This window comes from Pseudomonas sp. DNDY-54 (assembly GCF_019880365.1).
Taxonomy (GTDB): Bacteria; Pseudomonadota; Gammaproteobacteria; order Pseudomonadales; family Pseudomonadaceae; genus Stutzerimonas; species Stutzerimonas stutzeri_P.
Genome location: NZ_CP082271.1, coordinates 2,221,369 through 2,278,641 on the forward strand (window position 1 = coordinate 2,221,369; position 57,273 = coordinate 2,278,641).

At 60.0% G+C, this 57,273-nt stretch carries 52 protein-coding genes and 3 tRNA genes (1 of these 55 only partly in view); 21 read left to right on the forward strand and 34 right to left on the reverse strand.

The window, feature by feature from the left end; all coding sequences use genetic code 11:
• Positions 1 to 64: 64 nt before the first annotated feature.
• From gudD to kdgD, 3 genes are all read right to left on the reverse strand, one after another.
• Positions 65 to 1,408 carry a glucarate dehydratase gene (gene gudD / locus K4O48_RS10310; protein ID WP_222908145.1) on the reverse strand — a complete coding sequence of 448 codons (1,344 nt, stop codon included), beginning with the start codon at positions 1,406 to 1,408 and terminating at the stop codon, positions 65 to 67.
• A 111-nt stretch (positions 1,409 to 1,519) separates the two neighbouring features.
• Positions 1,520 to 2,962, reverse strand: a complete 1,443-nt coding sequence (locus K4O48_RS10315; RefSeq protein ID WP_222908146.1) for an aldehyde dehydrogenase family protein — start codon at positions 2,960 to 2,962, stop codon at positions 1,520 to 1,522.
• A gap of 96 nt (positions 2,963 to 3,058) precedes the next feature.
• Positions 3,059 to 3,970 (reverse strand): 5-dehydro-4-deoxyglucarate dehydratase, encoded by a 912-nt coding sequence (gene kdgD / locus K4O48_RS10320; RefSeq protein WP_222908147.1) that lies wholly within the window; start codon positions 3,968 to 3,970, stop codon positions 3,059 to 3,061.
• Between the two features lie 627 nt (positions 3,971 to 4,597).
• On the opposite strand from kdgD, the gene K4O48_RS10325 reads away from it, so the two are divergent.
• The 7 genes from K4O48_RS10325 (at position 4,598) to K4O48_RS10355 (ending at position 12,262) form a co-directional block, all read left to right on the forward strand.
• Complete coding sequence (locus K4O48_RS10325) at positions 4,598 to 5,989, forward strand: enolase C-terminal domain-like protein (RefSeq protein ID WP_222908148.1); 1,392 nt, start codon at positions 4,598 to 4,600, stop codon at positions 5,987 to 5,989.
• Between the two features lie 508 nt (positions 5,990 to 6,497).
• Positions 6,498 to 7,319, forward strand: coding sequence for an NAD-dependent epimerase/dehydratase family protein (locus K4O48_RS10330; RefSeq protein ID WP_222908149.1), 822 nt, complete (start codon positions 6,498 to 6,500; stop codon positions 7,317 to 7,319).
• Positions 7,320 to 7,359: 40 nt separating this feature from the next.
• On the forward strand, positions 7,360 to 8,259 hold the full coding sequence (locus K4O48_RS10335; RefSeq protein WP_222908150.1) for an SMP-30/gluconolactonase/LRE family protein: 900 nt from the start codon (positions 7,360 to 7,362) through the stop codon (positions 8,257 to 8,259).
• Positions 8,260 to 8,345: 86 nt separating this feature from the next.
• Positions 8,346 to 9,320, forward strand: coding sequence for a TRAP transporter substrate-binding protein (locus K4O48_RS10340; protein ID WP_222908151.1), 975 nt, complete (start codon positions 8,346 to 8,348; stop codon positions 9,318 to 9,320).
• 63 nt (positions 9,321 to 9,383) lie between these two features.
• Entirely contained in the window at positions 9,384 to 9,911 is a 528-nt protein-coding gene (locus K4O48_RS10345; RefSeq protein ID WP_222908152.1) for a TRAP transporter small permease, read from the forward strand.
• Positions 9,912 to 11,192, forward strand: a complete 1,281-nt coding sequence (locus K4O48_RS10350) for a TRAP transporter large permease (RefSeq protein ID WP_222908153.1) — start codon at positions 9,912 to 9,914, stop codon at positions 11,190 to 11,192.
• A 101-nt stretch (positions 11,193 to 11,293) separates the two neighbouring features.
• Positions 11,294 to 12,262, forward strand: a complete 969-nt coding sequence (locus K4O48_RS10355; protein WP_222908154.1) for an EamA family transporter — start codon at positions 11,294 to 11,296, stop codon at positions 12,260 to 12,262.
• 173 nt (positions 12,263 to 12,435) lie between these two features.
• On the opposite strand, the gene K4O48_RS10360 is transcribed toward K4O48_RS10355, so the two are convergent.
• On the reverse strand, positions 12,436 to 13,188 hold the full coding sequence (locus K4O48_RS10360; RefSeq protein ID WP_222908155.1) for a FadR/GntR family transcriptional regulator: 753 nt from the start codon (positions 13,186 to 13,188) through the stop codon (positions 12,436 to 12,438).
• Positions 13,189 to 13,359: 171 nt separating this feature from the next.
• Between K4O48_RS10360 and K4O48_RS10365 the strand changes: the two genes are divergently transcribed.
• Positions 13,360 to 13,599, forward strand: coding sequence for a hypothetical protein (locus K4O48_RS10365; protein ID WP_222908156.1), 240 nt, complete (start codon positions 13,360 to 13,362; stop codon positions 13,597 to 13,599).
• 28 nt (positions 13,600 to 13,627) lie between these two features.
• On the opposite strand, the gene K4O48_RS10370 is transcribed toward K4O48_RS10365, so the two are convergent.
• Entirely contained in the window at positions 13,628 to 13,888 is a 261-nt protein-coding gene (locus K4O48_RS10370; protein WP_222908157.1) for a hypothetical protein, read from the reverse strand.
• Positions 13,889 to 14,112: 224 nt separating this feature from the next.
• A complete protein-coding gene (locus K4O48_RS10375; protein ID WP_260523606.1) occupies positions 14,113 to 14,394 on the reverse strand; it encodes a hypothetical protein in 282 nt (93 codons plus the stop codon).
• Between the two features lie 210 nt (positions 14,395 to 14,604).
• Between K4O48_RS10375 and K4O48_RS10380 the strand changes: the two genes are divergently transcribed.
• A tRNA-Leu gene (locus tag K4O48_RS10380) sits at positions 14,605 to 14,691 on the forward strand.
• A 182-nt stretch (positions 14,692 to 14,873) separates the two neighbouring features.
• Here K4O48_RS10380 and K4O48_RS10385 read toward each other — a convergent pair.
• The 3 genes from K4O48_RS10385 to K4O48_RS10395 are packed head-to-tail and all read right to left on the reverse strand — an operon-like array spanning position 14,874 to position 18,403.
• Entirely contained in the window at positions 14,874 to 16,112 is a 1,239-nt protein-coding gene (locus K4O48_RS10385; protein ID WP_222908158.1) for a nucleoside permease, read from the reverse strand.
• 43 nt (positions 16,113 to 16,155) lie between these two features.
• On the reverse strand, positions 16,156 to 17,202 hold the full coding sequence (locus K4O48_RS10390; RefSeq protein WP_222912063.1) for a sugar phosphate isomerase/epimerase family protein: 1,047 nt from the start codon (positions 17,200 to 17,202) through the stop codon (positions 16,156 to 16,158).
• A gap of 34 nt (positions 17,203 to 17,236) precedes the next feature.
• A complete protein-coding gene (locus tag K4O48_RS10395) occupies positions 17,237 to 18,403 on the reverse strand; it encodes a Gfo/Idh/MocA family protein (RefSeq protein WP_222908159.1) in 1,167 nt (388 codons plus the stop codon).
• Between the two features lie 216 nt (positions 18,404 to 18,619).
• On the opposite strand from K4O48_RS10395, the gene K4O48_RS10400 reads away from it, so the two are divergent.
• Positions 18,620 to 19,624, forward strand: a complete 1,005-nt coding sequence (locus tag K4O48_RS10400) for a LacI family DNA-binding transcriptional regulator (protein ID WP_222908160.1) — start codon at positions 18,620 to 18,622, stop codon at positions 19,622 to 19,624.
• Between the two features lie 46 nt (positions 19,625 to 19,670).
• Here the strand turns inward: K4O48_RS10400 and K4O48_RS10405 are convergent, their stop codons facing one another.
• From K4O48_RS10405 to uvrY, 6 genes are all read right to left on the reverse strand, one after another.
• Positions 19,671 to 19,865 carry a PLD nuclease N-terminal domain-containing protein gene (locus K4O48_RS10405; protein WP_222908161.1) on the reverse strand — a complete coding sequence of 65 codons (195 nt, stop codon included), beginning with the start codon at positions 19,863 to 19,865 and terminating at the stop codon, positions 19,671 to 19,673.
• A 168-nt stretch (positions 19,866 to 20,033) separates the two neighbouring features.
• A tRNA-Cys gene (locus tag K4O48_RS10410) sits at positions 20,034 to 20,107 on the reverse strand.
• Positions 20,108 to 20,150: 43 nt separating this feature from the next.
• Positions 20,151 to 20,226, reverse strand: a tRNA-Gly gene (locus tag K4O48_RS10415).
• A gap of 69 nt (positions 20,227 to 20,295) precedes the next feature.
• Positions 20,296 to 20,853, reverse strand: a complete 558-nt coding sequence (gene pgsA / locus K4O48_RS10420; RefSeq protein ID WP_222908162.1) for a CDP-diacylglycerol--glycerol-3-phosphate 3-phosphatidyltransferase — start codon at positions 20,851 to 20,853, stop codon at positions 20,296 to 20,298.
• 34 nt (positions 20,854 to 20,887) lie between these two features.
• Positions 20,888 to 22,708, reverse strand: a complete 1,821-nt coding sequence (gene uvrC / locus K4O48_RS10425) for an excinuclease ABC subunit UvrC (RefSeq protein WP_409518897.1) — start codon at positions 22,706 to 22,708, stop codon at positions 20,888 to 20,890.
• Entirely contained in the window at positions 22,708 to 23,352 is a 645-nt protein-coding gene (gene uvrY, locus K4O48_RS10430) for a UvrY/SirA/GacA family response regulator transcription factor (protein ID WP_222908163.1), read from the reverse strand. Before uvrY ends, uvrC begins: the two co-directional genes overlap by 1 nt.
• Before the next feature lie 358 nt (positions 23,353 to 23,710).
• On the opposite strand from uvrY, the gene K4O48_RS10435 reads away from it, so the two are divergent.
• Positions 23,711 to 24,298 (forward strand): hypothetical protein, encoded by a 588-nt coding sequence (locus tag K4O48_RS10435; protein WP_260523608.1) that lies wholly within the window; start codon positions 23,711 to 23,713, stop codon positions 24,296 to 24,298.
• A gap of 7 nt (positions 24,299 to 24,305) precedes the next feature.
• Here K4O48_RS10435 and arsB read toward each other — a convergent pair whose 3' ends face one another.
• The gene (gene arsB / locus K4O48_RS10440; RefSeq protein ID WP_222908165.1) at positions 24,306 to 25,385 is read right to left on the reverse strand and encodes an ACR3 family arsenite efflux transporter; all 1,080 of its coding nucleotides are present in this window, start codon (positions 25,383 to 25,385) and stop codon (positions 24,306 to 24,308) included.
• A gap of 188 nt (positions 25,386 to 25,573) precedes the next feature.
• On the opposite strand from arsB, the gene K4O48_RS10445 reads away from it, so the two are divergent.
• From K4O48_RS10445 to arsJ, 5 genes are read left to right on the forward strand one after another with little or no spacing between them, the layout of a single operon-like run.
• Positions 25,574 to 25,930, forward strand: coding sequence for a metalloregulator ArsR/SmtB family transcription factor (locus K4O48_RS10445; RefSeq protein ID WP_222908166.1), 357 nt, complete (start codon positions 25,574 to 25,576; stop codon positions 25,928 to 25,930).
• Between the two features lie 17 nt (positions 25,931 to 25,947).
• Complete coding sequence (gene arsH / locus K4O48_RS10450) at positions 25,948 to 26,679, forward strand: arsenical resistance protein ArsH (protein WP_222908167.1); 732 nt, start codon at positions 25,948 to 25,950, stop codon at positions 26,677 to 26,679.
• Positions 26,680 to 26,734: 55 nt separating this feature from the next.
• Positions 26,735 to 27,061, forward strand: coding sequence for a YnfA family protein (locus K4O48_RS10455; RefSeq protein ID WP_222908168.1), 327 nt, complete (start codon positions 26,735 to 26,737; stop codon positions 27,059 to 27,061).
• Between the two features lie 24 nt (positions 27,062 to 27,085).
• Positions 27,086 to 28,093: an ArsJ-associated glyceraldehyde-3-phosphate dehydrogenase gene (locus tag K4O48_RS10460; protein WP_222908169.1), complete on the forward strand. Its 1,008-nt coding sequence runs from the start codon at positions 27,086 to 27,088 to the stop codon at positions 28,091 to 28,093.
• Between the two features lie 38 nt (positions 28,094 to 28,131).
• Complete coding sequence (arsJ, locus tag K4O48_RS10465) at positions 28,132 to 29,364, forward strand: organoarsenical effux MFS transporter ArsJ (protein WP_222908170.1); 1,233 nt, start codon at positions 28,132 to 28,134, stop codon at positions 29,362 to 29,364.
• 14 nt (positions 29,365 to 29,378) lie between these two features.
• On the opposite strand, the gene K4O48_RS10470 is transcribed toward arsJ, so the two are convergent.
• The 12 genes from K4O48_RS10470 to K4O48_RS10525 all read right to left on the reverse strand — a co-directional run bounded on the left by K4O48_RS10470 (position 29,379) and on the right by K4O48_RS10525 (position 42,847).
• Positions 29,379 to 29,717, reverse strand: coding sequence for a copper-binding protein (locus K4O48_RS10470; protein ID WP_222908171.1), 339 nt, complete (start codon positions 29,715 to 29,717; stop codon positions 29,379 to 29,381).
• On the reverse strand, positions 29,714 to 32,869 hold the full coding sequence (locus K4O48_RS10475; RefSeq protein WP_222908172.1) for an efflux RND transporter permease subunit: 3,156 nt from the start codon (positions 32,867 to 32,869) through the stop codon (positions 29,714 to 29,716). Before K4O48_RS10475 ends, K4O48_RS10470 begins: the two co-directional genes overlap by 4 nt.
• Positions 32,866 to 34,359 carry an efflux RND transporter periplasmic adaptor subunit gene (locus K4O48_RS10480; protein WP_222908173.1) on the reverse strand — a complete coding sequence of 498 codons (1,494 nt, stop codon included), beginning with the start codon at positions 34,357 to 34,359 and terminating at the stop codon, positions 32,866 to 32,868. Before K4O48_RS10480 ends, K4O48_RS10475 begins: the two co-directional genes overlap by 4 nt.
• Positions 34,356 to 35,606: a TolC family protein gene (locus K4O48_RS10485; RefSeq protein WP_222908174.1), complete on the reverse strand. Its 1,251-nt coding sequence runs from the start codon at positions 35,604 to 35,606 to the stop codon at positions 34,356 to 34,358. The genes K4O48_RS10480 and K4O48_RS10485 overlap by 4 nt, the downstream gene beginning before the upstream one ends.
• A 92-nt stretch (positions 35,607 to 35,698) precedes the next feature.
• Entirely contained in the window at positions 35,699 to 36,067 is a 369-nt protein-coding gene (locus K4O48_RS10490; RefSeq protein ID WP_222908175.1) for a hypothetical protein, read from the reverse strand.
• Positions 36,068 to 36,218: 151 nt separating this feature from the next.
• Entirely contained in the window at positions 36,219 to 38,126 is a 1,908-nt protein-coding gene (locus K4O48_RS10495) for an alpha/beta hydrolase family protein (RefSeq protein WP_222908176.1), read from the reverse strand.
• 41 nt (positions 38,127 to 38,167) lie between these two features.
• Positions 38,168 to 39,322, reverse strand: a complete 1,155-nt coding sequence (gene pqqE / locus K4O48_RS10500; protein WP_222908177.1) for a pyrroloquinoline quinone biosynthesis protein PqqE — start codon at positions 39,320 to 39,322, stop codon at positions 38,168 to 38,170.
• Entirely contained in the window at positions 39,294 to 39,572 is a 279-nt protein-coding gene (gene pqqD / locus K4O48_RS10505; protein WP_222908178.1) for a pyrroloquinoline quinone biosynthesis peptide chaperone PqqD, read from the reverse strand. Before pqqD ends, pqqE begins: the two co-directional genes overlap by 29 nt.
• Before the next feature lie 116 nt (positions 39,573 to 39,688).
• Positions 39,689 to 40,441, reverse strand: coding sequence for a pyrroloquinoline-quinone synthase PqqC (gene pqqC, locus K4O48_RS10510; RefSeq protein WP_222908179.1), 753 nt, complete (start codon positions 40,439 to 40,441; stop codon positions 39,689 to 39,691).
• 81 nt (positions 40,442 to 40,522) lie between these two features.
• Positions 40,523 to 41,434, reverse strand: coding sequence for a pyrroloquinoline quinone biosynthesis protein PqqB (gene pqqB / locus K4O48_RS10515; RefSeq protein WP_222908180.1), 912 nt, complete (start codon positions 41,432 to 41,434; stop codon positions 40,523 to 40,525).
• Between the two features lie 48 nt (positions 41,435 to 41,482).
• A complete protein-coding gene (gene pqqA, locus K4O48_RS10520) occupies positions 41,483 to 41,554 on the reverse strand; it encodes a pyrroloquinoline quinone precursor peptide PqqA (RefSeq protein ID WP_003253598.1) in 72 nt (23 codons plus the stop codon).
• Positions 41,555 to 41,725: 171 nt separating this feature from the next.
• Complete coding sequence (locus K4O48_RS10525) at positions 41,726 to 42,847, reverse strand: tRNA-dihydrouridine synthase (protein ID WP_222908181.1); 1,122 nt, start codon at positions 42,845 to 42,847, stop codon at positions 41,726 to 41,728.
• A 471-nt stretch (positions 42,848 to 43,318) separates the two neighbouring features.
• On the opposite strand from K4O48_RS10525, the gene K4O48_RS10530 reads away from it, so the two are divergent.
• Positions 43,319 to 44,518 carry an MFS transporter gene (locus tag K4O48_RS10530; protein WP_222908182.1) on the forward strand — a complete coding sequence of 400 codons (1,200 nt, stop codon included), beginning with the start codon at positions 43,319 to 43,321 and terminating at the stop codon, positions 44,516 to 44,518.
• 85 nt (positions 44,519 to 44,603) lie between these two features.
• On the opposite strand, the gene K4O48_RS10535 is transcribed toward K4O48_RS10530, so the two are convergent.
• On the reverse strand, positions 44,604 to 45,953 hold the full coding sequence (locus K4O48_RS10535) for a polysaccharide lyase family 1 protein (RefSeq protein ID WP_222908183.1): 1,350 nt from the start codon (positions 45,951 to 45,953) through the stop codon (positions 44,604 to 44,606).
• Between the two features lie 278 nt (positions 45,954 to 46,231).
• Here K4O48_RS10535 and K4O48_RS10540 point away from each other — a divergent pair, with 278 nt between their 5' ends.
• Both K4O48_RS10540 and K4O48_RS10545 read left to right on the forward strand, forming a co-directional pair.
• On the forward strand, positions 46,232 to 46,894 hold the full coding sequence (locus tag K4O48_RS10540; RefSeq protein ID WP_222908184.1) for a 3'-5' exonuclease: 663 nt from the start codon (positions 46,232 to 46,234) through the stop codon (positions 46,892 to 46,894).
• A gap of 92 nt (positions 46,895 to 46,986) precedes the next feature.
• On the forward strand, positions 46,987 to 47,526 hold the full coding sequence (locus K4O48_RS10545; RefSeq protein WP_222908185.1) for a DUF421 domain-containing protein: 540 nt from the start codon (positions 46,987 to 46,989) through the stop codon (positions 47,524 to 47,526).
• An 83-nt stretch (positions 47,527 to 47,609) separates the two neighbouring features.
• Here the strand turns inward: K4O48_RS10545 and K4O48_RS10550 are convergent, their stop codons facing one another.
• The 3 genes from K4O48_RS10550 to K4O48_RS10560 form a co-directional block, all read right to left on the reverse strand.
• Positions 47,610 to 48,344, reverse strand: a complete 735-nt coding sequence (locus tag K4O48_RS10550; protein ID WP_260523609.1) for a potassium channel family protein — start codon at positions 48,342 to 48,344, stop codon at positions 47,610 to 47,612.
• Between the two features lie 386 nt (positions 48,345 to 48,730).
• Complete coding sequence (pqqF, locus tag K4O48_RS10555; RefSeq protein ID WP_260523610.1) at positions 48,731 to 51,307, reverse strand: pyrroloquinoline quinone biosynthesis protein PqqF; 2,577 nt, start codon at positions 51,305 to 51,307, stop codon at positions 48,731 to 48,733.
• A gap of 77 nt (positions 51,308 to 51,384) precedes the next feature.
• The gene (locus K4O48_RS10560) at positions 51,385 to 52,329 is read right to left on the reverse strand and encodes a MerR family transcriptional regulator (protein ID WP_222908187.1); all 945 of its coding nucleotides are present in this window, start codon (positions 52,327 to 52,329) and stop codon (positions 51,385 to 51,387) included.
• A 236-nt stretch (positions 52,330 to 52,565) separates the two neighbouring features.
• Here K4O48_RS10560 and K4O48_RS10565 point away from each other — a divergent pair, with 236 nt between their 5' ends.
• Both K4O48_RS10565 and K4O48_RS10570 read left to right on the forward strand, forming a co-directional pair.
• Complete coding sequence (locus tag K4O48_RS10565) at positions 52,566 to 53,012, forward strand: PAS domain-containing protein (protein ID WP_222908188.1); 447 nt, start codon at positions 52,566 to 52,568, stop codon at positions 53,010 to 53,012.
• 211 nt (positions 53,013 to 53,223) lie between these two features.
• Positions 53,224 to 55,860 carry an EAL domain-containing protein gene (locus K4O48_RS10570; protein ID WP_222908189.1) on the forward strand — a complete coding sequence of 879 codons (2,637 nt, stop codon included), beginning with the start codon at positions 53,224 to 53,226 and terminating at the stop codon, positions 55,858 to 55,860.
• Between the two features lie 45 nt (positions 55,861 to 55,905).
• Here the strand turns inward: K4O48_RS10570 and hemH are convergent, their stop codons facing one another.
• Together hemH and K4O48_RS10580 are read right to left on the reverse strand one after the other, a co-directional pair.
• Positions 55,906 to 56,931 carry a ferrochelatase gene (gene hemH / locus K4O48_RS10575; RefSeq protein WP_222908190.1) on the reverse strand — a complete coding sequence of 342 codons (1,026 nt, stop codon included), beginning with the start codon at positions 56,929 to 56,931 and terminating at the stop codon, positions 55,906 to 55,908.
• A 72-nt stretch (positions 56,932 to 57,003) separates the two neighbouring features.
• Positions 57,004 to 57,273, reverse strand: the 3' portion of a protein-coding gene (locus K4O48_RS10580) for a TIGR01777 family oxidoreductase (RefSeq protein ID WP_222908191.1). It continues 630 nt past the right edge of the window; the window shows 270 of its 900 coding nt (coding positions 631-900); its start codon lies beyond the right edge, outside the window; it ends in the stop codon at positions 57,004 to 57,006.

Sequence of the window (57,273 nt, forward strand, 5' to 3'; positions counted from 1 at the left end):
CAAATCGCTCCCTATCAGCCACCCTGGCGGGCTGAAGCCCACCCTACGACTGTGTCCAGACAAATCAGCGCACCATGCACGGCCGCTTATTGTTGAAGGCCCATTCCGGAATCAGATACTGCATGGCAATGGCATCGTCGCGAGCGCCCAGCCCTTTGGCCAGGTACAGCTCATGGGCCTTTTGCAGCGCATCTTCATCCAGCTCCACACCCAGCCCGGCCTTGGCCGGAACGGCGACCTTTCCGCCCACGATCTGTAGCGGCTCACGGGTCAGGTATTGACCGTCTTGCCAAATCCAGTGGGTGTCGATCGCCGTGATCTTGCCCGGCGCGGCGGCGGCCACATGGGTGAACATTGCCAGCGAGATGTCGAAATGGTTGTTCGAATGCGAGCCCCACGTTAGGCCCCAGTCCTGACACATTTGCGCGACGCGCACCGAACCGCTCATGGTCCAGAAATGCGGATCTGCCAGCGGAATGTCTACCGATTGCAGCTGAATGGTGTGGCCCATTTGCCGCCAGTCGGTCGCGATCATGTTGGTGGCGGTCGGCAGCCCCGTGGCGCGGCGGAACTCGGCCATCACTTCGCGACCGGAGTAACCGTTTTCGGCTCCACATGGGTCTTCGGCGTAAGCGAGCACGCCGTGCAGGTCCCTGCACAGGTCAATGGCTTCGGCCAGCGACCAGGCCCCGTTGGGGTCGAGTGTGATTCGAGCGTCAGGGAACCGCTCGGCCAGCGCACGAATGGCTTTGACCTCTTCGCTTCCCGGCAGCACGCCGCCCTTGAGCTTGAAATCCTTGAAGCCATAGCGTTCATAGGCTGCTTCGGCTTGGCGAACCACGGTTTCCGGCGTGAGCGCTTCTTCGTTGCGCACGCGGTACCAGGCGTCACTGGCGTTGGTTTCATCGCGGTAGCCGAGGTCAGTCTTGTTGCGATCGGCGATGTAGAACAGGTAACCGAGCATCTCGACTTCATCGCGCTGCTGACCATCGCCCAATAGCGCGGCGACCGGCACGCCCAGATGTTGGCCGAGCAGATCAAGCAGGGCGGATTCCAGTGCCGTAATGGCGTGAATGGCGATGCGCAGATCGAAGGTCTGCAGCCCACGACCACCCACGTCACGGTCAGCGAACGCCTTGCGCGCCTGATTCAACAGGCCGTTGAAGTTGCCGACCGATTGCCCGACCAGCATGCCACGAGCGTCTTCCAGGGTCTGGCGGATCGCCTCGCCACCGGGGACTTCGCCGATACCCGTGTTGCCAGCGCTGTCCTTGAGAATGAGGATGTTGCGGGTGAAGTACGGACCATGAGCACCGCTGAGGTTGAGCAGCATGCTGTCCTGTCCGGCAACTGGCACTACCTGAAGTTCGGTAACGACCGGGGCGCCTTGATGCACGGGGTTGTTCATACGCATCTCACTATTGTTGTTATGGTCAAACGTTGCTGGAAAACGTCTTTCACTGCTCAGCGGTGCGATCCGACGGGGTTAACCGGATCGCACCCCCGAGCACATCGGCTATCAGCCGATGTAGGTGGTTTTCACCGTGGTGTAGAACTCCTGGGCGTAGCGACCTTGTTCACGCGGGCCGTAGGACGAGCCTTTGCGGCCACCGAACGGCACGTGGTAGTCCACACCGGCAGTCGGCAGGTTGACCATCACCATTCCTGCCTGGGAATGGCGCTTGAAGTGGTTGGCGTACTTCAGCGAGGTGGTGCAGATACCCGCGGACAGACCGAACTCCGTGTCGTTGGCCATCGCCAGCGCTTCATCGTAGTCCTTGACCTTCACCACGTTGGCCACCGGCCCGAAGATCTCTTCACGGCTGATGCGCATGTCCGCAGTGCTGTCAACGAACAGGGTCGGCGCCAGGAAGTAACCTTCTGTGCCGCAATTCACACGTTCGCCACCGCAGACCAGGCGTGCGCCCTCTTCCTTGCCGATCTCGATGTAACGCAGGTCCTGGTCAAGCTGAGCTTGGGATACCACCGGGCCGACATCGACACCTTTTTCCAGCGCCGAGCCGACCTTGATCTTCTTGATGCGCTCAACCATCGCTTCGACGAAACGGTCATAAATACCTTCGGTCACGATGATGCGGCTGGAAGCGGTGCAGCGCTGTCCAGTCGAGTAAAACGCGCTCTGAGTAGCCAGTTCGACAGCGGTGTTGAGATCCGCATCGTCAAGAATGATCTGCGGGTTCTTACCGCCCATTTCCAGCTGAACCTTGGCCTGGCGGCCCACGCAGGTCGCTGCGATGCCACGGCCCACTCCAACGGAACCGGTGAAGCTCACGCCATCGACACGTTTGTCGTTGACGATGGCTTCGCCCACTTCGCGGCCTTTACCCATCACCAAATTGAACACGCCCGCCGGAAAACCTGAACGCGAGATGATCTCGGCGATGGCCCAGGCGCAGCCAGGCACGAGGTCGGCAGGCTTGATGACCACGCAGTTACCGTAGGCAAGCGCCGGGGCAATCTTCCAGGCCGGAATGGCAATCGGAAAATTCCAGGGGGTGATCAGGCCGATCACACCCAGCGGTTCGCGGGTCACTTCGACGCTGACACCCGGACGAACGGACTGCAGGGTCTCTCCAGCCTGGCGCAGGCATTCGCCCGCGAAGTACTTGAAGATATTGCCGGCCCGGGTCACTTCACCGATCGCCTCCGGCAGGGTCTTGCCCTCTTCGCGGGCCAACAACGCACCGAGCTCTTCGCGACGAGCGAGGATTTCAAGGCCTACCTTCTCCAGCGCATCGGCGCGCGCCTGAATGCCGGAGGCGGCCCATGCCGGGAACGCTTTACGGGCTGCCGCCACGGCGGCTTCGACCTGTGCGCTGTCAGCCTGGGCATATTCGCCAATCACGTCCGACAAGTCGGAGGGATTGATATTGGCCTGGTAGTTCTTGCCGGCTACCCACTGGCCATCGATGTAATTGTCATAGCGTTGTACGTCTGCCACGGGACTTTCTCCTTCGTGAGTTCCGCCTGCCACTATTCGTTCTAAAGGCCGAACAGCCGCAGGCGGTTGGGGCGAATGATGGGTCGGGCTGGACCGTTATTGCGCGCCTTGCTTTTTGATCAGCGCAGCGAGCGCTTCGTACTCGTCTGGCAGCAAGTCGGTCAGCGGAGCGCGCACAGGCCCGGCGTCATAACCGGAGATCTTGGCGCCGGCCTTGACGATGCTGACAGCGTATCCCTTGCAGCGATTACGGATATCGAGGTACGGCAGAAAGAAGTCATCGATCAGTCGGCCAACCGTTTCGTGATCTTCACGCGCGATAGCGCGATAGAAATCCATCGCCATCTTGGGAACGAAGTTGAATACGGCTGATGAATAAACGGGAACGCCCAGCGCCTTGTAGGCTGCGGCGTAAACCTCTGCGGTGGGTAGGCCACCCAGGTAGGTCAGGCGTTCACCCAGGCGACGACGGATGGAGACCATCAGCTCGATGTCACCGAGGCCGTCCTTGTATCCGATCAGGTTAGGGCAGCGCTCGGCCAGTTGCTCGAGCAGCGGCGCCGTCAAACGGCAGACATTGCGGTTATAAACCACCACACCGATATTGACCGACTTGCACACTTCTTCAACATGCTTGGCCACGCCTTCCTGACTGGCTTCGGTCAGGTAATGAGGCAGCAGCAACAGCCCCTTCGCGCCCAGGCGCTCGGCTTCCTGAGCGTAGGCGATAGCCTGACGGGTCGGGCCGCCGACCCCGGCAAGAATAGGAACTTGGCCAGCACAGGTATCAACGGCCGTCTTGATGACGTCCGGGTATTCCTGGGGCGTCAGCGAGAAAAACTCGCCAGTACCGCCCGCGGCGAACAGCGCCGTTGCGCCATAAGGCGCCAACCATTCCAGTCGCTTGATGTACCCGGCACGGTTGAAGTCGCCTTGCTGGTCGAAATCAGTGACCGGGAAAGACAGCAGACCAGAAGAGAGGATGGCCTTCAGTTCTTGTGGATTCATTGTTCGAGCATCCTGTGAAGCAATCAGTAAGGAGTTAGGGCCGCAGCCTTGGAGATACGTTATCGTACAACATTATATTTCGCTACCTGTTTTGTAATAGATTTCCCGCTGGGTTCACGTAGCGCCGCGGCCGTTGTAGCAGTAGTTACGTTCTCTCCCTGCCGAATCGCGACCGCAACCGGAGCGTTGAACAGTTGGGTACATACGGCACGTATCGTGTCGCTTCGATCGTTTGACATGGACTCATAGCACTGTTAAAAAACCAAATGTCATATGACAACGTATAACAATACATGATGAGTTTGAAACAGCCATGAACCTGCCTGCTGTAGTCAGAACGTCGGATCACCTGCCCTCTTCCGAGGCGAATCGAGAACCGGTGATTCATTGCGGCTGGTCAGGATCACTCCGAGTAACCCCTTCGTCGACCGCTGCAAACCTGGCCACCTCTGATGCCGATGCTCTCGGGATCTGCGGCTCATCATCCCAGCGTCTCAGGCTAGCGCCTCCCCCTCCTTATTACCGATTATCCAGCTCGCGAATCAGAACGAAGGCCCTTGATGGCCTTTCAAACCAGCCGTTTACGCCGATCAACATTCATACAAAAAGATAGGAGCTACACAGCAGATGCTAGACACAAAGATGGCGACTCCGTCAGTTACGGACATGCAGGTCATTCCTGTGGCTGGTTACGACAGCATGCTGCTCAATCTGTGTGGCGCCCATGCTCCGTACTTCACGCGGAACCTGGTCATTCTCAAAGACAGCGCCGGCCATACGGGCATGGGTGAGGTTCCGGGCGGAGAAGGCATCCGCCAGGCGCTCGAGCGCACCAAAGCGCTGGTCGTTGGCCAACCGATTGGTCGCTATAACCGAGTTTTGAACGCACTGCGCCATGCCATTGCCGGCGGTGGGGATCGCGGCCCCCAGACCACTCAGCACCAGGTCACATCCGCGGCTGAGGCTGCGGTTCTCAAGCAGCCCCACGAGATCAACCTGCGACTGGACAACGTCATCACTGCCGTTGAAGCCGCCCTCCTCGACCTGCTGGGCCAGCATCTTGAGGTGCCAGTGGCAGAGCTGCTCGGTAGCGGTCAACAACGCGACCGCGTGCCCATGCTCGCTTACCTCTTTTATATAGGTGATCGCGCCCGTACCGATCTGCCGTACCTGGCCGGTACCGGCTCGGCTGATGACTGGTATCAAATCCGCCATCAGGAGGCGGTCACCCCCGAATCCATCGTCCGCCTGGCGGAAGCCGCTTCGGCCCGCTACGGCTTCAAGGATTTCAAGCTCAAAGGCGGCGTGATGAGTGGCAGAGATGAGATGCAGGCCATCGCTGGCATCAAGGCGCGCTTCCCTGATTCCCGCGTCACCCTTGACCCCAACGGCGCGTGGTCGCTCGCCGAAGCCATCGATTTGTGCAAGGGCCAAGGCCATATCCTTTCTTATGCCGAAGATCCCTGCGGCCCGGAGAACGGTTATTCGGGCCGCGAAATCATGGCTGAATTCAAGCGCGCGACTGGCATTCCCACCGCCACCAATATGGTCGCGACTGATTGGCGGCAGATGGGCCACTCGTTGCGCCTCGAGGCGGTGGACATCCCGTTGGCCGATCCGCATTTCTGGACCATGCAGGGGTCGGTCAGGCTGGCACAGATGTGCGAGCAGTTCGGCCTGACCTGGGGCTCGCATTCAAACAATCACTTTGACGTGTCGCTTGCCATGTTCACTCATGCCGCAGCGGCGGCGCCTGGAAAGATCACGGCAATCGATACCCACTGGATCTGGCAGGAAGGCCAAGAGCGGCTGACCCGCGAACCGCTGCAAATTGTTGGCGGTGAGGTGCAGGTTCCCGACAAGCCCGGGCTCGGAATCGAACCAGACATGGACCGAATCCTGTCCGCCAATGAGCTCTACAAGAAAGTCGCCACCGGCGCCCGTGACGATGCCATGGCCATGCAGTATCTGGTGCCTGGCTGGAAGTACGACCCCAAGCAACCGAGCCTGGGGCAATAACAAAAGCCAGCAAGCGGCGCGGCGAGCGTGTATCCACGTACCCGCCGCGGCCTTGCAGCCTTCTTCAGAAAGCAGGCGCTAGCACGTACAGGCGCGTCTCTTGAGGCTGCCGTCTCGGCGGCGCTGCTGCTGGGATCGCCAGGCTGATTCCCTTCTCTCGCATTTAGTTGCAAAACTGCCCACCGTCGTCATACAACCTATCGAGAAACCTGCTCTCCTTCATGAGGTATTTCCTGAGCTCGCAGCCCTCGACTTTAGTGGTATGGGAAAGCAGTAACCAGGCAGCTAGCGTTGTGCCAGGCATCGTTCGCACTTGTTCGCAGAGCCGCTAAAGGCGGCTGTTGCGGATCGTACCGCTAGTAATAACGAGGGTTCCATTGGTCGCGGCTACATCCGGCGGAAGATTTACACGGCAGGTTGACAAAATCGCAGGGCGGCGCAAATAATCGAACCAAGTCATCTGACAACCGATGACATCAAAAAACAAAAAGCTACGGGCAGACTGATCATGACAAGCACGACGACCACGCCGACACCCTTCAACCGCCTCCTGCTGACAGGCGCGGCAGGAGGATTAGGCAAGGTGTTACGCGAAACGCTTCGCCCATACGCCAGCATCATCCGCCTTTCTGACATCGCCTCGATGGATCCCGCCGGCCCGAACGAAGAAGTGATGCCCTGCGACCTCTCTGACAAAGCCGCCGTGCATGCCTTGTGCGAAGGCGTCGATGCGATCGCGCATTTTGGTGGCGTTTCAGTGGAGCGCCCGTTCGAGGAAATCCTCGAAGCCAACATCAAGGGCGTGTTTCACATCTATGAAGCCGCTCGGAAACACGGCATCAAGCGCATCATCTTCGCCAGCTCCAATCATGTTATCGGCTTCTACAAGCAGACCGAAACAATTGATGCGGGCGTCGCTCGTCGTCCTGACAGCTATTACGGGCTGTCCAAGTCATACGGCGAAGACATGGCCAGCTTCTATTTCGATCGTTACGGCATCGAGACCGTGAGCATCCGTATCGGCTCGTCCTTCCCCGAACCGCTCAACCGCCGAATGATGGCGACCTATCTCAGCTATCGCGATCTGACCACGCTCATCGAGCGCTCGCTCTTCACTCCGAATGTCGGGCATACCGTCGTATACGGCGCATCCGCTAATCGTGACGCCTGGTGGGATAACCACATGGCCGCGCACCTTGGGTTCGAGCCGCAGGACAGTTCCGAAGTGTTCCGCGAGAAGATTGAACAGCAACCACCCTACGAGCCAAACGATCCCGCGCTGATCTATCAGGGCGGTGCCTTCTGCGAAGCCGGTCCGTTCGACGATTGACCACGCCCGCCACGCCGCGAACAAAAAGAAGAGAATCGCCATGGCAAACAAAGCAGAACTGATAGTCGACGCGCGGAACGCAACCGGTGAAAGCCCGGTCTGGGTAGCCTCTGAGCAGGCGCTCTACTGGGTCGATATCCCTAACCGCCAGCTGCTTCGCTGGAAGGCCGCGGATGCCTCGGTCACTCGCTGGACGGGCGACCAGATGATCGCCTGCATCGCACGCCGCGAGGGCTCTCCCAATCGCTGGGTGGCAGGCATGGAAGACGGCGTCTTCGATGTTGTGCCACAGGATGACGGCACGCTTCAAACAACCCGACTCACTGGCGTCAAGCATGGCAACCCCAACATGCGTTTCAACGATGGTCGCTGCGATCGTCAAGGGCGTTTCTGGGCAGGCACCATGGCCCTGGACATGGCCGCCGGGATTCCGTCAGGAGCGCTGTATCGCTACGACGCCTCCTCCAGTAACGAAGCACTGGCGCCGCAATTGAACGACTTCATAGTGCCCAACGGCCTGGGTTTCAGCCCTGACGGACGCACCATGTACCTCTCGGACTCGCACCCCAGCGTGCAGCTGATCTGGGCATTCGATTACGACGTAGACAGCGGCACACCAAGCAATCGCCGCCTGTTCGTCGACATGAACCAGCATCCCGGCCGTCCCGATGGCGCCGCGGTTGACGTCGACGGCTGCTACTGGATCTGCGGCAACGACGCCGGGCTGATTCATCGATTCACGCCGGACGGCCGCCTGGACCGCTCGTTGGAAGTGCCTGTGAAGAAACCGGCCATGTGCGCCTTCGGTGGCGCCGGTCTAGACACCTTGTTCGTAACGTCCATCCGCCCAGGCGGCGACCTCTCCGACCAGCCGCTCGCTGGTGGCGTGTTCGCCCTGCAACCCGGCGTCGCCGGGCTGGAGGAAACGCGCTTCCGCTAACGCTTCACCAACAAGGACAGGCTCGCAGTTGCCCGGCCTTGACGTTCGCAACGCTGCAATCCAACAAAAACAAGATGGAGATCCACATGAACTTCAAACGCAAGTTGCTCATCGCTGCACTTCCCCTTGCCTTCTGCCTGCCGGGCCTCGCGCAAGCCGCTACAACGCTGAAAATGGCCGAGGTTCATCCTGCCGGGTATCCCACGGTCGTCGCCATGGAAAATCTCGGCAATAAACTCGATAAAGCAACCGATGGTGAACTGAAGTACCGGATGTTTTCCGGGGGCGTGCTGGGCTCGGAAAAAGAGGTCGTCGAACAGCTACAAATCGGTGCGGTACAAATGACACGTGTCAGCCTTGGCACGCTCGGCCCGGTGGTTTCGGACGTCAACGTCTTCAACATGCCGTTCGTGTTCCGTGACCATGAACACATGCGCAAGGTCATCGATGGTGAAATTGGCCAGGAGCTTCTCGATAAGATCACTGACTCCGAATTCGACATGGTCGGACTGGCGTGGATGGACGGCGGTGTGCGCAACCTCTATACCAAGGAGCCGGTACGCAGCATCGAAGACCTTAAGGGCATGAAGATCCGAGTGATCGGAAACCCGCTGTTTATCGATACGCTGAACGCCATGGGCGCTCAGGGTGTGGCAATGGACACCGGCGAAATCTTCAGCGCCCTGCAGACCGGCGTGATCGACGGTGCCGAGAACAACCCGCCGACCATGCTCGAGCACAACCATTTCCGCAATGCCAAGCACTACACCCTGACCGGTCACCTGATCCTTCCCGAGCCTATCGTCATGTCCAAGACGGCATGGAACAAGCTCACCCCGGAGCAACAGGAAATGGTGAAGACCTTCGCCAAAGAGGCGCAGCAGGAAGAGCGCAAGCTTTGGGATGAGAAATCAGCCAGCAGCGAAGAAAAGCTCAAAGCCGCCGGCGTGGAGTTCATCGAGGTCGACAAGAAGCCGTTCTACGATGCCACCGCCCCGGTGCGCGAGAAGTATGGCGCCGCTTACGCCGACCTGATCAAGCGTATCGAAGCCGTCCAGTAACAGGTCGTTCAAGAACTTCACGACGCTGGCGCGCAGCCGGCGTCGTGCTCGCGGTGAAGTCTCATGAAAAATTCCTTACTACGCCTCAATGACCTGATTTACCTGAGTTGCATCTGGGTTGCCGGTCTGTCGATCACGGCGATGGCCCTGATCATTCCATGGGGCATCTTCGCCCGCTATGTGTTGCGAAGTGGTGCCGGCTGGCCGGAACCGGTGGCAATACTGCTAATGGCCATTTTTACCTTTGTCGGCGCGGCAGCCAGCTATCGGGCGGGCGCGCATATGGCGGTCACGACCCTGACGGATCGCATGCCCGCTTCATGGCAGCGTTACGTTGACCTCCTAGTCCAGTTCCTGATGGCTCTGATCTGCCTGTTCATGCTGATTTGGGGGATCAAGCTTTGCATTGCTACTTGGAATCAATACATGAGCACCCTGCCAACGCTACGCGTGGGCATCGCTTACTCACCTATTGCCATCGGCGGCTTCCTGAGCCTGATCTTCATTGTTGAAAAGCTCTTGTTCGGCGATCAACGCCATCGCCGCTCGGTCAATTTCGAGCTCTTTGAAGACAGCAAGGAAACTCTCTAAATGGATTCGTTCATACTGATAGGCAGCTTCCTCGTTCTGATTTTGCTGCGCGTCCCCGTCGCTTATTCGCTGGGCCTGGCAGCGCTGGCAGGCGCTTGGTACATCGACATCCCCCTTCACGCGGTGATGATCCAGATTGCAGGCGGCATCAACAAATTCTCCTTGCTGGCCATTCCCTTCTTCGTGCTGGCGGGCGCCATCATGGCCGAAGGCGGTATGTCTCGCCGGCTGGTAGCGTTCGCCAGCGTGCTGGTCGGCTTCGTGCGAGGTGGACTGTCGCTAGTCAATATCATGGCCTCGACGTTCTTCGGTGCGATTTCCGGCTCGTCGCTGGCCGATACCGCCTCGGTCGGCTCCGTGCTGATTCCAGAAATGGAACGCAAGGGCTACCCGCGCGAGTTTTCCACCGCCGTGACCGTGAGCGGTTCGGTGCAGGCGTTGTTGACACCACCCAGCCACAACTCAGTGCTTTACTCGCTGGCGGCAGGTGGCACCGTTTCCATTGCATCATTGTTCATTGCCGGCATTGGACCTGGGCTGCTACTGAGCGCGGTGATGATGAGCATGTGCCTGTTGTTCGCCCGCAAGCGCAACTATCCGAAGGGTGAGGTTATCCCGCTGCGCCAGGCACTGAAGATTTGCGTCGACGCACTCTGGGGCCTGTTCACCATGGTGATCATCCTGGGCGGTATTCTCAGCGGCATCTTCACGGCAACCGAATCGGCTTCGATCGCCGTGGTCTGGGCGTTCTTCGTGACCATGTTTATTTACCGCGACTATAAATGGCGCGATCTGCCCAAGTTGCTGCACCGCACCGTGCGGACACTGTCGATCGTGATGATCCTGATCGCGTTCGCCGGCGCCTTCGGTTACATCATGACGCTGATGCAGATCCCATCGAAGATCACTGGGCTATTCCTGACCCTGTCGGACAATCGCTACGTGATTCTGATGTGCATCAACATCATGTTGTTGGCACTCGGCACGCTGATGGACATGGCGCCATTGATCCTTATCCTCACGCCGATTTTGCTGCCGGTGATTACGGATATCGGCGTCGACCCGGTGCATTTCGGCATGATCATGCTGGTTAACCTGGGAATCGGCCTGATTACACCACCGGTTGGCGCGGTGCTGTTCGTCGGTGCCGCCATTGGCAAGGTCACGATTGAAAACACGGTAAAGGCCTTGCTGCCCTTTTACTGCGCGCTGCTCGCGGTGCTGATGGCCGTGACCTACATCCCTGCCATTTCCCTATGGTTGCCGAGCATGGTGCTGTAACGCACTATCACCCAGCCCTTTCTGGGTCGGGTCTTTTTTCATTTTCTCATTGCGCCAGCCCGCAGGCTGGCGTTGATTTTTTTCGGAACAGAACTAACGCCATGTCCACTACCAGCTCCGACTCACCTGCCCTGTTCCCGCGTCATATCGCGGTGCTGATACTTGTCTGCCTCGGCTGTGCCTTTGCCGGCAACCATGTGGCTGCTCGCGTCGCCTTCGATGACGGCGCGGGCGTGCTCCTGGCTATCCTGTTGCGCTCTGGCGGCACGCTGATCGTGCTGGCGGGGCTGGTGTTCTGGCAAAGACAGAGTATTCGTTTGGCGCCTGGCGCCTGGCGCTGGCAGCTGTTGTTGGGCCTGTTGATCGCGGCGCAAAGTATTTGTTTGTATTCCGCCGTGGCCCGGATCCCGGTCGCGCTCGCGCTGCTGGTCGCAAACGTCTTCCCTATCCTTCTGGCGCTGCTGACCTGGGCGCTGGGTGGCGCACGACCCACTGCCCGCACCGCAATGCTGATGGGCCTGATACTGGTTGGGCTGTTCTTTGTATTGGAAGTCCCGGAACGTCTTTCGTCCAGTGAGGACGTCGGGCCGGAATGGGTGATCGGCGTAGCGCTTGCGTTCTGCGCCGCCAGCGTTTTCGCAACGGCATTGTGGATTACCGACCATAAGCTCTCACAGGTGCGCGGGTCGGTGCGCAGCATGCTGACCATGCTGGTGGTGTTCAGCAGTGCCAACCTTGCGGGCGTTAGCGGGCTCCTGCCCGGCGGGCTCTCATTGCCGCAGAGCGACACGGGATGGATCGCACTGGCCGTTTTGGTGGCGCTTTACGGCATCGGATTTATCACACTGTTTGTTTCAGTGCCGCGCCTGAACATGCCTCGCAATGCGCCGGTGATGAATATCGAACCTTTGGCCACCTTGATAATGGGCTGGTTGGTGCTCGACCAGATGCTTGCAGCCGGTCAGATAATGGGCGGGGTGATCGTCATCTTCGGCATCGTCATGCTGACGTACCGTAAAACTGAAGAACCAGCAGTCTCGACAGGCGGTGCAAAAAAAGCCGCGCGTTAGTGGGGTTCAGTTGATCGCAAGCCGCGTCGGGTGACGCGGTTTCATGTCGCGGCGCTGGTCTGGAAGGGGCGAACCATCGGAGCTCGAAGCAGGTTGACGAAAGAACCCGCTCCGCCTGGGGAAATCTTCCTATTGAGCGTCTGCGCCGCCGGGCGCTCTAGCTGTAGCGCCAGTTAGCTGGTCTTATCCGTCTCAGCTTCCTCATGCGCCTGGCGCAACCGCTCGCGGCTGTTAGTCAGGTGCAAACGCATCGCCGCCCGCGCCGATTCTGCATCCTGCCGGGCAATGGCATCGTAGATCTGCTCGTGTTCGCGACCCAGGCGTTGCTGATAATGAGGCTGATCATCATGAGCCAGACGTGCCGAATTGAGCCGGCTACGCGGGATGATTGCCGTGCCCAGGTGATTCATGATGTCGGTGAAATATCGATTGCCCGTTGCCTCAGCAATCTGCAGGTGAAACTGAAAATCGGACACGGCCGCTTCGCTGGACAGCGCAGCACTCTGCTGCAGCGAATCCAGAAACGCACGCATGGCCGCTAACTGCTCCGGTGTCCGGCGGATCGATGCCAAACCAGCCGATTCGACCTCAAGACTGATGCGCAACTCGAGAATGGACAACACGTCACGCAGCGTGCCAATGGTCGCCGGATCGATGCGCAAACCGGTTGTGCTCGGCGTATCGAGCACGAAGGTGCCGATGCCATGGCGCGTCTCTACCAGGCCAGATGCCTGCAGCCTCGAAATCGCCTCTCTGACGACCGTACGGCTCACACCCTGGGCCTGCATGATCGCCGACTCGGTTGGCAGCTTGTCGCCACGCTTGATGTGGCCATCACGTATTTGCTGCGACAGCTCCGTTACCAGCTCCTGCGCGAGACTCCGGTGCTTTCTGCGGACGCGTGGCTGGGCGCTCTGGTTTTCCATAGATACATCGATCTCATTGAAGCGAAGTAACCCGTATCATAGCCGAGTAGTTGTACGATAACTATCCGACCACCGTATATTGACTAGCCGACCTTATGTCCGAAAACGCTGCTGAATTTCGGTGGGTTCTATACTGCATTGGACCTAGCCATTCATCAGGAGACTGACATCATGCGCCGCACAATGCTATTTCTCGCTGCAGCTGTTGTAAGCACCCCCCTCTGGGCCATGCACTGCCCAATGGACATGGCCAAGATCGATGAGCAGCTGGAGTCTAATCCGCCAGCCGATCCGGCGATTCTGACCCGGGTCAAATCACTACGTGAGGAAGGCGAGAAGCTACACAACGCGGGCGATCATGAAGGCTCGCTCAAGGTTCTCGGCGAAGCTCAGGAGTTGTTGGATAGCTGAGCCAGCGTCTCCCCCGGCAGCGTCTTGATCAACGAGCGCTGTCGGCGACTTCTGAACACCTGATCCGCAGTTCCTTTCGCTCGAAATTTTCCTCACTGCTCAATGTCTCGAACCCGTCCGGACAGACAGACGCTGCCCGTGCTTCGCATTCCGATTGTCCTGCGGCCTTGGCGCAGGCAAAGACGTACTCATCTTCACCCTCCGGTGGCGGAACGGATTCGAAGCTTGAGCAACCGCCAATGAGTCCGGTAGCGATGACCAGCAGAACCGGCTTGAAATCAATCTGCATATAAACGCCTCGGAGTTTGTAGGCTATGGCTGACGCTTTCTGGTGGGTTTCGTCCATTCCTACGGACCCGCGATCTGAATATGATTCTCTCCAGTAGCGCAGGACGCGCAACGAGACAGGATGCTCGAATGGACCAGCCGGCAGACGTCGGCATCAGGGACTACGGAACGACAGACACAACGCCTATAGCCCCGCCTCGTGCGGGGCTTTTTAATGGCCGGCTGTCAGCGTGGATTGGGCGCGTCATCGAGCTCGGCATTGTCGACATCGATATCGGGCACATCTTCATCAAGCGCTGCATCATCATCGGAATCCAGCGGCACCTCACCATCGTTGCGAGGCAATTCGTCGACGCCCGCCTCATCGCCAGGATTCACGTCGGTGCGCTCCGTACCCAGCGGCGGCGGCGATCCAGGGACGAGGATTCCATCATCGTTCGCATCAGCGCCGCTACTCAGATTTTGCTGATCGCTCGACAGTCCATCATTTCGGTGCAGGGTAGTCATAACCGCCTCCGCTCGTTGGTCTTGTATATGAGAGGCTGAGTCCGCTTCGACGTTCAGAGCAAAAGCAGCCACTAGTCCTGAACCGAATCACGATGGAGTGTCAGCAAATAAATCGCGCCGGTACGCCAAAGCAACCACGCTCAGAGTTGCACCCTGCCCAGCCGCTCGTTATAGTCCTGCGCCGCGACTACACGTCGCGCGATCATCCAGGCCCGGATGGCGAAATTGGTAGACGCAAGGGACTTAAAATCCCTCATCCGAAAGGGTATGCGGGTTCGATTCCCGCTCCGGGCACCAGTATCCAGCAAGCGCTGTCGCCATCCGTGCGGGCTAGACGCTTGCTTCATCTGATTGATCCTGACGATCATTTCTGCAGTGATCGCGCAACGGCAATCAGATCTCCGCGCATCGCACGAGCGCGAGCTGTTTGAACGACCCGCCTCGCTCATTGCAATCCTGTCTGCACTCCGAACGCCTGCTTACGCAACCTTCGCCGATGCCGGAAGCTTGACTGGGCGCTGCTCCCGAAAGGCGACCAGGAACGTCAGCAGCACGCCGAGCGCAAACACAGCTGGGAAGAGCCAGATGCTTTGCCAGTCATGTGCGTCGGCCGTTGCAAAGTGGTCGGTGACTTTACCGGCCACCCAGAACCCGATCAGCATGCCCACGCCATAGGTTGCCAAGGTGATGAGCCCCTGCGCGGAGCCTTTAAAGGTCTCGCCCGCCTTGGCGTCGGTATATATCTGCCCGGAGACGAAGAAGAAGTCATAGCAGATGCCATGCAGTGCGATACCCGCCACCAGCATGAACAGCAGATCACCATTATTGCCATAGGCGAACATGGCGTATCGAAGTGACCAGGCAAGCATGCCTATCAACAGCGTTTTCTTGATGCCGAAGCGCTGGATGAACAACGGCAGTAGCAGCATGAACAGCACTTCCGAGATCTGTCCTAGGGTCATTTTTCCAGTCGGGTTATCGACGCCGATTTCGGCGAGGAAGGGATTCGCGTTCTGATAGTAGAAGGCCAACGGAATACAGATCAGCACGGAGGCTAGAAAGAAGATCGCGAAGCTGCGGTCTTTCAACAGCTTGAGTGCATCGAGCCCGAGCATCTCTTTGATTCCGCCCTGGCCGCGCCTGGCCAGCGGCGGCGTGCTCGGCAGGCTGAAACTGTAGAAGCCAAGTAGCGCAGAGGCGATAGCGCACATCAGAAAGGTGTTTTTCAGTGCTCCAGCGGCGATGGCCTGCTGAGCATCCCAGCCGAACAGAAAGCTGATGACCAGCCCGGCAACAATCCAACCTACCGTGCCCCACACCCGAATCCTGGCGAACTCCTGTCCTGGGTCACGCATCTGCCGAAACGCTACAGCGTTCACCAGCGCCAGAGTCGGCATGTAGATGATCATGTAGCCCAGCACATAAGGATAAAAAGCGGCGAAATCACTCGCCCGGTAAAGCTGGAACAGCAGGACTGCCCCGACCAGATGGAGGATCGCCAGCAAGCGTTCAGCATTGAAGTAGCGGTCAGCCACCAGCCCAATCACAAACGGGGCCAGGATCGCGCCCCAGGACTGAGTGGAGAACGCCATCCCTATCTGACTGCCGTTTGCGCCCAGGTTATTGGCCAGAAAAGTGCCGAGGGTGACGAACCATCCGCCCCAGATGAAGAACTGCAAAAACATCATCAGGCTCAGCCGTACGTTGAGTGTGCTCATGATCTTGTCCTTATTTTATGCACGCGTTTTTGCCGGCAGGTGCTTATTCGAGCCCTAGCAGCCGGCGGTTTCTCGAGGCACTGCTACCAACCCCGGCGAAGTCGTCGAACGCTCGCGTCGCGCGAGTGATCAGATGCTGCTCGATGAAGCGAGCGCCCTCCTCTGCTCCTTGTGCGCCATCCTTCAGGCAGCACTCCCACTCCAGCACGGCCCAGCCGTCGTAGCCGTACTGGGTCAGCTTGCTGAAGATCTGTTTGAAATCGACTTGGCCGTCTCCCAGCGAACGAAAGCGGCCAGGACGCTCGATCCAGTCCTGGTAACCGCCATAAACGCCGGAGCGCGCATCTGCTCGGAACTCCGCATCCTTGACGTGAAACATCCCGATGCGCTCGTGATAACGGTCGATAAAGCCGAGGTAGTCGAGTTGCTGCAGCAAGAGATGACTGGGGTCGTAAAGGATCTTCGCTCTGGAATGCTGGCCTACAGCCTCGAGAAAGCGCTCGAACGAAGCCCCGTCATGAAGATCCTCACCTGGGTGAATCTCGAAGCAGAGGTCAACGCCTGCATCGTCGAACGCATCCAGAATCGGCCGCCACCGACGCGCAAGCTCCGCAAAGCCTTCTCCGATCAACCCTTTGGGTCGCTGGGGCCAGGGGTAGAGATACGGCCACAGCAGCGCGCCGGAAAAGGTTGCATGTGCAGTGAGCCCCAGCCGCTGGCTAGCCTTCGCTGCAAGACGTAATTGATCCATGGCCCATTCCGTCCGGGCCGCAGGCCTGCCACGCAGCTCTGCTGGCGCAAAATCATCGAACAAATCGTCGAAAGCCGGATGCACAGCCACCAGTTGGCCTTGCAGGTGCGTGGAGAGCTCGCTGATCTGCACGCCGGCGTCTGCGCAGATGCCGGCGAGCTCATCACAGTAGGTCTGGCTTTCGGCGGCTTGTTTCAAGTCCAGGCACTGCCCACCGAGCGTTGGAAGTTGCACGCCCCGATACCCGAGCGACGCGGCCCATCGGGCAAGGTTGGGCAACGTGTCGAAGGGAGGCTCGCCGCCGAGGAATTGCGCGAGAAATATGGCTGGGCCGCGCATGCCGCTAGATTGTGAGGATTGGCGCATATGAGCCCTACCGTTCGGGTGCGATGAAAGAGATCCACTTGCTGTCGCTGCGGTGGCTCGCAAGGACCGTTTCGATGAAAGACATGCCCCGAAGCCCGGCATCAATACCGGGAATAGTCGATGGATGCCCATCACGGATACTTGAAGCCAGATCGGTGTAGAGATTGGCCATTGCTTCGATGTAACCCTCTGGATGCCCTGCGGGCAGACGGATGCGCTTCAAGGCTGCTTTGCATAGCCAGGATTGATCAGTGCCAGCTCGCAGCGTCTGAATTGGCCCATCGACCCTGCGGTAATGCAGTGAGCCCGGATCCTGCTGCCGCCATTCGAGGCCGCCACGCTCGCCGTACAGGCGCAAGGTCAACGCGTTTTCTTCTCCACTGCAGATCTGGCTGGCAATCAACACGCCGCTTGCACCGGCATCGGTGCGAAACAGCACGGCGCCGTCGTCATCGAGCTGACGGCCCTCGACATGCACACCGAGGTCCGCGCACAGCTGGCTGATCCGTTGCCCACTGACGAACTCTGCAAGGTTGAACGCGTGCACGCCGATGTCACCCATGCAACCACTCGGCCCGGCCACTGATGGATCGCCACGCCAGGCAGCCTGCTTGTTGCCCTGCCCGGCCTGATCTTCGCTTAGCCAGCCTTGCGGATACTCGACGTAGATTTTCCGTAGTCGTCCGAGCGCACCCGTTGCCACCATGTGCTGCGCCTGCCAGACCATCGGATAACCCTGGTAGGTATGCGCCAGCCCGTACTGGCAAGCACTCCTGGCTAGGGACACAGCAAGGTCGTGGGTGTCGGCGAGCGACAGTGCGGCCGGCTTTTCCGAGAACACATGAAAGCCGGACTCAAGCGCAGCCTTGGCGATGGGCGCGTGGAGGTGATTCGGCGTAACGATGACGAGCAACTCCAGACGTTCATCGCAGGGCCGCGCAGCCTCGCCGGCCAGCAGTTGTTCCCAGGAGTCATAGCAGCGTTCCAGGTCGAGGTGCAGTGCAGAAGCTGTTCGCCTGTTGTTTTCCGGGTTGCGGCTGAATGCGCCACAAACGAGTTCGAAGCGTCCATCCAGGCGCATGGCCTGAAAATGCACCTGCCCGATGAACGCTCCTTCGCCGCCACCGACAAGGCCTGCCCGTACCCTCGCTTTTGTTGCCGCTCGCAAATCCATAACTACTCCTGAAAATCTATGTAACCGGTTACATCGATTCAACCTAGCAGTGCTTTCTGAGGTGTCAAGCCACGGGCAAGGCGTTAATAGACATCGACTACGCCAATGGTGAAGAAACCACATCAGTGAGCATGTGCCGTGGGATTGCTACCGCGCCCGCTTCGCTGGGTTAGGCTAGGCGGAATGAGCTGCGTGAATGATTTGAACCGAGGATCTATGTCAAACATACGCAAAGTGGCCGAGCTGGCAGGCGTGTCGGTGGCCACGGTATCGCGAACGTTGAAAATGCCGGAGCGCGTGTCCCCGCTGACACGGGATCGCGTGCTTGCCGCAGTCGAGCAGGCGGGCTACCGCCCCAACCTTATGGCGGTGCAGTTCCGCTCTCGCAAGACCCGGAATTTGGTGGTCTTGGTCCCGGTGATAGCCAATGTGTTCTTCGCTCGGGTAATCAGCGGTATCCAGGAAGCCGCGCAGGCATTCGACTATCGCGTGCTGTTATGCGACACGCTCGGGCGCGAAGAGGTGGAGATCGCCTACGCCGAGCTAGTGCGCGCCCATCAGGCTGACGGAGTGATTCAGCTACGCGCATTCAACCCGTTCAGCGATGCGGGACCTGATAGCTCTTGCATGCCGCCAATGGTCAACGCCTGCGAAGTTCTGGATGTCCCACCCTGCCCTACGGTGAGCCTCGATAATCGCGCAGCGGCTCGCGAGATGACCGAGCATCTGATTGCCTTGGAGCATCGTCGGATCGGGCTGATCAAAGGCCCCCAAGGCAGCCCGCTGACCCGGGAGCGCATCGCCGGTTACGAAGATGCGTTGAGAGCGGCTGGAATAGCCTCAGACCCGACGCTTCTCTGCCGGGGTAACTTCACCCTGCAGGCTGGTTACGATGCGGCCGGCCAGCTGCTTGATAGGCCTGATCGACCCACTGCAATTTTCTGTGAAAATGATGAAATGGCTATCGGCGCGATCAAGCGTATCCGCGAGACCGGCCTGCGTGTACCGCAGGACATATCCGTTGCCGGCTTCGACGACATCCCCTTTGCGGCATTTTGCGATCCACCGCTGACGACAATCGCCCAGCCGGCCGAAGCATTCGGGCGCCACGCAGTCGAGATGCTGGTAGCCCAGTTCGAGCGCCAGCCACTGGAGGCGACGCACCTGGTCCTGCCTCATCGGCTGGTCGTGCGAGGCAGCACGGCTGCCGTTGCGAAGTGAACCAGAGGCCGAACAGCGCTTAGGCAGGACCGCTCGACACTTAGACTTAGCGCCTACCCCGCAAGCCGACGATAAGCCAGAACACAAGACCCAGGATGGGAAACAAGGCAATACCCAAAGCCCACAGCGCTTTCGATCCGACGGTTCTATCGCTTTTGAACACGCTGATGATCGCCAGCAGATCCAGCGCAATAACTGCCACAGCGACCGCAATCGCCAGATAACTCATGACGTCCGACATTCAGTGCTCCTAAATGGAATCGACCCTATTGAGGCTGCGCGGCTCGTGAGTCAGTTCACTCTGGCGGGCGAACGGCGATTTCAACCGCAAGACACCGAACACATAGTTGATTGCTAAATTGCAGGCATAAAAAAACCGCAAGCTTGCGTTTGCGGTTTTCTTATTTAATGGAGGCCGATGTCGGAATCGAACCGGCGTACACGGATTTGCAATCCGCTGCATAACCACTCTGCCAACCGGCCTCAAACGAAGACGCCGCTTACCGCGGCGTCATCGTCAACAAACTGGAGCGGGAAACGAGACTCGAACTCGCGACCCCGACCTTGGCAAGGTCGTGCTCTACCAACTGAGCTATTCCCGCATCGTCTTGGTGACGGGCGCCATTTTATAGTTTCAGTACGCCCCGTCAAGCCCTTGATTAAAAAAGTTTTTATTTCTTTTCCGTAGGACTGAGGTGGGGCCAGGCGGCCATCAGGTAATTGACCATGGACCACAGCGTCAGCCCTGCTGCGACGATCAACAGGGCATAGCCAAGCCCGACCCAGACAGTCGCCAGCGGCGGATTGGCCAGCAATATGATAAGCGCCACCATCTGCGCCGCGGTTTTCCACTTACCCAGATTGGACACTGCCACCTGCGCGCGCGCGCCCAATTCCGCCATCCACTCGCGCAATGCGGACACCACGATTTCCCTGCCGATGATGATCGCAGCCGGTAACGTGAGCCACAGGTTTGAATGCTCTTCCACCAGTAGCACTAACGCCACCGCCACCATCAGCTTGTCCGCTACCGGATCGAGGAAAGCCCCGAAGGGCGTGCTTTGCTGCAGTTTGCGGGCAAGGTAGCCATCCAGCCAGTCGGTAAGCGCAGCGATGGCAAACACCGCGCTAGCGGCCAGATAGCTCCATTGGAAAGGAAGGTAGAACAACAGGATGATGATCGGTATCAGCAGTACACGCAGCACGGTGAGAATGTTTGGAATGTTCATCGATACCACTGATCCGCGAATTTAGAAGGTGATTCTACTCACTGTGCAGAGTGGCATAAATCGACTCGGCAAGCTTTTTACTGATGCCCGGCGCTTTAGCAATCTCATCGAGGCTGGCGCGGCACAGTTCTTGAAGACCACCAAAATGCTTGAGCAGTTCGCGGCGGCGCTTCGGTCCGATGCCGGGCACGCCTTCCAGCGACGAGGTCATTCGAGCTTTACCACGCCGCGCTCGGTGGCCTGTGATGGCGAAACGGTGAGCTTCGTCGCGGACCTGCTGTATCAGGTGGAGCGCAGGAGAATCACCCGGCAGCGTGAACTCATGGGCAGCATCATTGAGATAGAGCGTCTCCAGGCCCGGCTTGCGGGTAACGCCCTTGGCCACGCCCAGCAGTATCAAGTCCGGTACGGCAAGCTCTTGCAGTACCTCACGAGCCATATTCAGCTGCCCTTTGCCGCCATCCACCAGCAGGATGTCCGGCAGCTTGCCCTCCCCTTCGGCAGCTTTCTTGAAGCGACGCGAGAGTGCCTGGTGCATAGCGGCATAGTCATCACCCGCAGTGACACCTTCGATGTTGTAGCGCCGGTAATCGGACTTGAGCGGGCCTTCAGGGCCAAACACGACACAGGAGGCGACCGTAGCCTCGCCGCTGGAGTGGCTGATGTCGAAGCATTCGAGCCGTGTCGGTGACTCGTCGAGATCCAGTGCCTCGGCCAAGGCCTGGAAACGTGCCGCCAAATGCTGACGGCTCGCCAGACGCGCACCGAGTGCCTGTTCCGCATTGGTCAGCGCCAGTTGCTGCCAGCGCGCGCGGGTCCCGCGAACACGATGCGTGATGATCAGCTCGACGTCACGTAATTCGGCAACGGCGCTGATCAGTGTTTCGAAATCTTCGTGAACCGCATTGACGATGAGTTCAGCGGGAAGATCCCGCTCCATTGAGCTGAGGTAATACTGTTCGAGAAACGCCTGCAAGACATCGCTTACGCTCTCCTCAATGGCCACTTGCGGGAAGAAATTCTTACTGCCCAACACTCGCCCGGCGCGCACGCTGATCAGATGCACACAGGCGCCACCCGGGCTCACGACAGCCGCGACAATATCGATATTGCCGCTGCCGCCTTCCATGCTCTGCTGATCTTGCACTCGACGCAGTATGCCGATTTGATCGCGTATCTCCGCGGCGCGCTCGAAATCAAGCGCCATCGCAGCCTTCTCCATGTTCTTCGAGAGCTCTTCGGACAGCGCATTGCTGCGCCCCTCAAGAAACATCACCGAGTGGCGGACGTCTTCGGCGTATTCCTCGGGATCAACTAGGTTCACACATGGCGCCTTGCAGCGCTTGATCTGATATTGCAGGCACGGCCGGGTGCGGTTGCGGTAATAACTGTCTTCACACTGGCGGACAAAGAATGCCTTCTGTAGCAGGCTCAGGCTCTCGCGGATCGCCCCCGCGCTAGGGTACGGACCGAAATAGCGACCCGGTTCTTTCTTCGCGCCTCGGTGAATGCTGAGCCGGGGGAACTCCCCGCTCGAGAGGAATACGTAGGGGTACGACTTATCGTCGCGTAGCAGAATGTTATACGGCGGGCGCCACTGTTTGATCAGTGTCTGTTCAAGCAGCAGCGCCTCGGTTTCATTTGCCGTGATCGTGGTTTCGACCTGGGCGATCTTGGCCACAAGCGCGGCCGTCTTCGGTGCTTGCCCAGTCTTGCGAAAGTAACTTGCGAGCCGTTTTTTGAGGTTCTTGGCCTTGCCGACGTAGAGCAGTTTGGCCTCGGCATCGAACATCCGGTAGACGCCAGGGCGCCCGCTGCACGAAGCCAGGAATGCAGACGAATCGAAGCCACTCATCAGTTGATGGTATCAACCATGCCGTGACGGACGGCAAGCAATGCCAGCTCGACGTCACTGCTGACTGAGAGCTTCTCGTATATGCGGTAGCGATAGGTGTTTACCGTCTTCGGCGACAGGCAAAGCTTGTCAGAGATGGTCTGGACCTTCTGACAGTTCGCGATCATCAAGGCGATCTGTATTTCGCGCTCGGACAGCAGATCAAACGGAGACCCATTGAGCTTCGGCTGGAACGATTTGAGCGCCAGTTGCTGAGCGATCTGAGGGCTGATGTAACGCTGACCCGCAAAGACCATGCGAATCGCTTGAATCATTTCTTCGAGGGCCGCGCCCTTGGTCAGGTATCCCGCTGCCCCAGCCTGCAAGAGGCGGGTCGGGAACGGGTCTTCCTCACAGATTGTGACGGCAATGACCTTGATATCCGGGTGGCTGCGCAAGAGCTTCCGGGTGGCTTCAAGGCCACCGATCCCCGGCATTTTGACGTCCATTAGCACAACGTCAGGCTTCAGCTCGCGCGACTTCTTGATCGCGGCTTCGCCGGATTCCGCCTGGCCGATCACCTGGAGGCCATCGATGTCGGCGAGCATTCGGGAAATGCCTGTGCGAACTAGATCGTGGTCATCAACTACCAGCACCCTAATCAAGCAGACACCTCTTTCGTACAATTCAAAGCTGGCTGGCTGCTCGCTTCATAAGCGGCGAACTCTACCAAAATTCTTGCCGGCATACCCAGACCATACATCGCACGATGGCCAGATGACAGCATACGACAACCCCATATTCCGCCTCTGCGGGAACGCAAAGGCAGCCATATCAGTCCGACTCTTTACTAACCATAGCCCCTAGCCGCCGGTATCGCTTTTGTTTGCAAGCCTCGTCGCAGCCCTTACGTTAGCTGCAGTCCACCTCTTCGCAGGGCGGCTGCGCAAACTGAATCGCCTGCCTCGCAGTCGCTGGCTTTCGATGGCTGGCGGCGTCTCAGTGGCCTACGTATTCGTCCATTTGCTGCCGGAACTGGCCCGTGGGCAGGAGGTGATGGACGGCAGTGAAATTCCTGTCCTCAGCTATCTGGAACACCACGCGTATCTGCTCGCGCTGCTGGGCCTTGCTGCGTTTTATGGGCTGGAACGGCTGATCAAAAAACACCGACGCGAACTCCCGGAGCACGCCGAGTCCCATGCGGGTGTGTTCTGGCTACACATTGCCGCGTTCGCGATCTATAACGGCCTGATCGGCTATCTGCTGATGCACGGTGAGAACGACAATCTCACTTCATTGATCCTTTATTGCGTGGCGATGGCGCTGCATTTTCTGGTCAATGACTTTGCTCTTCAAAGCGATCATAAGGATCTGTTTCGACATCGCGGTCGTTGGCTGCTCGCCCTGATGCCCTTGGCGGGCTGGGGCTTAGGTGCCATTACTGAAGTGTCCGAGCTCGCCGTGTCGGCATTAACAGCATTCGTTGGCGGCTCGATCATCCTGAACGTGCTCAAAGAGGAGCTTCCGGAGGAACGTAAAAGCCGGTTCGGTGCGTTCCTGCTCGGCGCGATTGGCTATTCGATTCTGCTGCTCAGTTTTCAGGGCGGTTAGGCCAGAGTCACACCCGTGGCAGAGCTCCGTCGTACCACCCACGGCTACGGTTGATCGTGCGAACCAGCCAGAGCATGACCGGCACCTCGATCAAGACTCCGACGACCGTCGCAAGCGCCGCGCCGGAGTTGAAACCGTACAGCACTATCGCGACCGCCACTGCTAGCTCAAAGAAATTCGAAGCACCGATCATGGCCGACGGGCCGGCGACGTCATGGCGCACGTGCCACTTGCGATTCAACCAGTAACCAAGGCCGGCGATGAACAACGTCTGCAGCAGTATCGGTACCGCCAGCATGGCAATGATCAGCGGCTGCTGGACGATGGCCTCGCCCTGAAACGAAAACAGTAGAACCAGCGTTGCCAGCAGCGCCACGATGGAAAACGGAGCGCTTCGGCTGAGTGCTGCCTGGAAAGCCGCCGCGCCATCGCGCATAAGCCTGGCGCGGATGAATTGAGCGATGGCGAGCGGTATGACGATGTACATCAGCACCGACAGCAGCAGCGTGTCCCACGGCACCGGGATGGACGAGACGCCGAGCAACAACGCGACGATCGGAGCGAAGGCGAACACCATGACGACGTCATTCAGCGCTACCTGCGTGAGGGTAAAGTTCGCGTTGCCGTTGCAGAGGTTGCTCCACACAAAGACCATTGCGGTGCATGGCGCTGCACCGAGAAGAATCAGTCCCGCCATGTAGCTGTCCAGCTCCGTTGCGGGTAGCCACGGGGCGAACACATGCTTGATGAAGAACCAGCCAAGCAGCGCCATGGTGAAGGGTTTCACCGCCCAGTTAACGAACAGCGTGATGCCCATACTCGCTCTCTGGGCATACACCTCTCGCAGCGAAGAAAAGTCGATCTTCATCAGCATCGGGATAATCATTACCCAGATCAGCAATCCGACCGGGATGTTCACGTGTGCGACTTCCAGCGCGCCCACGGCGTGAGCGGCCGCGGGTGCATAGAGCCCAATCAGCGTTCCGGCGGCGATGCATAGAAACACCCAAAGCGTCAGATAGCGCTCGAAGAAACCGAGGGGTGCGCCTGCGGCTTTCTTGCCGGCGACTTCACATTGACTAGACATTCCAGAACCCTATCCTGAGCGAGGCACGACGTGCACATACGCTAATTCATATGCGCTGAAGCGTAAAGCAGCGTTCAAGTGGGGCGCGGTCATTCATCAGAATGAAATGAATTTCCAGAATGATGCTTTACCGGATATGCGCCAAACAATATATTCGGGAAAGCATATCTACCGATGGACCAAACTCGATGATCACGCACCTGACGCCTACCACCGTCTTCAAATGCCTGGCAGACGAGACCCGTGCACGCGTGACGCTCCTCATTGCTCGCGAAGGTGAACTCTGTGTCTGCGAGCTGACCTGCGCTCTGGATGAGATCCAGCCCAAAGTGTCCCGGCATCTGGCGCAACTTCGCAGTTGCGGGCTGTTGGCGGACCGGCGCCAGGGACAGTGGGTCTACTACCGCCTCCACCCGCACCTACCCGATTGGGTGCATCAAATTTTGCAAACCATTCTCGACGCCAACAAACACTGGCTGGCGTGCAACAGCCAGCGGCTGGATGCCATGCGCAACCGGCCAGAACGCAGCGCTGTATGCGGCTGAATGACTAAGGATCTTTCATGACCAATCGTGATTTACCTCTGACCGACGTGCCAAACGTCGAAGACGATTTGTTCGCCCTGCCCGACCTGGAGCGACTTGGCAATCCAGTTGAGTTGTCTCACCCCCCGCGGATTCTGCTGCTCTTCGGCTCAAACCGAGAGCAATCGTTCAGCCGCCTGATGGTCGAGGAAGCGTCACGCCTGCTACAGCGACTAGGCGCCGAGACGCGTATTTTCTATCCGTCCGGCCTGCCGCTGCCGGATGACGCGCCGGATACTCATCCGAAGGTCAAAGAGCTGCGTGAGCTGATGACCTGGTCCGAGGGGCAGGTCTGGTGCTCTCCGGAGCGGCACGGCTCCATGAGTGCGGTGTTCAAGGCGCAGATCGACTGGGTCCCCCTCGCGCTCGGGGCCGTTCGTCCGACACAAGGCAAGACGCTGGCCGTGATGCAGGTTTGTGGCGGCTCGCAGTCGTTCAACGTGGTTAACCAGCTGCGCGTGCTGGGACGCTGGATGCGCATGTTCACCATCCCCAACCAGTCCTCGGTGCCCAAGGCTTTCCTCGAGTTCGACGGCGACGGCAGGATGAAACCCTCCGCGTTCTACGACCGACTGGTTGATGTCATGGAAGAGCTGATGAAATTCACGCTGCTGTTGCGTGGCCGTCAGGACTACCTCGTCGACCGCTACTCAGAGCGAAAGGAAAGCGCCGAGGCATTGTCGCGACGGGTCAACCAGCGCTCCATCTAATCAACCTGGCAACCACGACCTCACTCGACCGGCGAACCCGCCTACAGGAAGCACTGTGATCAAGACGTTCGCCCTTTTCGCTCTGACCGCCGTCGCGGAAATCGTCGGTTGCTATCTACCTTACCTGTGGCTTCGCCAGGGCAAGAGCATCTGGCTGCTGGTGCCGGCCGCACTGTCACTGGGGTTGTTTGCCTGGCTACTGTCGCTTCACCCGACCGCTGCCGGGCGCGTTTACGCCGCCTATGGCGGCGTTTACATCGGCACCGCAATTCTTTGGTTGTGGCTGGTGGACAAGATTCGGCCAACCGGCTGGGACCTACTAGGTTCGGCGGTCGCACTGCTCGGCATGGCCATCATCATGTTCGCGCCGCGTCACGGCTGACACATCTCTTTCAAGGAGCGCTTCATGACTATCAAAGTAGGCATCAACGGTTTCGGACGCATCGGGCGTCTGGCGCTTCGCGCCGCCTGGAGCTGGCCCGAGCTGGAATTCGTTCGGATCAACGATCCGGCCGGCGACGCGGCCACCCATGCGCACCTGCTGAACTTCGATTCAGTCCACGGCCGCTGGCAGCACGAAGCGGGCAGCGACGGCGATTGCGTCGTGATCGATGGCAAGCGGGTCCAGGTCACCGCGAACAAGGCCATTGCGGATACCAACTGGTCCGACTGCGATCTGGTGATCGAAGCCAGCGGCAAGATGAAGACGGTTGCGGTGCTGCAAGGCTATCTGGACCAAGGCGTAAAACGGATCGTGGTCAGCGCGCCGGTCAAGGAAGCGGGAGCGCTCAACATTGTCATGGGCGTTAATGATCAGCTATTCGATCCGGCGCAGCATCGCATCGTCACTGCAGCCTCGTGCACGACAAACTGCCTTGCACCGGTGGTCAAGGTTATTCACGAACACTTAGGCATCCGCCATGGTTCGATCACCACCATCCACGACCTGACCAACACCCAAAGCATCCTCGATCAACCCCACAAGGACCTGCGGCGGGCTCGCGCCTCGGGGATGAGCCTGATCCCGACCACGACGGGTTCGGCAACTGCCATCGCGGAGATCTTTCCCGAACTGCGCGGCAAGCTCAATGGCCATGCCGTGCGCGTGCCGCTGGCAAACGCGTCGCTCACTGACTGCGTGTTCGAGGTGGAACGGGAGACGAGCGTCGAGGAGGTCAATCGGCTCTTGCAGGCTGCTGCAAACGAAGGCCCGCTCAAGGGGATCCTGGGTTACGAGGAGCGTCCGCTGGTTTCCATCGACTACCGCACCGACCCGCGCTCTTCGATCATCGATGCGCTATCAACGATGGTCGTCAACGGTACTCAAGTGAAGCTCTATGCCTGGTACGACAATGAGTGGGGCTATGCCAATCGCACCGTGGAGCTGGCACGCATGGTCGGCCTGGCCGAGTAATTTCGGCTATCCGCTCCCCCACGCAACAGGATCGCGCTATGCACGCCCTCTCCCGCCTCGCGCCAGAGGTTCGCCAGTATCTCTTGGTGACCGGTAATTATTGGGCCTTCACCCTGACCGACGGCGCGTTGCGGATGCTGGTCGTGCTGCACTTCCATGCGCTGGGCTATACACCGTTGCAGATCGCCGCCCTGTTTCTCTTCTACGAGATATTCGGCGTTATCACCAACCTGGTCGGTGGTTACCTGGGGGCGCGGCTCGGTCTCAACCGCACCATGAACATCGGTCTGGCGATGCAGGTGGTGGCGCTGCTCATGCTCACGGTCCCCGCCGCATGGCTGACGATTCCTTGGGTGATGGCTGCCCAAGCGCTGTCGGGCATCGCCAAGGACCTGAACAAGATGAGCGCCAAGAGCTCGATCAAGCTGCTGGTGCCGGATGGTCAACAGGGCACGCTATACAAGTGGGTGGCGATTCTCACTGGGTCGAAGAATGCACTTAAAGGCGTCGGGTTCTTTCTGGGCGGAGCCTTGCTTGCCGGTGTCGGGTTTCGCGGTTCCCTGGTGACCATGGCAGGGGCACTGGCGTTGATCTGGATCGCCAGCCTGTTCCTCTTGAAGAAAGACCTGGGCAAGGCCAAGGCAAAACCCAAGTTCCGCGAGTTGCTGTCGAAGAGCCGCGCCATCAACTTCCTGTCAGCTGCGCGGCTGTTTCTGTTTGGCGCGCGTGACGTCTGGTTCGTGGTCGCGCTGCCGGTTTACCTGTCTTCCGTATTCGGCTGGGATTTCTGGCAGGTCGGAGGCTTCCTCGCCCTCTGGGTGATCGGCTACGGCGTTATTCAGTCGCTCGCACCGGCCATTACTGGCAAGCGCCGCGGCCAGGTCCCCGATGGGCGCGCAGCCTTCATTTGGGCGCTGCTGCTGGCCGGTCTGCCAGCGGGTATTGCGCTGGGGCTGGGCGCCGGCTTCTCGCCGCAGGTCGTGTTAATCGGCGGGCTTCTGCTGTTTGGCGCGCTGTTCGCGGTCAATTCGTCGTTGCACAGTTACCTCATCGTGTCCTATGCCAAGGCCGACGGCGTATCGCTGGATGTCGGCTTTTACTACATGTCCAACGCGATGGGCCGGCTGCTGGGCACAGTGCTGTCGGGCTGGGTTTATCAGCGCTACGGCCTGGAAGCCTGCCTCTGGATTTCCAGCGCCTTCGTGCTGCTTGCGGCGCTGATTTCGATGGGTCTGCCGCGACACCTTCAGGAAGACCCATTCACTCGCTGAGTGCGCGATATCGCTCAGGATTCGGGCTGAATGTGCAGAATCCGACTCATATCCTCCACGCTGAACGCGAACTGCACCCTGTCACCCACCTTGAGCTCCTGCAGTTGCTCAGGCGGTGCCTTGAAGTCCATGGTCATGGCCGGCCATTTGAGCGCCGGGACGGGGCCGTGCGCGATAGTCAGCTCGCCAGTCTCGCGATCGACTGCCTGAAGCGTTCCGCTGGCATGCGCTGTGGCAGACACTACCGAGCTTGCCTGCGAAGGGTTGCTGTCCACCTCGCGCGGCATCGTGCTGTCAGCGACCGCAGGCTGACTGAGCGCCGCGAAGGTGGCGAGGATCAATCGGATTTTCATTGGGCAGTTCCTTGTTTGGCTTGGGGATGTTGTAGAGCGCGGCGGCGCATCAGCCGATACGCCGCAGGAATCACGAACAGCGATAACAAGGGCGCGCTGAGCATGCCGCCCACCATAGGCGCGGCGATGCGGCTCATCACTTCGCTGCCGGTGCCGCTGCCCCAGAAGATGGGCAGCAGGCCGGCGACGATCACGGCGACGGTCATTGCCTTGGGCCGCACCCGTTGCACCGCGCCTTCACGTATAGCCGAGCACAATCCAGCCTCGTCGGCCCGTCCGGCCTGCTGCTCATCGAGCCATGCATTCTTCAGATAGAGCAGCATGATCACGCCGAACTCCGCGGCCACGCCCGCCAGCGCAATGAAGCCGACGCCGGTCGCGACCGAAAGGTTGAAGCCCATCAGGTAGAGGAACCACACGCCACCCGTGAGGGCGAACGGCAGCGTCAGCATGATCAGCAGCGCTTCGTCGAAACGGTTGAACGTCAGGTACAGCAGCACGAAGATGATCAACAGCGTCGCCGGCACCACCAGTTTGAGTCGGGCGTTGGCGCGCTCCAGGTACTCGAACTGACCGGAGTAGCTGAGGCTCATCCCCGGCAGCAAAGGAACGTTCGCGTTAACCGCGTCGCGCAGGTCAGCCACCACCGAAGCAATGTCTCGGCCGCGCACGTCGATGTATACCCAGCCGGTGAGCCGTGCGTTTTCGCTGCGCAACATCGGCGGGCCGTCACTGACCGCTACCCGCGCCACGCTACCTAATGTGATCTGGCTACCCAGAGGCGTGAGGATCGGCAAGTGCTCAAGCGCCTGCGGTGAATCTCGCCACTCACGGGGATAACGCACGCTGATGGGATAGCGCGCGAGCCCTTCTACCGTCTCGCCAACGGTCTCCCCGCCGATGGCACTGGCCACGATGGATTGAACATCCGCGATATTCAGCCCATAGCGAGCAGCATCCTGACGGTCGATGTCGATGTCGATGTAGCGTCCGCCGACCAGCCGCTCGGCCAGTGCCGAACTGACGCCCGGCACCGTCTTGGCGACCGCTTCGACCTGCTGGCTGACGCGGTCGATTTCCTCCAGATTGGCCCCGGCAATCTTTACTCCGATCGGGCTCTTGATGCCGGTCGCGAGCATGTCGATACGGTTGCGGATCGGCGGGATCCAGATATTGGTCAAGCCTGGCACTTGCACCGCACGGTCCAGCTCGTCCACCAGCTTTTCGGGTGTCATTCCAGCGCGCCACTGATCTCGCGGCTTGAACTGGATGGTGGTTTCAAACATTTCCAGCGGCGCCGGATCGGTGGCGGACTCGGCGCGACCAGCCTTGCCGAACACCCGGGCGACCTCCGGCACGCTGCGGATCATTCGATCCGTCTGCTGCAACAGCTGCGAGGCCTTTTGCGCCGACAGCCCCGGCAGCGCTGACGGCATGTAGAGCAGGTCACCCTCGTCCATCGGCGGCAGGAACTCCCCGCCGAGGCGCGACATCGGCCACAAGGTCGTGGCAAGTACCAGCAGCGCGACGGCGATGGTGGCCTTTGGATGATCGAGCACCGCATCAAGAGCCGGACGATAGATACGGATCAGTCCACGGTTGAGGGGGTTACGCGATTCGTCTGGCAGTTTTCCACGAATCCAGTAACCCATGAGTACTGGGACCAGCGTGACGGAGAGCCCTGCCGCAGCAGCCATGGCATAGGTCTTGGTGAATGCCAGCGGGCCGAACAGCCTCCCCTCCTGCGCTTCGAGGGTAAACACCGGAATGAACGACAGCGTGATGATCAACAGGCAGAAGAACAGCGCAGGGCCGACCTCCTGCGCGGCTGTGGTCATCACTCGCCAATGTTCGTCGCCGTCGAGGACCTTGCCCGGATTCGCATGGCGCCAGGCTTCAGCCTTCTTGTGGGCGTTCTCGATCATTACCACGGCGGCGTCGACCATTGCGCCAATCGCAATTGCAATGCCACCCAGGGACATGATGTTGGCGTTGATGCCTTGGTAGCGCATCACGGCGAACGCGATCAGTACCCCGATCGGCAGGGAAACGATCGCCACCAACGACGACCGCAAATGCCAGAGGAACAGCCCGCACACCAGTGCAACGACGATGAATTCCTCCAGAAGCTTGAAGCTGAGGTTCTCCACGGCGCGATCAATGAGCTGGCTGCGATCGTAGGTGGTGATTATTTCGACCCCGGCAGGCAAGCTCCTGCGCAGCGATTCGAGCTTGGTGTGGATAGCCGCCAGGGTTTCGCGTGCATTCTTTCCGCTGCGCAGGATTACTACACCGCCGACGGTTTCACCCTCCCCGTCGAGTTCGGCGATGCCCCGTCGCATTTCCGGACCGAGCTGGATATGCGCCACCTCCCCCAGCGTCACCGGAACGCCGGCAGCACTGAGCTGCAGGGGAATGTTGCGAAAGTCATCCAGCGTCTTCAGATAGCCAGAGGCACGCACCATGTATTCGGTTTCCGCCAGTTCCAACACCGCGCCGCCGGTTTCCTGATTGGCTCGGCCGATGGCTTCGTTGACCTGCGCCTGAGTGATACCAAGGCTGGCCATTTTCAGCGGATCGAGCACCACCTGATATTGCTTGACCATTCCGCCGATGGTCGCAACCTCGGCCACGTTGGGCAGCGTGATTAGTTCGTACTTGAGGAACCAGTCCTGCAGGCTACGCAGCTGCGCCAGGTCGTGATTGCCGCTGCGATCGACCAGCGCGTACTGGTAGATCCAGCCGACCCCGGTGGCATCCGGGCCGAGCGATGGCTTGGCACTCGCCGGCAGGCGGCTCTGCACCTGGCTGAGGTACTCCAGCACGCGAGAACGCGCCCAGTACAGGTCCGTGCCGTCTTCGAACAGCACATAGACATAGCTGTCACCGAAGAATGAATAACCGCGAACCGTCTTCGCACCCGGTACCGACAGCATGGTGGTGGTTAGCGGATAGGTGACCTGATTTTCAACAATCTGCGGCGCCTGGCCTGGATAAGGCGTGCGAATGATCACCTGCACATCGGACAGGTCCGGCAGCGCATCGATCGGCGTGGTGCTCACTGACCAGATGCCAACGGCGGTGATCAGTACCGTGGCCAGCAGCACCAGAAAGCGATTGACTACGGACCAGCGAATCAGCGCGGCGATCATGGCTGGTCCTCCTGCTTGCTGAGCTGCTCGACGACCAGACCGCTGTCCGATTCACGCACGGCGAAGGTCACTCGGTCGCCTTCAGCAATACCGTGCAATAGGTGTGGATTGGCCACCTCGAAGCGCATCGTCATGCCTGGCATCCCCAGGGTGTGAAAGGGACCGTGGGCGATTTTTACCTGCAGCTCATCGAGCCCAACGACGCGACCTTCCGATTCATGTAGCGCCGGTGCCCTGCTGGCGTGATCGTGGGTCTGGGGTTCTTCCGTCACGGCGGCGGTGATGCCGCGCAAGCTGGCTTCTGAATCGATCAGGAACTGCCCGGACGCGACTACCTGTTGACCTTCTTCCAAGCCTTGAAGGATGGCTGTCTGACGGCCACTGTCAGTGCCAAGCCGGACTTCGACCGGCCGGTAATGACCACCTGGGTCGGCAACCATCACCAAGGCACGTTTGCCCGTTCGGATTACGGCTTCGCTAGGAACCAGTAACACCGGCTCGGCAGCCGCATCCGCTACGGCTACCCGCGCCGTCAGCCCGGGACGAAGCTGGCCGTCCGGATTGGGCAATTCAACCCGAACACGCAGGGTGCGACTGGCGGCGGTGGCTTCAGGAAGTATCGCCGTCACGCGGCCGCTAACCGTTTCGCCTGGCAGTGCCGGGAGCTGTGCGGTGGCCTCCTGACCGACGTGTATCGCGCCGCCCTGTGCTTCAGGGACCGCGATTTCGAGCCAGACGCTGTCCAGCCCATTGATCGACGCCAACGACGCGCCAGGTGCGACGCTCATGCCCTCGCGAATATCCAGCGCCTGCAGAACGCCGCCGATGGGCGCTCGGATTGTCAGCTGTGTATGTACCCGTGCAGTGCGCTCCAGCTGGCGCACGATATCCGCCGGCATCCCGGCGAGGTGCAAACGTTGGCGTGCGCCTTCTAGTAAATGCGGATCGCCAATCCGGCGTAACGCCAGATATTCTTCCTGCGCTGCTGCCCACTCGGGTATCAACAAATCCACCAGCGGCGCGCCTTGCTCCACAATATCGCCCGGGGCCAGTTGATAGACACGCTCGACGAACCCTGCCGCTCTGGCCTGCACCCGAGCCACATTGCGCTCGTTGTAGCCGAGCACGCCAACCGCCTCGACATGCCTCGCAAGCGAACCTCGGCTCACCGTTGCCAGCCGCACGCCGAGGTTCTGCGTGACGGCCGGGTCGATGCTGATGCTTGCTGAACTTCCGCCCTCATCGGCGTAGCGCGGAACCAGCTGCATATCCATAAAGGGCGACTTGCCGGGCTTGTCGAACTTGTGCTGCGGCACCATTGGGTCATACCAATAGAGGACGGTTCGCTCTGTCTGCGTTGGGCCCGGTTCTGTAGTCGAGTCAGCTGGCAGCGCCGGGGAGTTTGTCTGCGCCAGCCAATAGCCACCGGCCAAACCCAGGATGGCAGCCACGCCAGCCGCCGTGATTGTCTTCACTGATGCTCGGCTCATGGGGCGTCTCCGTAGGCGAAATGCAACCGTGCAGCCGCGATGGCGTGCAGGCCTTCCAGGTCAATCTGTTTCAGGCGGGTTTCGATCAGTTCTCGACGCGCGTCGAGTACGGTATCCAACTCACTGGTCCCAGCTCTGTAGCCGGCCAATGCAAGGTCCGCTCGCTCCTGAGCCAGCGGTAAAAAGGTCTCGACCGTGCGTGTTAAGGCACGCTGAATCCTCTGCAGCTCAGCCAGTTCGACGGACAGCTGTTCGGCAAAGGCTCGCTGACTGGCGTCGCGCTCGGCTTCCAGCTGGTTGAGCTGCGCATGCCTGGCGGCGATGCGCGGGCTTTGCCGCGAGCGCTGAAAGATCGGCAGATCAAAACTGAAGGTGAGGTTGACCATGTCGCCGTATTCGCGGCCACGCTTGAGATAGTCGACCTCCCAACTCCAGTCCGGCTTCGTCTCGGCAGTCGCTTCGCCGATACGCGCCTGCGCCTCGCGCAGCTTCGGTGCGTAGGCAGCAATCTCGGGGTGTGCCTGCACACGGGAGAGCATGGCCTGCCCGTCCACCGACCAACCGGGCAGGTTGCCGCTCAGCGGCTGCTGCCCGGCTTCGCCAATCCATCGTGTCAGTGATGCCCGCGCCTGGCTGCGCAATTGGATCAGCTCGTCCTCACGCTCAGCCAGCAACGCCGCCTCTTGACGGGGAATGACAGCGTCAGCGACTTCACCGCGACCACCCGCGATCTTCGCCTGCACCGTTTCGGCCAGCAGGCGGTTTTCGTCGTACAGCGTGCTGAATAGATGCTGCTTGCGCTCGACGGTGTGGGTCGCAATCCAGGCCTGCGCGGTTGCCTGCCGCACCTTCAGCGCTTCGATGTGGCGTTCGGCCTCCGCACGACTGATTCCCGCCTGAGCCAGCGCGACACGCGCTTCACGCTTGTCGCGGTTTGGAACCTCTTGCATCAGGCCGATCATCTGCATGGTCATGCCGTCCTCCCCAGGACGCCAGGCGGCATCTCCGTCGATGGGAAGGTTCTGCAGACCCAACAGCAATTTCGGGTCCGGCAGCTCGCCGGCAGGCGTCGCGCTCTGCTTCGCAGCGATCAGTTTTGATGCTTCGGCCTGAAGCGAAGGTGATTGACGCTCAGCGAGCTGCAATGCGTTTTCGAAGGTCAGCGCAGCAGCCGATATGGGCACCAGCATGACGCAGCAGCACGCCGCCGCGCCGAGCAAGCGGGTGCGAGAGTATCGGGATTTCATGATTACGATTCCTTTGGAGCGTACGTGCCATAAGCACGTGTCTTGAGCCCATCACTTCACGAGGGTGAAAGGCTGCTCAGGTCAGCAAGGAATCAGAAGCGTGGGGGGCGCCAGTGGCTGTCGCCCGCGGGCGTTGGCGTATGGGTGGGCACGTAGGCGGCGAGATTGAGTTCAGGGCCGGAAACAGGCGGCTTGCTGAACTGGGGCAGTAGCAGGCTAGCGGTCTGGCATTGCTGCCCATCGGCGCAGCGCGCGCCGTTATCGTCACGTTCGTGCTGGGCCGGATCAGCGGTCACCGTGCGCATGTCCACGTGCACTTCATGGCCCGTGAGCGCTCCATGCGACGCACCCGACTCGCCCATCGAGCATCGCGCCGAAGCCAGCTGTAACGCTGCCATCCCGTTTATGGGAAGCACCAAGCTCATCAGCAGAACGAAAACCAGACGGAGACGACGTTTCATGACGCGAGTTTAATCGCTCCGTTGGAACTGAATAATTGATCTGGATCGTTTTTTTGAGAAAACGGAACGCTCGCGACTGTCAGCCAGCGGGTGACACAGGACCGATCGCATCTTTGCGGCTTAGGACCGGTTTGTTCAGCGCCAAGGCGGTTCAGCGAAGCAGGCCCTGATAGAAGCGGCACTCCTGCTCCAGTGCGTCTGCCAGATTAGCCGCTTGTCGAAAACCGTGGCGTTCCTCTGGATAGAGGCGGTATTCCACCGGAATGTTTCGCTGGCGCAGGGCCGCCACCATCGATTCGGTTTGCTCGGGCAGTACAACGGCGTCTTGTCCTCCCTGGAAGAAGATCACCGGCACGCTGATTTGCGCTGCGTTGTGCAGAGGCGCCCGCTCCCGGTAGCGCTCGGCGTGATGCTCGGGATTACCAATCAGCCAGTCCAGGTAATCGCCTTCGAACTTGTGGGTCACGCGCCGTAGCGCAAGCGGGTCGCTGACGCCGTAAAGACTGGCACCACCCCGGAAACCTGCATCAGACGCGAGTGCGCACAGTGCCGTGTACCCACCGGCACTTGAGCCCCGAATGAAGGTGCGCGCCGGATCGATGTGTCCGCTGTTCGCCAGTGCCCTGACCACAGCCTGTGCATCCTCCACATCGATAACGCCCCACTGTTCGTGCAAGCGTTGGCGATAAGCGCGGCCGAATCCACTGCTGCCGCGGTAGTTGAGGTCGGCTACGGCGAAGCCACGCTGAGTCCAATACTGGATACGGGGATCGAAAACGGGATAGCAGGCCGACGTCGGGCCTCCATGCAGGAACACCACTACTGGGGGGCGCTCGCCATCAGGGCTTCGGCAAGCGGCATTCCGTGGCGGATAAAAAAACGCATGAGCCGTTTCATCCTGACCTGTGGCAAAGCTGAGCGTCTCTGGCGTTGACAACTCGTCAGCCGCAAGCGGCTGCGCGCCGCCGGCCAGGATGCGGGTCATACCGCTGTGCCGCTCTATCGCTAGCACTGCTGTCGCGCGATCAGTAGCGCCGCCAATGCAATAGTAGTGCTGTTCATCCGCAGCCAACTGCCGACACCGGCTGAACGCTGCCGCCAACTGGCGCTCGCGTCCCTCACCGTCTTGCTCGAGCAGCAAGCCGTGGCCGTCAACCATGCGCGTCAGCAGCAGGCCTCCATCAACCAGTGGCAAATAACTGACCGTCCCCAGTTGCCATGGCGCAGGCGCATGATCATTGGCGAGCAGAGCATCGGCAGAGGATCCTGCGTCAGCCTCATGAGTTGAAGCAATCAGCCGATCATCCTGCTCGCGCCAAGGTTGCCACCAACCCGCCCGGTCGCTCAGACAATACAGCGTGCCATCGGCGCCAAAGCGCGGCTGCTGCAGAGATTCACCGCCTTCCGCTCCGGCAACACACCTTGCCTTCTGCCAGGTGTGATCGTGGCCGCGCTCGGCCATCCACAACGTAGTCGCGGTCCAGGGCTGCTCGGGTCGCTGCCACTGGATCCATGCCATCCGCCTTGACTCGGCATCGACTGTCGGTGAGGAGTAGAAGTCCGCCCCTTCGGCGAGGACGCTGCGATTACCCTCGTTCAGCGAGAAACTGACCAGCCGGTGCGCCACCTCCGCGCCCTCGATAGCCTCCTCCTCCACCGCCAGGATCTGCAACTGCACCGGATCGAACTGCAAATCGCCGTAGCGACAATGCGCTCGGTGCGTGAGCGTCACGGGCTTGCCGGCGGCGCCGCCAACGGATTGCAGATAGATCTGCTGATCCTTCTCGTTGACGTAAGCCACCCCTTGATCGGTCAGACAGAAGGCCCCTCCGCCGTATTCGTAGACTCGGCTGCGCAACGACACGTCAGCCGGAGTCAGGCAAGTAGCGCGGCCGGCTCGCCAGAACCACAGGGTGCAGCGCGCATCGGCCGGATCGTATTCGATCCAGAATAATCCACCATGACCGGCCCGAAGTTCGGCGTAGTCGCGGCTCGCCGACGCCGCATTCGCGGCGCTCCAGTGACTGGGCCAGAACCCATACGGAACAGTCTTGGTCATTTCTGTATGGTTCGACAGACATAAGCGCGCATCGGAAGACCTTACACCTTGAGGATCAGTTTCGATGCCTTCTCGTTGCGGAAGGTCAGCTCATCCAGCCCACGCGGTGCCTGCTCGGCCTCGATGCGTGCAGCGAGAATCTTGTCGTGGTAGGCGGATTTGCTGCAAACAGGATCCGCATTGGTCGCATCGCCCGTGAGCATGAACGCCTGACAGCGGCAGCCACCAAAGTCCTTTTCCTTCTCATCGCAGGACTGGCACGGCTCCGGCATCCAGTCGAAACCGCGGAATTTGTTGAAGCCCATCGAGTGCTTCCAGATCTGTTCGATGCTCTGCTCACGGACATTGGGGAAGCTGATCGGCAATTGCCGCGCGCTATGGCAAGGCAGCGCCGTGCCGTCAGGCGTGATGTCGAGAAATAGATTGCCCCAACCATTCATGCAACCTTTGGGGCGCTCTTCGTAATAGTCGGGCGTGACAAAGATCAGCTTGCACGGATGGTTCTCGGCGGCGAGTTTGTCGCGCCACTCGTTGGTGATGCGCTCGGCCCGCACCAGCTGCGCCTTGCTGGGCAGCAGTCCGGCGCGATTGAGCTCGGCCCAGCCGTAAAACTGACAGGTGGCCAGTTCAACGAAATCGGCTTCCAGCTCCAGGCAGAGTTGGATAATTCGGTCGATATTGTCGATGTTGTGCCGGTGGGTAACGAAGTTCAGCACCATCGGGTAACCGTGGGCTTTCACCGCACGGGCCATGGCTAGTTTCTGCGCAAAGGCTTTCTTGGAGCCGGCGAGCAGGTTGTTCACCTCCTCATCGGCGGCCTGGAAACTGATCTGGATATGGTCGAGCCCCGCGTCTGCAAACGAGGCGATCTTCTCTTCGGTCAGCCCGATCCCGGAGGTGATCAAGTTCGTGTAATAACCGAGGTCGCGCGCCGCCTTGATCAGCTCGGCCAGATCCTGGCGGACCAACGGTTCGCCACCAGAAAAACCCAACTGCGCCGCGCCCATTTCCCGCGCCTGGCGGAACACCTCGATCCACTCGGCCGTTTCCAACTCGTCATGGCTACGAGCGAAATCCACCGGATTCGAGCAATAAGGGCACTGCAGCGGGCACCGATAGGTCAGCTCGGCGAGCAGCCATAACGGCGGCCCCGGCTCGAAGCCCGGCTTAGCGAAGCTCGATCCAAAACCGTTCAACGGCTACCTCCAGAAACGCGACGATGTCCTCTTCAATGCCTTCGGCCTCAGGGAATCGGCTTTGCAAATCAGCGACGATGGTGCCAACCGTTCGGGCGCCATCCACTTCGCCCAACACGGCCGAAGCGCTTTCGTTGAGCTTGATCATGCCTTCCGGGTAAAGCAGTACATGGCAGTTCTGCGCCGGTTCCCACTGAAAGCGAAAACCGCGGCGGAAGACCGGGATCTGGGTCAGTTGGATAGTGCTCATGGTCCTCCGTCTCGCCAGTGAAAACATCATCGGTTGGGTCGGTGGGCTGAAGCCCACCCTACAGCTTGATATTCGCGGGCTGCCGCCGCTCGGTCATAGGTCGCTCAGGCAACTTGTCAGAACGTGATGCCCTTGTGCCAGACGCGCTCGCGCGTGACGGTGTGATACGGCGGACGATCCAACTCGTAAGCCATGCTCATGGCGTCGAGCATGCTCCACAGGACGTCGAGTTTGAACTGAAGAATATTCAGCATGCGCTCCTGGGCGACGCGCGTCTTGTAATGGTCGAGTGTGATCCGCAGGCCATGTTCGACGTCCCGGCGGGCTTCTTTCAAGCGTTTGCGGAAGTAGTCGTAACCGGATGCATCGATCCAGCTGTAGTGCTGCGGCCACGCATCCAACCGTGACTGGTGAATGGTCGGTGCGAACAGCTCGGTCAGCGAGCTACTGGCCGCCTCCTGCCAGACTGCCCGGCGGGCAAAGTTGACGTAAGCATCGACGGCGAAGCGCACGCCCGGCAGCACGAGTTCCTGTGACAGGATCTGCTCGCGATCCAGACCTACGGATTCGGCCAGCCGCAGCCAGGCCTCTATGCCGCCTTCCTCACCTGGGCCGCCATCGTGATCGATGATGCGCTGGACCCATTCCCGGCGCGTTTCGCGGTCCGGACAGTTGGCCATGATTGCCGCGTCCTTCACCGGGATACAGACCTGGTAATAGAAGCGATTCGCCACCCAGCCCTGGATCTGCTCACGCGTCGAGCGACCTTCGTACATGGCCCGATGGAAGGGGTGATGGATGTGGTAGTAGTCGCCCTTGGCGCGTAGCGCCGCCTCGAATTCGGCGGGCGTCATGGCTGACAGGGTCATAAAGGTGTCCTTACGGTTTGTGTCGGGCTGGCTCCAGGTAGCGTCGCGTCTGCTAACGACCCGGGTAACCGCGCTGCTGCGTTATAGCTCGATACTCATGCCATCGAACGCCACTTCAATCCCGTGCTCGCGCAGCACCGCGCGCTCGGCTGAATCCTCATCGAGGATCGGATTGGTGTTATTGATGTGGATAAGGATCTTGCGATCGGCCGGCATGCCATCGAGCACCTCGATCATGCCGCCTGGGCCGCTCTGCTGCAGATGGCCCATTTCGCTACCGAGCTTCGTACCCACCTCACGCACACGCATTTCGTCGTCGCGCCAGAGCGTACCGTCAACCAGCAGGCAATCGGCGCTGCGCATGATGTCGAGCAGCTCAGGGCTGACCTTGCCCAGGCCTGGCGCATAAAACAGCGTGCCCCCGGTTTTTTCGTCTTTGATCAACAAGCCAATGTTGTCGCCCGGATGTGAATCGTTGCGATGAGGCGAATACGGCGGTGCAGAGCTGCGCAGCGGAATCGGTGTAATCGTCAGAGTCGGACAGGTCGGAATGACAAAGCTGCCCGTCAACGCTATGGGGTTCCAGCGCAACCCGCCATTCCAGTGCTCCAGCATCTTGAACAAGGGAAAGCCGGTAGAGAGGTCCTGATGAACCATCTCGGTACACCACACCTCGTGCGGGCAGCCCTCGCGCAACGTCAGCAAGCCGGTGGTGTGATCGATCTGGCTGTCCAGCAGGATAATTGCGCCAATGGCCGTGTCACGTGGCCCACGTGCCGGTTGCAGCTTCGGAAAGGATTCGAGCTGCGCGCGGATATCGGGCGAGGCGTTACACAGGATCCAATCGTCGCCGTTGTCGCTAATGGCGATGGACGACTGGGTTCGTGCGCTGGCGTTCAGCGTACCGCTGCGTAGGCCCGCGCAATTCGCGCAGTTGCAGTTCCACTGAGGGAAGCCGCCGCCAGCAGCAGAACCGAGAATCTGGATGAACATGGGCAGCTCCCAAAAAACGGAGCCCCGACCGGAGCCGGGGCAAATCTGTCAGCGATTGGCGAAGTACATGGTGACTTCGAAACCAATACGCAGGTCGGTAAAAGCAGGTTTAGTCCACATGGATGAGTCCTCTTTTCATGGCGACGGAATTATTCCGACGATTCATTAAGCACCCTGGTCCGCCAAAAGCAGAATGGTACTTTGGAAGAAGACAGCGCCCGGCCCTGGTAGTGCCTTATCGCCGGGCCAGCAACGGCGAGGGCGTCGGCGCGATGGCGCCGCTCGTCGGGTTCAGCCAGGCTGGCGGGTCGCCTGGCGGTCATTCGTGCCACGCCATGCCAGCTCATTGGTGATGGTAGCCATGGGTGAAAGCATCCCGAAATCGAATTCGGTCATCGCATCCCCATCACGGGCGCGTAAGGGCCAGTCATGATTAGCCAGTGCCGCCTTGCCGATCGCGACCAAGTCCAGCTCAGCCTTATCAAGCAGCTGCTGCGCCTGTTCGCCCGTTTTCACGCCGCCGTTGCCGATAACGGGTATCGAAACGCTCGCCTTGGCAATTGCACACAGCGACGGCCCCTCAGCAAACGCAGGCGCGGCAAGGTCGTTTTCGGAGATATGCACATAATCCAAGCCCGCAGCGGCCAGCATGGCAATTCGGGTTTTTGCTTCTTCGACGCCGCCCTCCCATTTCAGATGGCTATTGGTCACCATGATCTGCGAAAGACGCATGCCAACGACGAACGCTTCGCCAACAGCCTCGCGCACGGCGTTGATCACAGCCAGCGGCAAGGCGAGCCGCGCTTGATAGTCGCCGCCCCAATGGTCCGTACGTTGATTGAATTCCGCACTCATGAACTCGTGCAGCAGGTAGCCATTGGCACCATGCAGCTCAACGCCGTCGAAGCCTGCGTCGCGGGCATGCCGTGCCGCTTGAGCGAAGCCGGCGATGACTTCCTGAATTTCCTCTTCGCTTATCTCGGCAGGCGTCGCATAGGGGCCTTCGCCGCCGTAGAACTTCAATTGCGACCCTTCCGGTTGCACGGCTGAGGGTGCGACGTGACGGGCATGGTGGATGTTGCCCTGGGTCTGCGCACCGCCATGCATGAGCTGCGCGATGAACGCGGCGCCGCCCTGATGCACAGCCTCGACCAGTGGAACCCAACTGTCGCGCTGAACGTCAGTCGCCAGGCCCGGCTGATTCAAATAGCCCTGGCTGTACGCGGTGTCGGTATAGATACCCTCGGAAATCAACAGGCCGAATCCACCCTCGGCGAATGCCTGGTAGTAGTCGCGCATCAGCTCGTTTGCGGTGCCTTCTGGCTCGGCGCTGACGCGCGTCATCGGTGCCAGCACGGTGCGGTTGCGCAGGCGTAACTGTTTTATCTGGGTGGGTTCAAACAACTGGGGCATGGACAAGTCCTCATGAACACGGGTCGTGCTGAATCTGAGGCGCCTGAGGTTGTGGAGTTCGCCGGGTGCGATGGCTGGTTCTTTCGAACGCACTAAAACGCGGCAAAGCGGCCGCGCATGAATGCCCCGGAGGATCGCACCCGACAGGCGTCCTGGGCTCCTGCACCTGAGTGCGAGCAGGTAAGGATGTGGCGGCAGTGCCGATTTCCCCTTCCCGTGACAGCACGGCGTTGTCGAGCGACAGCGCGATGATCTCGCGGCCGCGACACGCTTGACTGATCGACATCAACGAGTCGTCCACGCAATGTTTTCTCACCAGGCATGTCCTTCATGAATCGGTAATCACAGATCGAATCACCGACCACGCCAGCCGTCTGAGCCGATACAGTAGCCACCTGAAAATAATGGCTTCCGCTGGTCTTTCACGGCCATGGCTTGGCTGAGCCCTACCCAATCAATGCAGGCGTTTACATGAAAGAAACATGGTCCCCGTTTCCCTGGGTGTGCTTTGCCATGTGTGTGGGTGTCATGGGCACGGCGCTCATTTCACCGCTGTATCCGGTCTATCAGGCGGCATGGGATCTCCGGACCAGCGATATTTCACTGATTTACGTGGTTTACATGGTGGGAGCGCTGTTCGGGTTGCTGTTCATGGGGCGCCTGTCCGACACCCTCGGATTTCGAGCCGTGATGCTGACCGGCCTCGTTTTGGGTTGGGCCGGCACGCTGCTGACAATGCTCGCCTGGAGCCTTCCAAGTCTTAACATCGGTCGCTTCGCTGTGGGGCTGTCCTCCAGCCTGATCGTCACCAGCGCCTCAGTGGGGCTGGTTCAAATCTCCCGGGACGGCGCCTCTCAGCGCATCTCCATGATCACCAGTTTTCTCCTAGCCTTCGGCTTTGGCCTGGGGCCGATCACTGGCGGCGTCATTGGCCAATGGCTGCCGAATCCGCTACGGGTCACCTACGTACCGTCGCTGTTTCTCGGCGTGCTGGCAATTTACGCGTTGATGCGCGTGCAACTGAAATGCCACGCGCCTGAACGGGCGGCATCGCCCCTCAGCTGGCGGACATTCATGCCGCGGCTGACCTGGGCAGGGCGCGAGAGCTCAATCGCCTTCATGCTGACGTGCGCGTGTCCGTTTTTCGCGTTTGGTGTTTTTGGCATCTACGCCTCGATGGCCCCGCTGTTTCTGGAGAAAATGTTGCCGTGGCACGGCCCCGTTGTGAGCGGAACCTCCATCGGCGTCATCCTCCTTGCCTCAGCCCTGACGCAACTGTTGTGCGCCAGGATGAGCCTGCGTTGGTGCGGACTGCTCGGGTTGCTGGCCGTCGTGCTGAGCAATGCCATGTTGGTGCTCAACTTCACGCTGGGCTCGCCCGTGGTGTTCGTTATCGGCGTGTGCTCCGCTGCGGCCGGGCACGGTATGTGCCTGTTGGCGGGCATCAGCATGGTCAACCGCATCGCCACCCCGACCGAGCGATCTGGGCTGATCTCAACCTATCTGGTTTGCGGCTATGTCGGCAGTATCGTGCCCTTGATAGGCGCCGGCTGGATCGCCGACCACTACGGCCTGCCTGTGGCGATCAGTCTGCTCGGATGGGTTGTGATCGGGCTAGCTACGCCCCTGGCCATCTGGTTTTTCATCCATCCCCGTATGCGAGCGGCATGAGCCGAGATGGCCACGGGCGCAGCTAGCCGTTACTCAAGTTTGAAACAGCCGGGCCGGCCGTTGCGGCCGAGGCCCGGCGGGCTGGTTAACGGAAGCGTTTGCCTGGTTTGCCGAGCGTCATTACCGGGCCAGCGCGACGCTTGAGCAGCCCCGGAATCGCTTGCGCCGGATGGATCCGAGTGCGCAGCGTCGGCTGCCAGGACGTGTCAGTGACCAGCTGCAGGTCAGCCGGCGCCTGAGCGTTGTAAGCCGCCAGCAGGTCGACCTTACGACGGTTGATGACGTTGTCTTTGGTTGTGATCGCCTGTCCCTTCCAGTGCTTGATGATTCGTTCCTGCTTCACCGACGGACTGAAGGTAAACGCGTTGGCTTCCGCCCAGATATGCGAATCGTACCCAACCCCAAAGACGTAGCCGAAGGACACGCGCGCGTCGTCATTGCGGACGAAGTGGTTGTTATAGACGTCTGCCTGGCCCCAGCGCAACCGCGGGGCGCGTTGGCCGACGTTGATGAACTCGTTGTGGTGGATGGTCACCCGTAGCTTGCCGGGATCACCCGCAGCAGGAGAATCGGTGGAACCGATGAGCATCAACTTGTCGCGGTTCTCGAAACGGTTATAGGAAACCGTGACAAGGTCCGACCCGTAGGTGATGTCCACCGATCCGTCGTGCTGCTGGAAAGGCCGGCCGAAATAGGACGGTGACAGATCGTCAAAGTCCGGCTCATCAGAGTAATAGTTGTGATCGATCCAAATATTGGACGAGCCATTGATAATCTGGACCATGTCGTATTCGCTGTTCCAATTACCCGCTGAACCATCGGTAGGGTCCCACTGTGGAAAGCAATCACTGACGGCCAGATGGTTCAGGTTCCGTATGATCACGTTACGTTCGCCGTCGATCCTCAACGACAGGCCGACAAGGCTCGCATCAGGCGTCGCGCCAATGATTGTCGTGTTGCTCGGTACCTGGATCAGCATGGTCCGCCGCTGATTTTCAGCCGCCTGGACGCGCGCGCTTTCCGGCCCGCCTGTCGGTTCGGTATCCCAACCCCATACCGCGGGGTCGTATGTCGCCAGATAGCGCTCAAGGGTGTAGCCCGTGCCCTGCGCATAATCCTCACAGCTCAGCGGTTTTCCCGAGTCATTGGCATTACCCAAGAGCGTGCCATGGACGCGGATGATCTTGGGCTCGTCTCCGGCTGCATCAAACGCGGCTTTTAGTTCGGCGCGGGTACTGACGTCATAGACTCGGCTGGGACTGGCATAGGCGCCCCCGGTGGTGCCTGCGCCCATCGACGCGAAACCGTCTCGGGCAGGTAGCGTTTGCCGTTCCAGTGGGGCCTTGCCGGGGTGAGTAACAGCATCTGCTGCGAACACAGACGGCGAGAGCGCGATGCCAACTGACATCGCCATAAGTGTTACAACGTTTCGCATGTTCTTATCCTTATTGTATTGTCGTCATACGTCATGGGAAGCCCACGGGCTCAACAAGCCGCGCTGTATGGGTGTTTCTCAGGCTAGCCGGTATTGAATAAGGGTCAACAAGTGATACGACGTCTTATCTCTGTTTGTTCAATTTTCCGACGAAATGCGTTTGCGGCGGCAGTGCGTTAGTCTCGGCTAGCCATAACGCGGGAATGCCGCGCCCTGGCATTCAGCGTTACCGCCCTGACCTCGATCAGTGACGGATCACTCCTCGCCGGAAACCATGCATGCCCATCATTCGCATACCGCAGATCGTTGACCTGGACGCTCTGCCCCGCTTCGACGGCCTTCAGCTCGATGAAATCATCGTGCCTGACACACCTGAAGCATTTAACGACGCCATGAATGCGCTACTCGGTTGCGCGCAGGTGGGCTTCGATACCGAGTCCAAACCGACATTCAAGGTAGGCGAGCTGTCTACCGGGCCGCATCTGATCCAGTTTGCCAGTCAGAATAAGGCCTATCTGTTCAGGGTTGGCCTCGACGGCTGCATCGGCGCTGCACGGGCCATTCTCGAAGACGATCGGATACTGAAAATTGGCTTCGGTCTAAGCGCTGACCGAAGCCGGTTGCGCAGCCGCCTCGGAATCGAGCTACGGCATTTCATCGATCTGGGCACGACGCTGCGCTACCAAGGTAAGAAAGGTCAGGTGGGGCTGCGAGGCGCGGTCGCAGCCGTTCTGAACGCCCGTGTGAACAAATCTCGCAGCGTATCGACCTCCAACTGGGCCAACCGAACGCTGACGGATGCTCAGCGGGTTTATGCAGCGAATGATGCATACGCGGCGCTGCGGGTATTCCTCGCGCTTGGCGACGATGCCGAGCAGGTGCTGGCAGACCGGGTCATGCCGGCGGCGAGCGGAAAACCCCATCCCATCGCTGAGTCCTGAACTGCGAGCGACATCGCAACCCATCGCAAACAACGTGCAACGCATCTATTGCCGTGGCGTCTACCACAGAGACGTTCCCCAAGGAGATCGATGTGGAAGGCATGTTTTTCAGCGGCTGGTCGACACTCGTCCGCACGCTTGTGATCGGTGTACTGGCCTACATCAACCTGATTGTTCTGTTGCGAATTTCCGGTCGGCGGACACTCTCGAAGATGAATGCCTTCGACCTCATCGTCACTGTGGCGCTGGGCTCGACCTTCGCCACCATCCTCTTGAACCGCAACGTCTCGCTCGCAGAAGGCACCCTCGCGCTCGCCTTACTCATTGGTTTGCAGTATCTGGTCACTTGGACCAGCGTTCGGGCTGGCTGGGTTCGCAAGCTGGTCACCGGGGAGCCGGCGCTGCTGTTGTATCAAGGGCAGATGCTAGAGGGCGCCATGCAAGCCGCACGCGTCACCGAGGACGAAGTGCGCTCTGCCGTTCGCTCCAGCGGAATAGCTGCCCTGGATGAGGTGGAAGCCGTGGTGCTGGAGACCGATGGCAACTTCAGTGTGGTGAAGAAAGGCTCGGGTACCAGCCGGTCCAGCTTGTCTGATGTCATGACGCCCGGCCCGCGCGATGTCGAGATTTGAGCCGCTACCTGACTGCGAGAGGTGACCGACGTGAACCTCCTCCTGAACATCGACGTACCCAACGTAGGCCGTGCGATCACCTTCTACCGGGACGCACTGGGGTGGCGGCATATGCGGTCCTTGTCGTCCTTGAGAGGAATGCCGGCGGCCGATAACGATGTCAGATCCGCGATGGCAGGCTGATGCTCAGGACGCATCCGAGTCAGGTAATTCGCCTGTTGCATTTCAAGATGATGATCCAATGCATCCAGAAGCATTTTGCGTTTCAACCGATCCTGCGGCACTTCATCTTTTACACAACTGAGCAAACGCAGCACTTCATCCAGCGTTGCGATGGCAGGAATGACGTTCTTTTCTGCCTGGCTGTCGTGAAAGCACCGGATGACCGGGTAAGCATGGTGGTTCAGGGTGTGCGCCACCAGCATCTGCCGAATGTCGCTGGCATTGTCGTAAAACGATGAAAAATCCGAACCGTTCCAGCTGTTAACGACGATTTCTTGCGGTGTCCGACCCATGCTTGTGATTAACAGGCTGAGTTGGTACTGCAAATTGGCGGCCGATACGACGGGCACGATGTAGGTGATCGCCGCGGTGATGAGCGTAAGCCCACAGAACGCTGCGGCGCTTGAGAGCACACGCCACCCATCGCCAGACGCAGTGAAGTTTCCGATGCCCAGCGTCGAAAGCGTGTACCCCGCGTAATAGAGCGTTTCCCAGAGATCTGCGGCGACGTTGGTGGTGCTGTTTACTACCGCGCCCGGGACGGATGCGAGCATCAAAAACAGACTGAACCAAAGGCAGCCAATCCAGAGCAGCAAGACCGACACCAACACACAGGGCCCGGCGTACTCGAGCAGCTTCGACTCCCCTCGCCGCCCGCTTGCCCAGAAGAAACCGCGCCATACCAGGCGCGTGAGCCCATTTGTGAGCATCCCTCCGCCACGGGTCGACAAGGTGGTTTTAATGATATCCGTGGCAGTAGCCAGAAAAAGCAGAACCCCCAATACAAGAAAAGCCATAAAGTCTCGTTTCACACCTTCCTAAGCATTCACTTGTTATGAAGCGGATCGGATGTGCGAAGTTCAGGGTTTCTTGCTGCCCAAGCGCGCCTCATTGCAATCGCGTCGTCAGTGTTTGCCACGAGACGTTGTTGCCCGCTTAGCGTTTGCGGGCCTCGGTTGGCATAACGGGCGAGGCGCTGCGCTCAGCGCCATGACTGATCTGGCGCAGCGGCGTTGCTGACCACTACCCAGCCGCTGGCAGCCACCCGCATGGATTCCAGCGCAGCGGAAAGGTCCCTGCGCTGCAGGTTGCGCATAGCCTCGGCAACAGCGGACGGACGCGTCACGTCATGTCCAGCCAGGCAACTTGCCCAGGCCTGATCCGCGCGGGCGCTAAGGTTGTCGAAGCCGACCACGTGCCTTTCGCTCAATTCAACGGCAACCCGTCCGATCTCCTCGGGCGGTAGGTCTGCGAGCGACACTGCAAAGTCGTCCATAAAGGCTTGGACGTGGCCCAATATTTCTCTGGCGGAAGCCGTGGGCGACTGCACCCCAAACAGCACGCCCGGCTGACCGCCAGGTTGGTGGAAGCGACTGAAGACGGCATAGCCCAGCTGTAACTCGCTGCGCAGACGGCGAAAAAAGTCGCCTTCAACCAAATGTGCTAACAGCCGCCACGATGCCTCGCATCCGGGCGTACGCGACGGCAGTGGACAGAACAAGAGTAAGGCCGTTTCGGTTGAGCAGGCGCCGCCGCTAACATCGTGCCAACGTTGGCCCAGGTCAGCAGAGTCTGCAATGAGTGCTGCGACCAGGCTCCCATCGGCCTCACCGGGCAGTGCGTTGACCGCTTCGCCAAGCGCGCCTCTCAGATCGTCCGCGAACCCGACTGCTAACCCCTGCCACCGCGCGGCCTGCAAATAGTCCGACAGCGCACGCTGTGCCGGTGCGACGCTGGGTGTGTCCATCACTTTCGCACCTGCCATCAACTGCGGTAGGCGCCGCAACAGCTGGCGAATAAGCATCTCGTCGCCTCCAAGCCCGGCCTCGCGCTCGGCCAGCCGGTTGCCCTGCGCGAGGGCCGTCGCGGGCAGTTCGACTATCAATCGCAACGTGTCGATGGCGATGGCCGGTAACGCCTCCGCGAAGCCTTGCAAACCGAGGCTCCAGACGTCGCCCATGTCCTCGAAGCGCACTACAACACCCGCCTGTTGCGCAGCCCAGCGACTTGGCTGTAGCGCGTGCGACACCGCATGCCAGAGTGCCGGCGGTGGCGTGCCGGCTCTGAAGTGCCAGCGCACGTGCAAAGCCGCTTGCCCGTTCGAGTCTTCCGGCCCAAGCCAGCGCAGTGCGGGGGGTAAAGCCTGAGCCTGTCGTCGTTCCACACGCGGCTGCAACCAGCGGTTGGGTTCAGGCTGCTGCCAGTGCCAGGTTGTCGGCACGGCGTGTTGTGGGCGTTCGCGCGTCATGCGAAGCGGAAAGCCGAGGGTGTGGATCGGCTCGCAAGCCGCGTTATCCGCGGTGAGCACCAACGGGCTGGCCGCGCTCATCTCGGCCAGCAACACAGCCAGCGCTTGGTGGCTCGCCACCTCGTCGCTGTCACGCCCCCAGGCCAATGGCTCCACCCAATGCCTCAGTAGCTCCAACGGCTCGGCACCCTGCAGACGGCGCATTTCAACACGCTGGTACTCATCGCGGCACGGTTGCCATCGTGCGTCATCCGCGAAGAACCTCAGCCAGTCCTTTACTGCCGCTACGATTCGCCCGCGCTCCGCGAGCCCCTGCTCTGTCAGTAGCGCTTCAACGACTGCAACGCCCTGCCCTGCATACCAATACGGCACACGCAGTGTCATGGCCTGGCACAGCCCTTCACTGCGCAGCCGTTGCACCAGGCCACCGGGCGCCTCGGATGCAATCCAGGTTGAGAGATAGTCCAGCGCCGGGGCGCAATGATCAGGCATATCGGCAAGCGCGAATGCAAGATGCAGGCGCGGCTGTGCCTGTTCGATCTGCACCCGCAGCCAGGTATCACGACGGCAGTGCGGCGGCGGCGCTACACGGTCGGCCCCCCGGCCGGGTGCGAGTGTGTTATCCGCCAGGCAAGCGAGGCGCTGCAGCTCAACGGATGTCTGGGGCCCTGCAAGAAGCAGCTCGATCTGACCGCTGTGATAGAAGCGCTGGTGATACCCGAGCAACGCCTGCTGAAACGCTGAATCCTCGACGGGCAAGGTGGCGCGATGGCCGGCGTGAAAACCTGCAAACGGGTGCGCCGAATCGAATGCCGTGCCCAACGCCGCGTCGCACAACGTCTCGACATCCTGCGCGCGCGCATGAAATTCCGCCTGTAACACCTCGCGCTCCCGCACCTGATCAGCGGGGTCCAGCAGCGGATGCGTCAGCATGTCCAGAAGCCGACGCAGGCCTTCTTCGAGCTGACGGGCCGGTACCTGGAAGAAGTAATCGGTATGGCGTTCTCGGGTGGATGCGTTCAACTGGCCACCGCACCGCTGAACGAAGGGCATCAGGCTCTGATCAGCCGCATAACCGTGACTGCCGAGAAACAACAGGTGTTCAAGGAAATGCGCCAACCCTGGATACGCGTCTGGCGCATCGTGGGCGCCACCATGTACCCGGACCAGCACGGCGGCCTTCGCGCTGTACGGTGTCTGCAGCAGACGTACCCGCAATCCCCTGGACAGGGTGACGAGTGGCGGTCGCTGGGCTGGATCGGTTGGCTGAGACATGTGCGGCATGACCTTCACTGCAGATTCGATGAGCATCGCGCCAAGTCAGGAGCGACACAATGATCCTGACGCTTTACGCCCACCGCATGTTCACCGCGCGTATCGCAGAGGCTTCAGGTATCGAGACGACCGTCGAGAAACTGCAACAGACGTCGGTTCATCAGTTTGCCGGAATTGCCGAGGCAGGCGATGGGCGATCCACGCAAGCTGGTTTCGGTAGGGTCTGCCGCCTCCCCTACCAGCGCCAGTGGGCAGTCGAGGCCAAGCGCAAGTTTGCCAAGCTGGCTATGCAATGCGGCACCGAGCGGCAGATCGGTGTACAGCACCAGCGCGCGTGGGCGAACCTGTTCGCAGATTAGCGGTAGCTCGCTCAGCGGCTGCCCAACGGCCAGCACGGTCACCGCCAAACGCTCGCTGGATAGAAACAACCCGCTGACCAGCAACTCGAGTTCGCGGCACTGACCCGTCGCCGCAGCCAGCAGAATCCTGTCCCCGCCAATGCCTCGGCCAAGCTGCAAGCGCTGTAGTACACGGGCACGAAGGAAGGCGTCCAGGAATAGCCACTCACTGGTCTGGCCATACTCGTTCTGGCGAAGGAGTAGGTTCTTCCATACGGGCAGCAGTACCTCCTCGAAGACAACCGGCAGCGGATAGGTCGAGAAGATCTGCCCGTAGACCTGCTCCAGGCGGGATTCATCGAAGCGGCTCACGGCACGCTGCACCTGAGCTATCCATTCGGCCCATTCGCCTGTGACCACATCGCTCTGTTCATTCGCCTCGTCAGGGGCGCGTGAAAGAATGGCGCCGACCTTGCTCACCGCAACACCGCGCTCGGTCCAGGACAGAATGTTGCGGACTGCCTCCACATCCGCCATCGAATAGAGACGATGACCGCTATCGGTTCGGGTCGGCTGAATAAGGCCGTACCGGCGCTCCCACGCACGCAGCGTCACCGGGTTTACCCCGGTCAGGCGCGCGACTTCTCGAATGGGCACAAGCTCCCGCCGCTGAAGCGAATCAGAGGGAAGCAACGTGGATGCACGGGCGGGTTCGGTCATGACGCGAGCAGCTCTACACAGTCGGATGCGCGCATTGTAGCGCAGGGCTACCGGCGCAGACCGTAGCGAACGCTGCCGGTTCTGACTGGCTGGCCGCCAGGCGCTAACGCCTCGTGTCGGCCAGCGGCTGCCGAGCACGCCCTCCGGGTCATTGCAGGCTGACCCATGACGAGGCGTTATGCCGCAGCGCCGGAACTTGTTCTAGAATGCCGCGACCACGCACAAGAGACCGATAGATGATCAATGCCAAATTGCTGCAGCTGGTAATCGAAGCCTCCAACGACGGGATCGTGGTTGCCGAACAGGAAGGCGAAGACAATATCCTGATCTATGCCAATCCTGCCTTCCAGCGCCTGACTGGCTACGAAGCGGACGACATCCTTTACCAGGATTGCCGTTTCCTGCAGGCGGGAGACCGCGACCAGCCGGGTATCGCAGCGATCCGAGAGGCTGTGAAGAACAACCAGCCATGCCGCCAGATCATCCGCAATTACCGTAAGGACGGCAGCGCGTTCTGGAACGAGCTCTCAATCACTCCCGTGTTCAACGAGGGCGATCAGCTCACCTACTTCATCGGCATCCAGAAGGATGTCAGCGCTGAAGTCGAAGCCAAACAGCGGGTCTCGGAACTCGAAGCCGAAATTCAGCAACTCAAGGACCAGCTTGCCGCACAGGCAAACTGATACCGCCTCACCAGTCCCCCCAGTGCCGCGGCCCTTCAGTCTTAAAGGATGCCGCCGATACGCTTGGTGAAGCACGATGATGACGCCCGACTGAGCGCGTCCCGGGCGCTGCACGTGGAAGAGGCATGCAGAACCCGTCGAAAACACCAATACTAGCTAAACGCCACTCATTCTCTGCCAACTGGACGGCGGCTGATCCGGATTTGTCTTTTTGACTTCTTTCGCCTTCGTTGAAAACGCAACCGTGCTGCTCGCGCTTTGCTGGCTGCTCTCGTTTACTGCCCGTCGCTGGGGCCAGAGCCATCAGCTCTGGGCGAAAGGCCTGGCAGGGGTCTGGTTCGGCGGTGCCTGCATTGTCGGCATGCTGATGCCAATTTCCGTACAGTTCGGAATCATATTTGATGCGCGTACCGTCGTGCTCAGCATGGCTGCGCTGTTCGGCGGCCCGTTGGTTGCCGGCATCGCCGGGCTGCTGGCGGGAAGTTACCGCGCATGGCTCGGCGGGCTGGGCGTTTGGGTCGGTCTGCTCAACATTGTGTTGCCTATCGCGTTAGGCCTTGGCTATTGGTATTTACATCGGCGCGGCCGGCTCGGAATCGGGTTTAGGCAACTGCTGATCTTTGGCCTGCTGCTTCATGCGTGTGTGGTTGCCTCACTGATGCTGTTGCCAGAGCCTTTCGTGGCGCCGACCCTCAACGAGGTTGCGCTACCGATGTTGCTGGTTCTCCCCACCACGGTCGTACTGCTCGGCCTGTTGCTGGCCGACATGCTTAATCGCGCCCAGATACAGCGGGCGATGCACCTCAGCGAAGCGCGCCTGCGGGCCATTACTCAGGCCATTCCCGACCTGCTGCTGGTACTCGATGAAGACGGCCGTTATCTGGAGGTCATAGCTAATGACGCCGCCCTGCTGCACGGGACGGATAAAGCGCTGTTAGGCAAATCCATCGACGACGTGCTCCCAGCGCCACAAGCGCGTCGCTTTCACGAGCTGATTCAGAGCACCTTGGCCAGCGAAATACCCGGCGTCCTGGAATATTCCGTACAGACCGCGACCGGGCTCAAGGTGTTCGAAGTGCGGGCCCAACGCCTTGCGTTGGCGCAGCCGTACAAACCCGCGGTGCTGTGCTTGTGCCGTGACATCAGTGACCGCGCCAATGCCGAGCAAGAGCTCCGGATCGCGTCAATCGCATTCGAGTCACAGCAGGGCATGATCATCACCAGCGCCGACAACCGCATATTGCGTGTGAACCAGGCATTCAGCGACATCAGCGGCTACAGCGCCGAGGAAGCCATCGGCCAGGACACGCGCTTGCTCGCCTCTGGCCGTCATTCATCCGACTTTTATGCCGCCATGTGGCGCAGCATCGAGCAGACAGGTGCCTGGCAAGGGGAAATCTGGAACCGCCGCAAGAGTGGCGAGGTGTACCCCGAGTGGCTGTCGATCAGCACGGTGCTTGATGCCAAGGGCAAGGTTTCGAACTTCGTAGCGGCTTTCACCGACATCACCGAGCGCAAAGCGGCGGAAGAGCGAATCCACCATCTGGCGTTTTACGATCCGTTGAGCGGCCTGCCCAACCGCCGATTGCTGCTTGACCGTCTCAAGCAGGCCTTGACGGCGACAGAACGCAGTCAACGCTATGGCGCGTTGATGTTCATCGACCTCGACAACTTCAAGAACGTCAACGACCTGCATGGGCACCAAGCGGGGGATCAGCTGCTCTGCAGGGTGGCTGAGCGATTGAATCGAGAGGTACGCGGTGTCGACACGGTGGCCCGCCTTGGCGGCGACGAGTTCGTCGTGATGCTTGAGGACTTGGATTTCAAACCCGAATACGCGGCTGCGCAGGCCAAGCGAATCGGCGAGAAGATCCTTTCGGCGCTCAGTGAACCGTATCGACTGGGCGCCCTGACTTTGCACAGTAGCGCCAGCATTGGCGTCGTCTTGCTCAACGCCTGCGACGCGGATGCCGAAGAACTGATGAAGCGCGCCGACATGTCGATGTACGAAGCCAAGCAAGCCGGCCGCAACGCACTGCGCTTTTTCGACCCTCGCATGCAACAGGCCGTACAGGATCGCCTGTGCCTGGAAGACGAGATTCGACAGGGCCTGAAGTCAGGTGAGTTCGTGCTCCATTTCCAACCTCAGATGCATCAGCACCGAGGCCTTGTGGGTGCTGAAGTATTGGTGCGCTGGCAGCATCCGCAGCGCGGCCTGCTAACACCCTTTCATTTCATCGGGCCGGCTGAGCGGGCGGGTCTGATCGAGACCCTGGATTTCGTCGTGCTCACGGAGGCTTGTGAACAGCTCGCCACCTGGTCACGGCAGCCACGCTGGGCCAGTCTGACGCTGGCGGTCAACCTCAGCGCAAATCTGCTGTATCAAGCTGACTTCGTACCGCGTCTGCTGGCGTTGCTGGAACACACCGGCGCGGACCCGCACTTGCTCAAGCTGGAAATCACCGAATCACTGTTGCTCGACGATATGGAAGAGGCCGTCATTCGCATGACAACGCTCAAGCAGCACGGCATTCGGTTTTCCATCGACGATTTCGGTACCGGCTATTCATCCATGGCATACCTGCAGCAGCTGCCGCTCGATCAGCTGAAGATCGACCAGTCGTTTGTCCGTCAGTTGGCCGAGGACAGCAGCAGCCAGACCATCGTGCGGGCCACTTGCGCGCTGGCAGCGGGTCTCAATCTGGAGGTCATCGCCGAGGGCGTGGAAACGGAGGCCCAACGTGCCTTGTTGATCGCCAACGGCTGCGAGATGTTCCAGGGTTATCTCTTCAGCCAACCCGTTCCGTTGGTCGCCTTCGAAGCGCTGAAATCGCACGTAGAGGCCTGAGCACAGCGGGCCAGCGCACCGGCCGCGACGCGCAGATGCTCTGAATTACAACGCCTGCGGTGCCCGGCGGCACAGGGTTACCAGCGCCTGAACCCAGCTATCGTGTGTATTCATGCAGGGAATCAGCTGCAATTCCTCGCCACCTGCAGCGACAAATTGCTCGCGCCCTCGGTCGCCGATCTCCTCCAGCGTTTCGATGCAATCCGCCACGAACGCCGGGCACATCACCAACAATTTTTTCACGCCCTGTGCGGCCAGTTCTTCCAGATGCGCTTCGGTATAGGGTTCGATCCATTTAGCTCGTCCCAACCGCGACTGAAAGGACACTGACCACTGCCCGGCAGCCAATCCGGCACGCTCGGCAAACGCAGCGGCGCTCTGCAAGCACTGAGCGCGATAGCAGCTGGCGAGTACCGCGCCCTCGGCTCGCTGGCAGCAATCTGTTGTCTTCAGGCAATGCGAACCTGTGGGATCGGTTTTATGCAAATGACGTTCAGGTAGGCCGTGAAAGCTCAGTAGCAAATGGTCGAACGCTTGCGCCAGATGCGGCCTCACGCTGTCGACCAAGGCGTCGAGATATTCCGGCTGGTCGTAGAACGGCTGCAGGATCGACAGAGTTAGATCGAGGCGTTTTTCACGGATGACGCGACGCGCTTCCGTTATTGCGGTGGTGGTGGTGCTGTCGGCGAACTGGGGGTACAACGGGGCAAAAGTCACCTGCTTGATGCCCTGCGTGGCCAATTTGACCAGCGATCGCTCGATAGACGGTTCGCCATAGCGCATCGCCAGCTCGACCGGACCCTCCGTCCAGTAAGGTCGCACCGCATCGGTAAGGCGCTGGCTGAGCACAACCAGTGGCGAGCCTTCTGGCCACCAGATAGACGCATACGCGTGGGCTGACTGCTCGGGACGTTTGATCAGAATCATCGAGACCAGTAGTCGCCGAAGCGGCCAAGGCAGGTCGACCACGTAAGGATCCATCAGAAACTGGTTGAGATAGCGGCGAACATCGGCCACCTCGGTAGAAGCGGGTGACCCCAGGTTAACCAACAACAACGCCTGCTCAGTCATGCGAATTCCTGACTACTGATTGAAGAATCACGTCCACCGCGCATCGGGTGGCGCGCTATTTTTGCATACGCGCTATGTCTGGCGCAGATCTGCCAGTGCCGCATCCAACTCGACGAAACGGAAGCGAAAGCCCTCCTCCTCCAGCCGTGACGGAACCGCCTTTTGTCCACCGAGAATCAAGCCGGACAGCTCCCCAAGGCCCGCCTTCAGAACAAGTCCGGGAACCGGTAATACCGCCGGCTTGCCCACACTGCGACCCAGCGCCTTGGCAAAATCCGCGTTACGCTCCGGTTGCGGTGCGCAGGCATTGTAGGGGCCCTGCGAGTCTGGCTGCCGCAACAG

Coding starts and splice junctions, on each gene's coding strand:
- pgsA (WP_222908162.1), bottom strand. CDS start 20,853: ATGAACATTCCAAACATTCTCACCGTGCTGCGTGTACTGCTGATACCG.
- uvrC (WP_409518897.1), bottom strand. CDS start 22,708: ATGAGTGGCTTCGATTCGTCTGCATTCCTGGCTTCGTGCAGCGGGCGC.
- kdgD (WP_222908147.1), bottom strand. CDS start 3,970: ATGAATCCACAAGAACTGAAGGCCATCCTCTCTTCTGGTCTGCTGTCT.
- arsH (WP_222908167.1), top strand. CDS start 25,948: ATGACCAATCGTGATTTACCTCTGACCGACGTGCCAAACGTCGAAGAC.
- arsJ (WP_222908170.1), top strand. CDS start 28,132: ATGCACGCCCTCTCCCGCCTCGCGCCAGAGGTTCGCCAGTATCTCTTG.
- pqqC (WP_222908179.1), bottom strand. CDS start 40,441: ATGACCCTGTCAGCCATGACGCCCGCCGAATTCGAGGCGGCGCTACGC.
- K4O48_RS10460 (WP_222908169.1), top strand. CDS start 27,086: ATGACTATCAAAGTAGGCATCAACGGTTTCGGACGCATCGGGCGTCTG.
- K4O48_RS10400 (WP_222908160.1), top strand. CDS start 18,620: ATGTCAAACATACGCAAAGTGGCCGAGCTGGCAGGCGTGTCGGTGGCC.
- K4O48_RS10345 (WP_222908152.1), top strand. CDS start 9,384: ATGAAAAATTCCTTACTACGCCTCAATGACCTGATTTACCTGAGTTGC.
- K4O48_RS10350 (WP_222908153.1), top strand. CDS start 9,912: ATGGATTCGTTCATACTGATAGGCAGCTTCCTCGTTCTGATTTTGCTG.
- K4O48_RS10370 (WP_222908157.1), bottom strand. CDS start 13,888: ATGCAGATTGATTTCAAGCCGGTTCTGCTGGTCATCGCTACCGGACTC.
- K4O48_RS10525 (WP_222908181.1), bottom strand. CDS start 42,847: ATGCCCCAGTTGTTTGAACCCACCCAGATAAAACAGTTACGCCTGCGC.
- pqqF (WP_260523610.1), bottom strand. CDS start 51,307: ATGCTCATCGAATCTGCAGTGAAGGTCATGCCGCACATGTCTCAGCCA.
- hemH (WP_222908190.1), bottom strand. CDS start 56,931: ATGACTGAGCAGGCGTTGTTGTTGGTTAACCTGGGGTCACCCGCTTCT.
- K4O48_RS10390 (WP_222912063.1), bottom strand. CDS start 17,202: ATGCGCGGCCCAGCCATATTTCTCGCGCAATTCCTCGGCGGCGAGCCT.
- K4O48_RS10485 (WP_222908174.1), bottom strand. CDS start 35,606: ATGAAATCCCGATACTCTCGCACCCGCTTGCTCGGCGCGGCGGCGTGC.
- K4O48_RS10565 (WP_222908188.1), top strand. CDS start 52,566: ATGATCAATGCCAAATTGCTGCAGCTGGTAATCGAAGCCTCCAACGAC.
- K4O48_RS10495 (WP_222908176.1), bottom strand. CDS start 38,126: ATGACCAAGACTGTTCCGTATGGGTTCTGGCCCAGTCACTGGAGCGCC.
- K4O48_RS10355 (WP_222908154.1), top strand. CDS start 11,294: ATGTCCACTACCAGCTCCGACTCACCTGCCCTGTTCCCGCGTCATATC.
- K4O48_RS10360 (WP_222908155.1), bottom strand. CDS start 13,188: ATGGAAAACCAGAGCGCCCAGCCACGCGTCCGCAGAAAGCACCGGAGT.
- pqqD (WP_222908178.1), bottom strand. CDS start 39,572: ATGAGCACTATCCAACTGACCCAGATCCCGGTCTTCCGCCGCGGTTTT.
- K4O48_RS10535 (WP_222908183.1), bottom strand. CDS start 45,953: ATGCGAAACGTTGTAACACTTATGGCGATGTCAGTTGGCATCGCGCTC.
- K4O48_RS10530 (WP_222908182.1), top strand. CDS start 43,319: ATGAAAGAAACATGGTCCCCGTTTCCCTGGGTGTGCTTTGCCATGTGT.
- K4O48_RS10405 (WP_222908161.1), bottom strand. CDS start 19,865: ATGTCGGACGTCATGAGTTATCTGGCGATTGCGGTCGCTGTGGCAGTT.
- K4O48_RS10335 (WP_222908150.1), top strand. CDS start 7,360: ATGGCAAACAAAGCAGAACTGATAGTCGACGCGCGGAACGCAACCGGT.
- K4O48_RS10490 (WP_222908175.1), bottom strand. CDS start 36,067: ATGAAACGTCGTCTCCGTCTGGTTTTCGTTCTGCTGATGAGCTTGGTG.
- K4O48_RS10470 (WP_222908171.1), bottom strand. CDS start 29,717: ATGAAAATCCGATTGATCCTCGCCACCTTCGCGGCGCTCAGTCAGCCT.
- gudD (WP_222908145.1), bottom strand. CDS start 1,408: ATGAACAACCCCGTGCATCAAGGCGCCCCGGTCGTTACCGAACTTCAG.
- K4O48_RS10540 (WP_222908184.1), top strand. CDS start 46,232: ATGCCCATCATTCGCATACCGCAGATCGTTGACCTGGACGCTCTGCCC.
- K4O48_RS10560 (WP_222908187.1), bottom strand. CDS start 52,329: ATGACCGAACCCGCCCGTGCATCCACGTTGCTTCCCTCTGATTCGCTT.
- pqqB (WP_222908180.1), bottom strand. CDS start 41,434: ATGTTCATCCAGATTCTCGGTTCTGCTGCTGGCGGCGGCTTCCCTCAG.
- K4O48_RS10365 (WP_222908156.1), top strand. CDS start 13,360: ATGCGCCGCACAATGCTATTTCTCGCTGCAGCTGTTGTAAGCACCCCC.
- arsB (WP_222908165.1), bottom strand. CDS start 25,385: ATGTCTAGTCAATGTGAAGTCGCCGGCAAGAAAGCCGCAGGCGCACCC.
- K4O48_RS10330 (WP_222908149.1), top strand. CDS start 6,498: ATGACAAGCACGACGACCACGCCGACACCCTTCAACCGCCTCCTGCTG.
- K4O48_RS10325 (WP_222908148.1), top strand. CDS start 4,598: ATGCTAGACACAAAGATGGCGACTCCGTCAGTTACGGACATGCAGGTC.
- K4O48_RS10480 (WP_222908173.1), bottom strand. CDS start 34,359: ATGAGCCGAGCATCAGTGAAGACAATCACGGCGGCTGGCGTGGCTGCC.
- K4O48_RS10375 (WP_260523606.1), bottom strand. CDS start 14,394: ATGACTACCCTGCACCGAAATGATGGACTGTCGAGCGATCAGCAAAAT.
- K4O48_RS10475 (WP_222908172.1), bottom strand. CDS start 32,869: ATGATCGCCGCGCTGATTCGCTGGTCCGTAGTCAATCGCTTTCTGGTG.
- K4O48_RS10340 (WP_222908151.1), top strand. CDS start 8,346: ATGAACTTCAAACGCAAGTTGCTCATCGCTGCACTTCCCCTTGCCTTC.
- K4O48_RS10385 (WP_222908158.1), bottom strand. CDS start 16,112: ATGAGCACACTCAACGTACGGCTGAGCCTGATGATGTTTTTGCAGTTC.
- K4O48_RS10445 (WP_222908166.1), top strand. CDS start 25,574: ATGATCACGCACCTGACGCCTACCACCGTCTTCAAATGCCTGGCAGAC.
- K4O48_RS10395 (WP_222908159.1), bottom strand. CDS start 18,403: ATGGATTTGCGAGCGGCAACAAAAGCGAGGGTACGGGCAGGCCTTGTC.